41 protein-coding genes and 6 pseudogenes (1 of these 47 running past the window's edge) are annotated in these 57,671 nt (G+C 60.5%); 23 read left to right on the top strand and 24 right to left on the bottom strand.

Annotated features, from left to right (window positions below):
* The 3 genes and pseudogenes from KGB21_RS24330 to KGB21_RS29695 all read right to left on the bottom strand — a co-directional run.
* Positions 1-753: the start of an MFS transporter gene (locus tag KGB21_RS24330; RefSeq protein WP_034149310.1), read on the bottom strand. 924 nt of this gene lie to the left of the window's left edge; 753 of the gene's 1,677 nt are visible here — the first part of the coding sequence; the start codon lies at positions 751-753; its stop codon lies beyond the left edge, outside the window.
* A 281-nt stretch (positions 754-1,034) separates the two neighbouring features.
* Positions 1,035-1,601: pseudogene (locus tag KGB21_RS29700) on the bottom strand (methyl-accepting chemotaxis protein); the annotation flags it as partial.
* A gap of 291 nt (positions 1,602-1,892) precedes the next feature.
* Positions 1,893-2,963 (bottom strand): annotated as a pseudogene (locus KGB21_RS29695) (HAMP domain-containing protein); the annotation flags it as partial.
* Between the two features lie 532 nt (positions 2,964-3,495).
* On the opposite strand from KGB21_RS29695, the gene KGB21_RS24320 reads away from it, so the two are divergent.
* The 3 genes and pseudogenes from KGB21_RS24320 to KGB21_RS29685 all read left to right on the top strand — a co-directional run bounded on the left by KGB21_RS24320 (position 3,496) and on the right by KGB21_RS29685 (position 6,630).
* On the top strand, positions 3,496-4,812 hold the full coding sequence (locus KGB21_RS24320) for a Na+/H+ antiporter family protein (protein WP_034149312.1): 1,317 nt from the start codon (positions 3,496-3,498) through the stop codon (positions 4,810-4,812).
* Between the two features lie 135 nt (positions 4,813-4,947).
* Positions 4,948-5,772 (top strand): annotated as a pseudogene (locus KGB21_RS29690) (cache domain-containing protein); the annotation flags it as partial.
* 36 nt (positions 5,773-5,808) lie between these two features.
* A complete protein-coding gene (locus tag KGB21_RS29685; protein ID WP_411741410.1) occupies positions 5,809-6,630 on the top strand; it encodes a methyl-accepting chemotaxis protein in 822 nt (273 codons plus the stop codon).
* A 132-nt stretch (positions 6,631-6,762) separates the two neighbouring features.
* Here KGB21_RS29685 and KGB21_RS24310 read toward each other — a convergent pair whose 3' ends face one another.
* Positions 6,763-7,698 carry a LysR family transcriptional regulator gene (locus KGB21_RS24310; RefSeq protein WP_223506961.1) on the bottom strand — a complete coding sequence of 312 codons (936 nt, stop codon included), beginning with the start codon at positions 7,696-7,698 and terminating at the stop codon, positions 6,763-6,765.
* A 196-nt stretch (positions 7,699-7,894) separates the two neighbouring features.
* Between KGB21_RS24310 and KGB21_RS24305 the strand changes: the two genes are divergently transcribed.
* From KGB21_RS24305 to KGB21_RS24295, 3 genes are all read left to right on the top strand, one after another.
* A complete protein-coding gene (locus tag KGB21_RS24305; protein WP_034149910.1) occupies positions 7,895-8,389 on the top strand; it encodes a DMT family transporter in 495 nt (164 codons plus the stop codon).
* A gap of 2 nt (positions 8,390-8,391) precedes the next feature.
* Positions 8,392-8,844 carry a DMT family transporter gene (locus KGB21_RS24300; protein WP_223506960.1) on the top strand — a complete coding sequence of 151 codons (453 nt, stop codon included), beginning with the start codon at positions 8,392-8,394 and terminating at the stop codon, positions 8,842-8,844.
* Positions 8,845-9,001: 157 nt separating this feature from the next.
* Positions 9,002-9,169 carry a metallothionein gene (locus KGB21_RS24295; protein ID WP_034149911.1) on the top strand — a complete coding sequence of 56 codons (168 nt, stop codon included), beginning with the start codon at positions 9,002-9,004 and terminating at the stop codon, positions 9,167-9,169.
* Positions 9,170-9,191: 22 nt separating this feature from the next.
* Here the strand turns inward: KGB21_RS24295 and KGB21_RS24290 are convergent, their stop codons facing one another.
* Positions 9,192-9,470 (bottom strand): hypothetical protein, encoded by a 279-nt coding sequence (locus KGB21_RS24290; RefSeq protein WP_034149912.1) that lies wholly within the window; start codon positions 9,468-9,470, stop codon positions 9,192-9,194.
* 33 nt (positions 9,471-9,503) lie between these two features.
* Positions 9,504-9,731, bottom strand: coding sequence for a DUF6555 family protein (locus KGB21_RS24285; RefSeq protein ID WP_008152143.1), 228 nt, complete (start codon positions 9,729-9,731; stop codon positions 9,504-9,506).
* A gap of 386 nt (positions 9,732-10,117) precedes the next feature.
* Here KGB21_RS24285 and KGB21_RS24280 point away from each other — a divergent pair, with 386 nt between their 5' ends.
* From KGB21_RS24280 to mnmH, 3 genes are all read left to right on the top strand, one after another.
* Positions 10,118-20,641 carry an autotransporter-associated beta strand repeat-containing protein gene (locus KGB21_RS24280; protein ID WP_223506959.1) on the top strand — a complete coding sequence of 3,508 codons (10,524 nt, stop codon included), beginning with the start codon at positions 10,118-10,120 and terminating at the stop codon, positions 20,639-20,641.
* Between the two features lie 137 nt (positions 20,642-20,778).
* Positions 20,779-21,813 carry a selenide, water dikinase SelD gene (gene selD, locus KGB21_RS24275; RefSeq protein ID WP_034149914.1) on the top strand — a complete coding sequence of 345 codons (1,035 nt, stop codon included), beginning with the start codon at positions 20,779-20,781 and terminating at the stop codon, positions 21,811-21,813.
* Positions 21,813-22,910: a tRNA 2-selenouridine(34) synthase MnmH gene (gene mnmH, locus KGB21_RS24270; protein ID WP_223506958.1), complete on the top strand. Its 1,098-nt coding sequence runs from the start codon at positions 21,813-21,815 to the stop codon at positions 22,908-22,910. Before selD ends, mnmH begins: the two co-directional genes overlap by 1 nt.
* Before the next feature lie 115 nt (positions 22,911-23,025).
* On the opposite strand, the gene KGB21_RS24265 is transcribed toward mnmH, so the two are convergent.
* Entirely contained in the window at positions 23,026-23,700 is a 675-nt protein-coding gene (locus KGB21_RS24265) for a hypothetical protein (protein ID WP_034149916.1), read from the bottom strand.
* A 371-nt stretch (positions 23,701-24,071) separates the two neighbouring features.
* On the opposite strand from KGB21_RS24265, the gene KGB21_RS24260 reads away from it, so the two are divergent.
* Together KGB21_RS24260 and hemB are read left to right on the top strand one after the other, a co-directional pair.
* Positions 24,072-24,782 carry a glutathione binding-like protein gene (locus tag KGB21_RS24260; RefSeq protein ID WP_034149917.1) on the top strand — a complete coding sequence of 237 codons (711 nt, stop codon included), beginning with the start codon at positions 24,072-24,074 and terminating at the stop codon, positions 24,780-24,782.
* Between the two features lie 247 nt (positions 24,783-25,029).
* Positions 25,030-26,004, top strand: a complete 975-nt coding sequence (hemB, locus tag KGB21_RS24255; protein WP_034149918.1) for a porphobilinogen synthase — start codon at positions 25,030-25,032, stop codon at positions 26,002-26,004.
* Positions 26,005-26,135: 131 nt separating this feature from the next.
* On the opposite strand, the gene KGB21_RS24250 is transcribed toward hemB, so the two are convergent.
* Both KGB21_RS24250 and KGB21_RS24245 read right to left on the bottom strand, forming a co-directional pair.
* Complete coding sequence (locus KGB21_RS24250) at positions 26,136-27,665, bottom strand: FAD-dependent oxidoreductase (protein ID WP_034149919.1); 1,530 nt, start codon at positions 27,663-27,665, stop codon at positions 26,136-26,138.
* A gap of 142 nt (positions 27,666-27,807) precedes the next feature.
* Entirely contained in the window at positions 27,808-30,021 is a 2,214-nt protein-coding gene (locus KGB21_RS24245) for a TonB-dependent receptor (protein ID WP_223506957.1), read from the bottom strand.
* A 394-nt stretch (positions 30,022-30,415) separates the two neighbouring features.
* Between KGB21_RS24245 and KGB21_RS24240 the strand changes: the two genes are divergently transcribed.
* Entirely contained in the window at positions 30,416-31,507 is a 1,092-nt protein-coding gene (locus KGB21_RS24240) for a DUF1615 domain-containing protein (protein WP_034149921.1), read from the top strand.
* Positions 31,508-31,746: 239 nt separating this feature from the next.
* On the opposite strand, the gene KGB21_RS24235 is transcribed toward KGB21_RS24240, so the two are convergent.
* Entirely contained in the window at positions 31,747-32,226 is a 480-nt protein-coding gene (locus KGB21_RS24235; protein WP_223506956.1) for a hypothetical protein, read from the bottom strand.
* A 210-nt stretch (positions 32,227-32,436) separates the two neighbouring features.
* Between KGB21_RS24235 and KGB21_RS24230 the strand changes: the two genes are divergently transcribed.
* Positions 32,437-33,060: a glutathione S-transferase N-terminal domain-containing protein gene (locus tag KGB21_RS24230; RefSeq protein WP_223506955.1), complete on the top strand. Its 624-nt coding sequence runs from the start codon at positions 32,437-32,439 to the stop codon at positions 33,058-33,060.
* A 117-nt stretch (positions 33,061-33,177) separates the two neighbouring features.
* Here the strand turns inward: KGB21_RS24230 and KGB21_RS24225 are convergent, their stop codons facing one another.
* Complete coding sequence (locus tag KGB21_RS24225; protein ID WP_034149924.1) at positions 33,178-33,618, bottom strand: CBS domain-containing protein; 441 nt, start codon at positions 33,616-33,618, stop codon at positions 33,178-33,180.
* 254 nt (positions 33,619-33,872) lie between these two features.
* Between KGB21_RS24225 and KGB21_RS24220 the strand changes: the two genes are divergently transcribed.
* Positions 33,873-36,233 (top strand): DNA polymerase II, encoded by a 2,361-nt coding sequence (locus KGB21_RS24220; RefSeq protein WP_223506954.1) that lies wholly within the window; start codon positions 33,873-33,875, stop codon positions 36,231-36,233.
* Here the strand turns inward: KGB21_RS24220 and KGB21_RS24215 are convergent.
* Complete coding sequence (locus KGB21_RS24215) at positions 36,198-36,668, bottom strand: DUF1810 domain-containing protein (protein WP_223506953.1); 471 nt, start codon at positions 36,666-36,668, stop codon at positions 36,198-36,200. The genes KGB21_RS24220 and KGB21_RS24215 overlap by 36 nt on opposite strands.
* Positions 36,669-36,697: 29 nt before the next feature.
* A complete protein-coding gene (locus KGB21_RS24210; RefSeq protein WP_223506952.1) occupies positions 36,698-37,519 on the bottom strand; it encodes an aldo/keto reductase in 822 nt (273 codons plus the stop codon).
* Positions 37,520-37,783: 264 nt separating this feature from the next.
* On the opposite strand from KGB21_RS24210, the gene KGB21_RS24205 reads away from it, so the two are divergent.
* The 6 genes and pseudogenes from KGB21_RS24205 to KGB21_RS24185 all read left to right on the top strand — a co-directional run bounded on the left by KGB21_RS24205 (position 37,784) and on the right by KGB21_RS24185 (position 43,251).
* Complete coding sequence (locus KGB21_RS24205) at positions 37,784-38,533, top strand: hypothetical protein (RefSeq protein WP_034150124.1); 750 nt, start codon at positions 37,784-37,786, stop codon at positions 38,531-38,533.
* A gap of 210 nt (positions 38,534-38,743) precedes the next feature.
* Positions 38,744-39,529: a sulfite exporter TauE/SafE family protein gene (locus tag KGB21_RS24200; RefSeq protein WP_223506951.1), complete on the top strand. Its 786-nt coding sequence runs from the start codon at positions 38,744-38,746 to the stop codon at positions 39,527-39,529.
* Positions 39,530-39,710: 181 nt separating this feature from the next.
* A complete protein-coding gene (locus KGB21_RS24195; RefSeq protein WP_223506950.1) occupies positions 39,711-40,310 on the top strand; it encodes a biliverdin-producing heme oxygenase in 600 nt (199 codons plus the stop codon).
* A pseudogene (locus tag KGB21_RS29680) lies at positions 40,199-40,654 on the top strand (hypothetical protein); the annotation flags it as partial. The gene KGB21_RS24195 and the pseudogene KGB21_RS29680, both read left to right, overlap by 112 nt.
* A pseudogene (locus KGB21_RS24190) lies at positions 40,640-42,523 on the top strand (ATP-binding protein); the annotation flags it as partial. The pseudogenes KGB21_RS29680 and KGB21_RS24190, both read left to right, overlap by 15 nt.
* 176 nt (positions 42,524-42,699) lie before the next feature.
* Positions 42,700-43,251, top strand: a complete 552-nt coding sequence (locus KGB21_RS24185) for a DUF4174 domain-containing protein (protein WP_223506948.1) — start codon at positions 42,700-42,702, stop codon at positions 43,249-43,251.
* Positions 43,252-43,411: 160 nt separating this feature from the next.
* On the opposite strand, the gene ampC is transcribed toward KGB21_RS24185, so the two are convergent.
* From ampC to KGB21_RS24170, 3 genes are all read right to left on the bottom strand, one after another.
* Positions 43,412-44,569 (bottom strand): class C beta-lactamase, encoded by a 1,158-nt coding sequence (ampC, locus tag KGB21_RS24180; RefSeq protein ID WP_223506947.1) that lies wholly within the window; start codon positions 44,567-44,569, stop codon positions 43,412-43,414.
* Between the two features lie 192 nt (positions 44,570-44,761).
* Positions 44,762-46,108: a glucarate dehydratase gene (gene gudD / locus KGB21_RS24175; protein ID WP_223506946.1), complete on the bottom strand. Its 1,347-nt coding sequence runs from the start codon at positions 46,106-46,108 to the stop codon at positions 44,762-44,764.
* Between the two features lie 12 nt (positions 46,109-46,120).
* On the bottom strand, positions 46,121-47,446 hold the full coding sequence (locus KGB21_RS24170) for an MFS transporter (RefSeq protein ID WP_263386313.1): 1,326 nt from the start codon (positions 47,444-47,446) through the stop codon (positions 46,121-46,123).
* 300 nt (positions 47,447-47,746) lie between these two features.
* Here KGB21_RS24170 and KGB21_RS24165 point away from each other — a divergent pair, with 300 nt between their 5' ends.
* Positions 47,747-48,457, top strand: coding sequence for a FadR/GntR family transcriptional regulator (locus KGB21_RS24165; protein ID WP_034149932.1), 711 nt, complete (start codon positions 47,747-47,749; stop codon positions 48,455-48,457).
* 145 nt (positions 48,458-48,602) lie between these two features.
* On the opposite strand, the gene KGB21_RS24160 is transcribed toward KGB21_RS24165, so the two are convergent.
* Positions 48,603-49,511, bottom strand: coding sequence for a DMT family transporter (locus KGB21_RS24160; RefSeq protein ID WP_223506944.1), 909 nt, complete (start codon positions 49,509-49,511; stop codon positions 48,603-48,605).
* Between the two features lie 95 nt (positions 49,512-49,606).
* On the opposite strand from KGB21_RS24160, the gene KGB21_RS24155 reads away from it, so the two are divergent.
* Positions 49,607-50,470, top strand: a complete 864-nt coding sequence (locus tag KGB21_RS24155; protein WP_034149934.1) for a LysR family transcriptional regulator — start codon at positions 49,607-49,609, stop codon at positions 50,468-50,470.
* A 185-nt stretch (positions 50,471-50,655) separates the two neighbouring features.
* On the opposite strand, the gene yegQ is transcribed toward KGB21_RS24155, so the two are convergent.
* Positions 50,656-51,981, bottom strand: a complete 1,326-nt coding sequence (yegQ, locus tag KGB21_RS24150) for a tRNA 5-hydroxyuridine modification protein YegQ (protein WP_223506943.1) — start codon at positions 51,979-51,981, stop codon at positions 50,656-50,658.
* Between the two features lie 163 nt (positions 51,982-52,144).
* Between yegQ and KGB21_RS24145 the strand changes: the two genes are divergently transcribed.
* Complete coding sequence (locus KGB21_RS24145; protein WP_034149936.1) at positions 52,145-53,206, top strand: AI-2E family transporter; 1,062 nt, start codon at positions 52,145-52,147, stop codon at positions 53,204-53,206.
* Here the strand turns inward: KGB21_RS24145 and KGB21_RS24140 are convergent.
* The 6 genes and pseudogenes from KGB21_RS24140 to KGB21_RS24115 form a co-directional block, all read right to left on the bottom strand.
* Positions 53,203-53,394: a hypothetical protein gene (locus tag KGB21_RS24140; protein WP_223506969.1), complete on the bottom strand. Its 192-nt coding sequence runs from the start codon at positions 53,392-53,394 to the stop codon at positions 53,203-53,205. The two genes, KGB21_RS24145 and KGB21_RS24140, sit on opposite strands and share 4 nt — an antisense overlap.
* Before the next feature lie 115 nt (positions 53,395-53,509).
* On the bottom strand, positions 53,510-53,704 hold the full coding sequence (locus KGB21_RS24135) for a hypothetical protein (protein WP_223506942.1): 195 nt from the start codon (positions 53,702-53,704) through the stop codon (positions 53,510-53,512).
* A 223-nt stretch (positions 53,705-53,927) separates the two neighbouring features.
* Complete coding sequence (locus tag KGB21_RS24130) at positions 53,928-54,197, bottom strand: PAAR domain-containing protein (RefSeq protein ID WP_223506941.1); 270 nt, start codon at positions 54,195-54,197, stop codon at positions 53,928-53,930.
* Positions 54,194-55,631: pseudogene (locus tag KGB21_RS24125) on the bottom strand (DUF2875 family protein); the annotation flags it as partial. The gene KGB21_RS24130 and the pseudogene KGB21_RS24125, both read right to left, overlap by 4 nt.
* Before the next feature lie 49 nt (positions 55,632-55,680).
* The gene (locus KGB21_RS24120) at positions 55,681-57,366 is read right to left on the bottom strand and encodes a DUF2875 family protein (RefSeq protein ID WP_317846740.1); all 1,686 of its coding nucleotides are present in this window, start codon (positions 57,364-57,366) and stop codon (positions 55,681-55,683) included.
* Positions 57,363-57,671 (bottom strand): DUF3274 domain-containing protein (locus KGB21_RS24115; RefSeq protein ID WP_223506940.1); only part of this gene is annotated, 309 nt, incomplete at its 5' end. The genes KGB21_RS24120 and KGB21_RS24115, both read right to left, overlap by 4 nt.

The raw sequence follows: 57,671 nt of genomic DNA, 5'->3' as shown, positions 1-57,671 counted from the left end.
GATCTTGAGGTTGTCCCAGCGGGCGAAGGATTCTGTCAGCGGCGCTTTCGAGGCTTTGCCTTCGGCCTTCATTTTCAGGAACACCGGCGACTCGCTCAGTTGCAAGCGGATGTACACCGAGACGATCAGCAGCAGGATCGACAGCAGGAACGGAATCCGCCAGCCCCAGGCCTCAAAGGCCTCAGTGCCCAGCACGGTGCGGCAAGCGAGGATCACCAGCAGGGAAAGAAACAGGCCGAGGGTTGCGGTGGTCTGGATCCACGAGGTGAAGTAGCCGCGCTTGCCTTTCGGCGCATGCTCGGCCACGTAAGTCGCGGCGCCGCCGTATTCACCGCCCAGCGCCAGGCCTTGCAACAGGCGCAGGGTGATCAGGATGATCGGCGCCGCAACGCCGATGGTTGCGTAGCCGGGGAGGAAACCCACGATCGCCGTTGAAATACCCATGATCACAATGGTGATCAGGAAGGTGTGTTTGCGCCCGATCATGTCGCCCAGTCGCCCGAACACGATTGCCCCGAAAGGCCGAACGGCGAAGCCGGCGGCAAACGCGAGCAGGGCGAAGATGAAGGACGTGGTCTCGTTGACGCCGGCGAAGAAGTGCTTGGCGATGATCGCGGCGAGGGAGCCATAGAGGTAAAAGTCGTACCACTCGAACACGGTGCCGAGGGACGAGGCGAAGATGACTTTGCGCTCTTCCTTGGTTATGCCGTGGTGAGGCGCGCTGCCTGTGCTTGTGTTGTCGATTGCCGCCATGAGTTTTCTCCGTTGTTCTTGTTTTAGGCCGGAGCACCTCTCATTTGTTGCCGTACCCGGGCCATGGGACACAGACTGACGGCCTCGCATCGCTGCAAGGTTTCATGAAGCATAATCGCGTTTGCGTAGATATCCACTCGCCATCATACGAAGACGCAGGAACAGGGGATGGCGAACACAAAAACTGTAGGAGCGAGCCTGCTCGCGATAGCGGCGGCACATTCAACATCAATGTGTCTGACACACCGTCATCGCGAGCAGGCTCGCTCCTACAGGGAAACTTAAACGCGGAACTGATCCATCAGACTCTGCTGCTGATTCGCCAGACTGTTGAGCGACTGACTCACCCGCGCCGACTCATTGGCCTGTCCCGACAGCGACTCGGTGACGTCACGAATGGTCGCGACGTTGTTGTTGATCTCCTCGGCCACCGCGCTTTGCTCTTCGGCGGCACTGGCGATTTGCAGGTTCATGTCACTGATGACGGTCACCGCCTCGCCGATCTGCCGCAGCGCCGTCACGGCTTGTCCGACCTGCTCGACGCTGCCCTGGGCCTGACGATGACTGTTGCCCATCGACCCGACCACATCCTGCGTACCGCTTTGCAGTTGCTCGATGACCAGGCGGGTTTCTTCGACCGACTCCTGGGTGCGCCGCGCCAGATTGCGCACTTCATCGGCCACTACGGCAAAACCACGCCCGGCCTCACCGGCCCGGGCCGCTTCGATCGCGGCGTTGAGCGCCAGCAGATTGGTCTGCTCGGCGATGGCGCGGATCACTTCGAGTACAGAACCGATCTTCTCGCTGTTGGCCGCCAAACCTTCGACCTGCAGCATCGCCGCGCTCATGTCGGCAGCGAGGTTGTTGATGCTGGTGGTGGTGCGGTCGATCACGGTCAGGCCCTGACGGGTCGCTTGATCGGCATCGCGTGCGGCCTGCGCCGCTTGGGCGGCGCTGCGGGCGACGTCCTGGGCGGTGGCGCTCATTTCGTGGGACGCGGTCGCGACCTGATCCACCTGACGGTATTGCTGCTCCATGCCGGCGCTGGTCTGGGTGGCGATGGCAGACGATTGGTCGGCGGTGCTGCGGGCGTCCTGCACCGAGCGTTTCACCTCGGCGATGATCGGTTGCAGTTTGTCGAGGAAGCGGTTGAACCACCCGGCCAACTGGCCCAGTTCATCCTGCTTGTCGTAGGCCAGGCGTCGCGTCAGGTCACCTTCGCCGCTGGCGATGTCTTCGAGCATGTGCGCCACGCCGAGGATCGGCTTGGTCACGCTGCGCGCCATCAGCCACACCAGCAGCAGGCCGAGCAACGCGGCCAGTACGCCGAGGCCGAGTTCGGTCAGCGTGCCGGCGGTGTTGCTTTCATCCAGTTGCTTTTTCAACGCTTCGGCGGGGCCGACCAGGACTTTCTCCGGCACGTCGAGCAGCACGCCCCAGGATTTTCCACCGGGAATCGGCTGGAACGGCGACAGCACTTTCAATTGTTGGTGGCTGTGCAGGCTGCTGGTGTTGGTGCTGCCGGCGAGCATGCGCATCAGCTCGGCACCGGTGGTCGGGTCCACGGCTTCCAGGCGTTGACTGAGCTTGCTGGTGTCCGGGCTGTAACCGGCGAGCAGGCCGGCCGGGCTGATGATGCTGACGCTGGTCTGGCCGTCATAGAGCTTCTTGCTCGCAGCCTGGCTGACCGTTTGCAGGCTGTTGAGGTTGATGTCCACCGACAGCGAAGCGATGACTTTGCCGTTGACCATCAGCGGAAAAACGATGCTGGTCATCAGCACGTTCTGGCCGTCGATCATATAGAAGTAGGGTTCGATCACGCAGGGCTTGAGGCTGGTGCGCGGGCAGGTGAACCAGGCGTTGGCCGGTTCGCCGCTGGGGCCGGTGCTGGTGTCTGTCATGTCGCTTTCCGGCAGCGCCATGGACGTTAGCTTGCCCGGTGTCGATTGCGACCAGTAGAGGGCGAAACGGCCCTTGTCGTTGCTGCCCAATTCTGCCTGGTCGGCGAACAACTCATCCTTGCCATCCAGCCCGTTGGGTTCGAACACCAGGGACAGGCCGAGCAGGTCCGGGTTGGCTTGCAGGGCGGATTTGACCTGGCGGGTCAGGTCTTCACGCAGGTCGAACGCATCGAGAAAGCGCTTCTCGGCCTGATCGCGCAGGAACAACACTTGACGCGAAAAGCCGTGACCATATTGATAGGCGTCCATGAACTGCTGGCGAATGCCCAGCGCCTGGTTTTCCCCCTGGGATTCGATCCGGGCCTGGGCCGCTTCGGTCAGCATCTCCATGCTCGAGGCTTTCACCAGCGCGGAGCTGTGCTCCATGCGATACAGCGAAAGACCCACCAGCAGGGTCACGATGCCCGCCAGGCACAGCCCGGCCAGCAGGGTGATTTTCCATTGAATGGAAAGTTGTCTGAGCGACATGGAGACGTCCTTTATTCGATAAATATCTGAGACTTTGCACTGTAACGGCCGCCATCCTGCTTTCTTTATGCCACCCCAAAAATATCGAATTCCCTGTAGGAGCTGGCTTGCCAGCGATAGCGATCTCAAGATCACCGCCATGTTCCATGGCCTCATCGCCAGCAAGCCGGCTCCTACAAAGGACGCGTCCGGCTTTGACAAGGCGGCACGGGTCCGGCACAGTGCGCGCCCTCTAATAAAACCCATTCTTCAATCCGCTGGCGGCTCACGCAGACGCCGGCCGGACTCTTTCCGTTTGTCTCGAGGTAATGAAATGAATGCAGTCATCGCCGCGGTGGGCGTCATGCTGATTCTCAGCCTGTCCCGCGTGCATGTGGTCATCGCGCTCATCGTGGGTGCGCTGGTGGGTGGCTTGACCGGTGGCCTGGGCATCGACGCAACGCTCAAGGCCTTCAACAGCGGGCTCGGCGGCGGGGCGACGGTGGCGTTGTCTTACGCGTTGCTCGGCGCGTTCGCGGTGGCGATTGCCAAATCCGGCCTGGCCCATGCCCTGGCGGACAAGGCGCTGGCCATGGTCGATCGCCAACACGCCACGGGTGGCGGTCAGGTCAAGTGGCTGCTGATCGGCTTGTTGTGGGTGGTGGCCATCGCCTCGCAGAACATCCTGCCGATCCACATCGCGTTTATTCCGCTGCTGGTGCCGCCGCTTTTATATGTGCTGACCAAGCTGCAACTGGACCGGCGGCTGATCGCCTGTGTCATGACCTTCGGTTTGATCACGCCCTACATGTTCCTGCCCGTGGGTTTCGGCAACATCTTCCTCAATGAAATCCTGCTGGCCAACGTTGCTCGCAGCGGCGTGGACATCAGCGGTATCAACGTCACCCACGCCATGGGCATTCCGGCCTTGGGTATGCTGGTCGGGCTCGGGGTGGCGTTTATCAGCTACCGCAAGAAGCGCGTCTACGATCTGGCAAAGATCGAGCAAGTCGAGCAGGTTGCGGTGCAGTACAACCCGCTGAGCCTGATGGTGGCCGGTCTGGCGATTGCCGCGGCGTTCATCGTTCAGTTGCTGTTGGACTCGATGATTATCGGCGCCCTGGTGGGGTTCCTGATTTTTTCGGTGTCGGGCATCGTCAAATGGCGTGACACCGATGATCTGTTCACCGAAGGCATGAAGATGATGGCGATGATCGGCTTCATCATGATTGCCGCGTCCGGGTTTGCTGAAGTGATGAAGGCCACCGGTGAGGTGCAGACGCTGGTCGAGTCGTCGGCGTCGTACATCGATCACAGCAAGGGTATCGGCGCCTTGCTGATGTTGCTGGTGGGGTTGCTGGTGACCATGGGCATCGGCTCGTCGTTCTCTACCGTGCCGATTCTGGCGGCGATCTTCGTGCCGCTGTGCGTGCAGCTGGGCTTCAGCCCGTTGGCGATCGTGTGCATCGTCGGCACTGCCGGCGCGCTGGGCGACGCCGGTTCCCCAGCCTCGGACTCGACCCTCGGCCCGACCTCCGGCCTGAACATCGACGGCCAGCATCACCACATCTGGGACACCGTGGTCCCGACCTTCCTGCACTACAACCTGCCGTTGCTGGCGTTTGGCTGGATCGCCGCGATGGTGCTCTGATTTCACTGGTAGGAGCCGGCATGCTGGCGATGGCGATTCCAAGGGCGCCATCGCCAGCAAGCCGGCTCCTACAGTTTTGGTTTTTGTTGCCGTTAAAGCTTTAACCACGCCAACAAAACCAAAAGAGTGAACGTCATGCGCATGAGCCTTAAGGCCAAAGTCCTGTCCCTTGCCGTCCTCCCGGTGTTGCTCTTCGCGCTGGTCATCAGCCTGACCACGTTGTTCATCCTGCAGGAACAGGCGCGCAAGGAAGTCGAGGAGACTCGCCAGCGACTGCTCAGCGATGCCAAGGCCACCCTGCAAAGCTACGTCGCCGTGGCCATGACCACGATCAAACCGCTGTACGACGCTGCCGCTCAAGGCGATGACGCGGCGCGGGCCCAGGCGATCAAGTTACTGTCGAACATCACTTACGGCAAGGATGGCTACTTCTTCGGCTACGACTCCAACACCGTGCGCCTGTTCAAGGCCAAAGACCCGGAAGGCGTGGGCAAAAGCTTCAAGGACAACCGCGATCCGAACGGCGTCTACGTCAACCGCGACCTGGTGAAAGTCGCCCAGGACGGTACGCATTACCTGCAATACAGCTCGCCGTTGCCGGGCAACACACAGGTGCTGGTGCCCAAGCTCGGTTACACCGAATACCTGCCGAAGTGGGACATGGCGGTCGGTACCTCGGTCAACCTCGACGGCATCGAAGCGCAAGTTGCCGTGGTCGAAGCCAAGGTCGAGGAACGCATGCAAGGCGTGGTGCTGAGCATTGTCGGGGTGGCGCTGGTGGTGCTGCTGGTGATTGCCGCGGTCGGGATGTTGCTGGCCAACACCATTCTGCGTCCGCTGAACCTGATGAAAGCCAACCTCGACGACATCGCGGCGGGCGAGGGCGACCTGACCCGGCGCCTGACCATCACCAGCCAGGATGAACTCGGCGCACTGGCTGGCTCGTTCAACCGTTTCGTCGACAAGATCCACGGCCTGGTGCGCCAGATCACTGAAATGACCTCGCAACTGACCGGGCTGGTGAATCAGGTTTCCGAGCAGGCCAATCGCTCGGATCAGGCGATGGAGCGTCAGCGTCACGAGACGGATCAAGTCGCCACCGCAATCAATGAAATGTCGGCCGCCGCCCAGGAAGTGGCCAAGAGCGCGCAAAATGCTGCGGTTGCTGCCCAGCAGACCGACGAAGAAGGCCAGGCTGCCAAGCGTGTGGTGGCCGGCAGCATCGTGAAGATTCATGCGTTGGTGGACGACATTCGCAGCAGCGGTGTGTCCCTCGATAGCTTGCAAAAAGACGTGTCGTCGATTGTCAGCGTACTTGGGGTGATCCGCTCGATTGCCGAGCAAACCAACCTGCTGGCACTCAACGCCGCGATCGAAGCGGCTCGCGCCGGTGAGGCCGGACGTGGTTTTGCGGTGGTGGCCGATGAGGTGCGGGCGTTGGCCAGTCGCACGCAAATCAGCACTCAGGAAATCCAGGGCATGATCGACCGCTTGCAGGCTGGCACCCAGTCCGCCGTGGAAGCCATGCGCCGCTCCAGCGAAGCGGGCGACGGCACGTCGGCCCAGGCTAATGAAGCTGGAGCATCGCTGGATACCATGGCTCAGCTGATTGCCACCATTAACTCGATGAACGCGCAGATCGCCAGTGCCGCCGAAGAACAGACCGCCGTGGCCGAAGAGATCAACCGCAGCGTGCATCAGATTGCCGTGGCGGTGGACAGCGTTGCCGATGAAACCCAACTCGGTGCGCAAACCTCGCGCAGTCTGGCAGACCTTGGTCAGCGGTTGGGCAGTCTGGTCGGGCAATTCCGTATTTGATTGGTGGCGCTTTTGTGGCGAGCGAGCTTGCTCGCGCTTGAGTGCGCAGCGCTCACTGCTTTTTTGGGGCCGCTGCGCAGCCCAGCGGGAGCAAGCTCCCTCGCCACAGAAGAGCGGTGTCTGGTTTAGGGGTTACGGTCTATCCCAATACGGCACTTCACCAAAACACTCGACAAAGAAATCAATCACCGTCCTGACTTTCACCGACAGGCGTCGACTGCCCGGCCAGAGCACGGCGATCTGCTGCGGCTCCAGGCTGTTGGACACCTGATAGTCCCGCAGCACCGGCACCAGCGTGCCGTTGCGCACCGCTTCACCGATCAACCACGATGGAAACATCACCAGCCCCAGGCCCTGCTCGGCGGCTTGGGTCAGGGTGTCGGCGTGATTGCCGGTGATCGGCCCTCTCACCGAATAGGGCGTCCAGTCCTGCTGTCCGTTGCGGAAAAACCAGCGCTGCTGGCCGGTGGCACCTTTGTAGGCCAGGCATTGATGGGCCGCGAGATCGGCGGGATGTTGCGGTATGCCGTGGCGTTGCAGATACGCGGGGCTCGCCGCCACCTGAAAGCGATGGGGCGCCAGAATCCGCGCCTGCATGCTGGAGTCGTGCAGCGGGCCGATACGGAATAGCAAATCGGCGCCTTCCTGCAGCGGGTCGATGTAATGGTCGGTCTGCTGAATATCCAGTTGCAGCTTCGGGTAACGCTCGCACAACTGCCCCAGCCACGGCGTCAGGTGCCGTTGGCCAAACACCACCGGCGCGTTGATGCGCACCAGTCCGGTGGGCTCGCTTTGCTGTTCCTGCAAGGCTTGTTCGGCTTCTTCCAGCTGCACCAGCACCAGCCGCGCATGATGACCGAGCATGCGCCCGGCTTCGGTGGGCGTGACGGCGCGGGTGTGGCGGTACAGCAATTGCTGGCTCAGGGCCTGTTCCATCAACTGGATCTGTCGGGAGATCGAAGAGGGCGCCAGGCCTTCGCGGCGGGCTACTTCGGAAAAGCTGCCGTGGTCGAGCACCGCGACAAACAGCCGAAGCGCCTTGAATCCCAGTTCGTTGAAACCGTGCATTGTGAATCCTGCTGTGCGAGATGCGCAAAAGTGTTGTCGGCATAGTCCCATTTATCGCAAAGCAGCACCAATCGATAATGCCCGCCTGCAACCCTGTGGGAGCTGGCTTGCCAGCGATAGCGATCTCTCGGGCGCCATCGCTGGCAAGCCAGCTCCCACAGGGTCAGCGTTTAGATGGATTTCACAGGGGCTCTCTATGCAAACTTCTTCAATCAATCCCGCGGACGTTGCCGCAACGCCTGCAACCAGGTCGGTGCTGCGGCTGCTGTTGTTGCCGCTGGTGATTCTGGCCGGCATGGGCCTTTCCGTGGAGGCCGGGCTGCTCGGGCCGCTGGGCGTGCAGGTCGGGCACTTGTGGGCAACTTTGAGCATCTTCGGTGTCGGCTCGGCGATTCTGTTTTTGCTGCTGTTGTTCAGCGGCCCGCAACAGGGCCCGGCCCTGGGTGAATTGCCGCGCTGGCAGTTGATCGGCGGCTTCCTAGGGCCGATCTACGTGGTGGTGCTGACGCTGGCCACGCCGCACATCGGGATTGCCATGACCATGATCGCGATCCTGTCCGGGCAGGTTGGCAAAAGTGTGCTGATCGACCACTTCGGCTGGTTTGGCGCCACCCGCAAAAAGGTCAACGGTGAGCGTTGGCTGGCCCTGCTGCTGATCGTAGCGGCGCTTGTTCTGATTGCTCGGGGTTGATGATGAATCTGATTATTTTATTGGCGGTGGTCGTAGCAGCCGGTGCGGTGTTGAGTGTGCAAGCGGCGATCAATGGCCGACTCGGTGAAACCGTCGGAGTGTTGCGCAGCAGTTTGCTGACATTCGTGGTGGGTGCAGTGGTGACTGGGTTACTGATCGTTTTTTTCGAACCGGCTCATGCCATGAGTTTGTTGGACGTGCCGAAATGGCAACTCAGCGGCGCCTTGTTCGGCGTCGTCTACATGATGGTGATGGTGGGCGCGGTGCCGCGTGTGGGGACGGCGGTGGCGACGGTGGCGGTGATCGTCGGGCAGTTGGGCATGGGGATGCTGATCGATAATTTCGGCTGGCTGGGCAATCCGGCGATCGAATTGTCCGGCAACCGGATCGTGGCGATGGTGTGCCTGGCGTTGGCGCTGGTGTTCATGTACCGCAGCAGCACCCGCCAGGCATAACGCCGATCTCCTGTAGGAACTGCCGCAGGCTCGGGCCGCGTTCGGACGATCTTTTGATCTCGGTTTTAAGAAGCAAGATCAAAAGATCGCAGCCTGCGGCAGCTCCTACACTGGTATTACCGGTTGCCTTTGCGACCCTACCCATGGAGTCAGGCTCATGATCGACAGTGAAAGTATCTGCGACTGCCCCAAATGCTCATGCAAACTGGGCGAACATCCGATTGCACGCCACGGTAAGCACTATTGCTGTGAAGCCTGCGCCAAGCACCACGAGCATGGCGAAGAGTGTGTCCATAAAGGCTGCAAGTGCGCCCACGGCAAATAGTCGTTCACGATGAAAGTGGAGCCTAATCGGGCTCCACTTCCAGTTTCAGACTGTCATCGTCCAGCCGTTCAGAGTGACGAACGGTGCCCGCGAGTTTGCGTCCTTCGACTCGCAGAACCACCGTTTTCGCTTGCTCCAGGTCTTCCGGCAACGGCGCCGGAATGCGCAACGCAAAACGGTAGGGGTCGTTATCGACCTGTTCCAGGCCGACCCGGCATTCGGCGCTCTTGGTGATGCGGCCGAACAGCGTATCCAGTCCGTAGTCCAGATGCGCCGGGCTGCTGATGGGTGTCGATGTCATGCTGCTTCCCCCAATGCTGATCCTCAACAGAGGTTAGTTGGCTGGCCGCCATTTGACGTTCTCCACGCCGAATTTCTCTGCCATCGGCTTGCTGGTCTTCTGCACCTTTTCCCGGCCAAAGCGCGGAATCCGGCCCACCCCGGCGTCGCAGCTCGCCCAATGCCAGGCCTCTGCGTTGTCCATTTTATCCAGACGGATAATGAACGATTTGGGGGCGCCATGAAGGGTGTATTCAATGACGAAGAGTTTTGCATTGTTCATAAAGCCCGTAATCCTCCCTGTGGTACATAAACGGATCGCGGGCCACTCGGAAAATTCAGTCGGATTGTCAGACGGTTGCGGTCCCTGGCGGCGGGCACGTCAGATCATTGTCCTCCATGCTGCCCCAACCCTAATGATTGCTGCTCGTGGCGCAAGTTGCCGCACCTCGATACCCGCGCAAGCGTCGCTCTTTTTTGCCCGCTTCAGTGTCCCAGCTACACAAAAGTATTAACGCCATTTAATGCGTGCCCGATCCTGGACCTCTACTACCGTGTTTCAAGAATGAAACGGTTCATGGGGTTGTAGCAGTCCTCCAGGCATCAACGAATCACCGCCATTGCTACGGCCTTCACGGAAGAGTTGTCCGGCCACGAAAGGAGTTTCCCGTGGAAGCAAGGTTCGGTATCACCCTGGGTACATGTTTTTCCCCTCTTTCCCTCGTCGTGCGCTTGAGCGTCGCCGGACTGTTGTTTTGCGCGGTGAGCCCACAGGCGCAGGCCACCTGTTCCACCGTCGGGTCGACCGTCACGTGCACCGGCGTGCCGAGCTTGCCGCTGTTTCTCAACAACTTTTCCAGCGCTACCAGCGGCCTGACGGTCAACGTCAATTCCGGTGCGCAAATGAACGCCACACTCGGCGGCCATGTCATGGACCTGACCGGGGTCAACATCACACTGAACAACTCCGGCACTATTGATCCGGCGATTCTTGACCTGGTTTCGGTGTTGAGTGGCGGTGCATTCATCGGCACTGGCGCGACCAGCGTGGTCAACGTGCTCAATAACGCCAGCGGGATCATTCGCGGCACGGGCATGCTGCTTGGCCTTAACCTGACCAGCATCGACGGCCTGGCGATCGGGGTGAACAACGCAGCGGCCGGCACCACCAACATCACCAACAACGGCACCATCAGCTCGACCGGCCTGTCGGTGGGGGGGATTACCCTGGCCGATACGCCGGTGATTGGCATCTACGGCGGCTCGCAGGTCAGCATGACCAACAGCAGCACCGGCATCATCAACGGTCGGGTGGCGTTTGAGACCTCGGCTGGCGGCAACACCTTTACCAACGCCGGCGCCATCACCGGCGGCGTGTCGATGGGCGCCGGCAGCACCAACACCTTCACCGCGATAACCGGTTCTTCGGTTCAGGTCGGTGATGGCGTGCAGGTCAGCGTCGGTCTCGGCGGCCTGATCGGCATTAACCTGACCTTCGCCCCGACCGGTACGGTCGACGGCGGTGCGGGCGGCACCAACAACCTGATCCTGCAAAACCCGGTCGGCGTCGGCGGCGGCATCACAGGGGACGGCACGGCGTCGAGCGCCACCTACGTCAACTTCAACAACCTGACCCTCAACAGCGGCACCTGGCTATTGCAGGGGCCACTGATCAGCGGTGCGGCCACACTCAACGGCGGTATCGCCAAGTTCAATAACAATGCCACCTTCGGCAGCAGCGTAATCACTTCGAACGGCGGGACTCTGGAGGCGAGTAACGCCGGCTTGAACATCAGCAACCTGATTTCGCTCGGCGCTGGCGGTGTCACGGTGCAAGGCTCCAACGCCACCACACTGAGCGGGGTGATTTCCGGCAGCGGTGGCCTGACCAAGATCGGTTCCAGTCAGTTGAACCTCAGCGCAGCCAACACCTATCTGGGCAACACCACGCTCAATGGAGGCACGGTACAGGTCAGCAACAACCAGGCCTTCAGTACCGGCGCCCTCAATGTGACCGGCGCGACAACCCTGAGCGCACCCGGCACGATCAGCCTGAACAACGCCATCAGCCTTGGCGGCACATTGACGGCTGGCGGCACGGGAGCACTGACCCTCGGCGGCTTGATCAGCGGCAGCAGCGGTCTCACTAAAACCGGCAGCGGCAGCCTGACCCTCAGCGGCGCCAACTCCGGTTACACCGGAACCACCGCCCTCAGCGCTGGCAGCTTGCTGGTGACCAATGACAATTCGCTGGGCAGCGGGGCGCTAACCACCGCCACGGGCACCAGTCTCGACAGTACCGCCAACGTCAATCTGGCCAACAACATCGCGATGACCGGTTCGCTCAATGTGCTCGGCAGCAATGCCTTGACCCTGGGCGGCATTTTGTCCGGCACGGGTGCCATCACTAAAAGCGGCACCGCCAGCCTGACCCTGACCGGCAACAACACCAATGCTGGCAACACGGCGCTCAATGCCGGCAGCCTGTTCGTCGGCAGCAACACCGCGCTCGGCACAGGCGCGTTGAACGCGGCGGCCAACACCACGCTGGATGCGACCACGGCAGTGACCCTGGCCAACGCCGTCGCGCTGGCGGGAGGGGTGACCATTGGCGGCACGCAGGCGCTGGGGCTGAGCGGCGTCGTCAGTGGCGCCGGCAGTCTGATCAAGAATGGCACCGCGAACCTGACCCTCAGCGGCAACAACACCTTCGCCGGCGGCACCGCGCTCAATGCCGGCACACTGATCGTTGGCTCCAACACCGCGCTCGGCACGGGCGCATTGACCACTGCAGCGGGCGCTACTCTCGACGCCAGCACCGCGGTGGCGCTGACTAACGCGGTCTCCCTCGGCGGCAATCTGAACATCGGCGGCAGCGCCAACCTGACCCTGGGCGGCATTGTCAGCGGCAGTGGCGGGCTGACCAAGAACGGCGCTGCCAACCTGATTCTCAATGGCTCCAACACCTTCCTCGGCAGCATCGCCTTGAACGCCGGCACCATCACGGCGGGCGCCAATGCTGCACTCGGCAGCGGCAACATCACCGTTGGCGGCGTGGCGACGCTCGACAGCAATGCCGCGGTGACACTGAACAACAGCATCATTCTCAACAACAGCCTGGGGATCGGCGGCAGCAACGCACTGACCCTCGGCGGCGTGATCAGCGGTACCAGCCAACTGGTGAAAAACGGCGCGGCCAATCTCACGCTCAACGGGACCAATACCTACAGCGGCAGCACGACTCTGAACGCCGGCAGCCTGACCGTCGGCAACGGCGCGGCGCTGGGGACCGGCACCTTGTGGGTGGAAGGGGCGGGCACCCTCAACAGCAGTTCGGCCGTGACCCTGAACAATAACGTCAATCTCGGTGCCAACCTCACCGCCGGTGGCGCCAACGCACTGACCCTTGGCGGCGTGATCAGCGGCGGCAACGGCTTGATCAAGACCGGCGCGTCGAGCCTGACCCTCAACGGCAATAACACCTACACCGGCACCACCGCGCTGAACGCCGGCACACTGATCGTCGGTTCCAACACCGCGCTGGGTACGGGCAGCGTGAACGCGGCGAACGGCACCACACTGGATGCCAACACCGCGGCAACGTTGGCCAACAACGTCAACCTCGGCGGCACGCTGACCCTGGGTGGCACCAATGCACTGACCCTCGGCGGTGTGGTCGCCGGTATCGGTGGATTGGTCAAAAACGGCGCTGCCGATTTGACCCTTAACGGTGCCAACAGCTATCTGGGCAATACCACCCTCAACACCGGCAAACTGACCGTCGGCAGCAACACCGCGCTAGGCAGCGGTACGTTGAACGCGGCGGCAGGCACCTCGCTCGACGCCAACACCGCCGTCAGCCTGAACAATGCGGTGGCGCTGGCCGGTGCGTTGGGCGTCGGTGGTACGGCGAACCTGACCCTGACCGGTCTGGTCAGCGGCGCCGGCAGCCTGGTGAAAGACGGCGCGGCCAATCTGATTCTCAACGCCGCCAACAATTACCTCGGCGGTACCACGCTGAACGCCGGCACGTTGACCGTCGGCAACAGCTTGGCGCTGGGGTCCGGCGCACTGACTGTTGCGGGCGCCGCAACGCTGGACAGCAATTCACCGCTGGTCAGCCTCAACAACGCTGTCGCCCTCAATGCCGCGCTGACCGTTGGCGGCACGCAAAACCTGACCCTCGGCGGCGTTACCAGCGGCACCGGCCAGTTGACCAAGAACGGCGCGGCCAACCTGACCCTCAACGGCAATAACACCTTCAGCGGCGGCACCAACCTCAACGCCGGTACGCTGACCCTCGGCAACGCCAACGGCTTGGGCAGCGGCGCGTTGATTGTCGGTGGCGCGGCGACGCTGGATAACAGCGCCGCGTTCGGCATCGGTAACGCGCTGACCCTCAACGCTGGTTTGACCGTCGCCGGTAACAACGACCTGAGTCTCAACGGCATCATCGACGGTGCAGGCAGCCTGACCAAAAATGGTCTGTCGGACCTGACCCTGGCCGGCAACAACACCTTTACCGGCGCGCTGAACATCGTGTCCGGCAGCGTCACCACGTTGAACACCAATGCGCTGGGCAACACCTCCGGCGTGAATATCAGCGCCGGCGCCGGGCTCAACCTGGGCAGCGACGCCAGCCTCGGCGCGCTGACCGGCAGCGGCAGCGTGCAACTCACTGGCAGCAACACGCTGACCGTCGGCAGCGGCAACGTCACCAGCACGTTCGATGGCGACCTCAGCGGCAGCGGCGGCCTGGTCAAGGTCGGCACCGGGACCCTGAACCTCACCGGGATCAATGGCATTACCGGCAACACTGCGATCAACGGCGGCATCGTCGATCTCAGCGGTTCGCTGGCCAGCGCGCAGGTCAACGTCAATACCGGCGGCACCCTGACCGGTACCGGTTCGGCGATCGGTAGCGTCAACGTCAACAGCGGCGGCCATCTGGCGTTGTCGTCGGGCAATCAATTGTCCTCCAGTGCACTCACCCTCGCGGCGGGCAGCAACGTTGACGTGGCGTTGGGGACACCGTCGACCACGTCGCTGATGAACGTCGGCGGCAACCTCGCTCTCAACGGTAACCTCAACGTCAGCGATGCCGGCGGTTTCGGTGTCGGTGTGTACCGGTTGTTCAACTACACCGGCGCCCTGACCAACCTGGGTCTTGATGTCGCCAGCGTGCCGGTCGGCTATGGCCTCGGTGATTTGATCGTGCAGACTGGCGTCGCCAATCAGATCAACATCCAAGTGTCGGCACCGAACGTCAACATCCGTTACTGGGACGGCAGCCAGACCATTGCCAACGGCGTTGTCGATGGCGGCAGCGGGACCTGGAATGCGGTCGGCACCAACTGGACCGACGCCAACGGCCTGGTCAACCAGCCATGGGCCGGCGACTTCGCGGTATTCCAGGGGACGGCGGGTACGGTGACGGTCAACGGCACACAACTGGTCACCGGTATGCAGTTCCTCACCGACGGCTACAACGTAGTGAACGGCGCGGCCGGGCAACTGACCGCTGTCAACGGCACTGGCGGGACCACGGCGGTGCGGGTCGAACCGGGCGTGACCGGCACCATCGGCGTCAACATCGATGGCAGCGGCATTCTCAACAAACTCGACACCGGCACTCTGGTGCTCAACGGCGCCAACACTTACAGCGGCGGTACGCAGCTTGACGGCGGCAAGATTATCGTCGGCAGTAACACGGCGTTGGGTAGCGGTACGCTGACCGCCAACGCCGGTACGCAACTGGACAGCAACGCAGCGGTGACCCTCGGCAACGCCGCGACGCTCAACGGCAACCTCACCGTGATCGGCAGCAATGCACTGACCCTCAATGGCGTGATCGGCGGCACCGGTGGCCTGATCAAAAACGGCGCGGCCAACCTGACCCTCGGCGGCAACAACGCCTTCCTCGGGCCGGTCGCGCTGAACGCGGGCGGACTGGTTCTGGCGTCGAACTCGGCGCTGGGCTCCGGCACGCTGAACGCGGCGGGCGGCACTACGCTGGATGCTGCCACCGGGGTTTCGGTGAACAACGCGGTCAATCTGGCGGGCAACCTGGGCATTGGCGGCACGGCAGATCTGACGCTTGCCGGTACGATCAATGGCGCCGGAAGCCTTACCAAAAACGGCGCGTCGAACCTGACGCTGAGCGGTAATAACAACTTCCTCGGCGGCATCTCCCTGAGTGCCGGCACCCTGACCGCCGGCAGCAATTCGGCACTGGGTCTGGGCAACCTCACCGTGGCCGGTGCCTCGGCGCTGGACAGCAACAGTGCGCTTAACCTGGGCAACAACGTCGTGCTCAACGCCAACCTGAGCAACACCGGCAACAACAACCTGACCCTTGCCGGCGTCGTCAGCGGTGCGGGCGGGCTGATCAAGAACGGTGCGTCGAACCTGACCCTCAACGGCATCAACACTTACAGCGGCGGCAGCACACTGAACGCCGGCACGCTGACCCTTGGCACTGGCTCCTCGCTGGGTTCCGGCGCGCTGACCGTCGCGGGTGCTTCGACCCTCGACAACTCCTCGCCGCTGGTGCTCGCCAACAACGTCAACGTCAATGCCAACCTGAGCCTGGCCGGCAACAACAATCTGACCCTTGGCGGTGTGATTGCCGGGGCCGGTACGCTGACCAAAAATGGCCTGGCCGATGTAACGTTGAGCGGCAACAACACTTTCAGCGGCATGTTCGATGTGCTGTCCGGCAGTCTGACTACCCTGAGCGGCACGGCGCTGGGCAACAACGCCACGCTCAATCTCGGCGGCGGCGCGGCCCTGAATCTCGGCGCTTCGGGCAGTCTCGCCAGCCTCACCGGCAGCGGCACCGCGCTGATTGGTACTGGCAATACGCTGAGCCTGGGCGGCAACAATGTCAGCAGCACGTTCGCGGGCATCCTCAGCGGTGACGGCTTGCTGACCAAACTAGGCAGCGGCACCTTGACCCTCAGCGGGATAAGCGACCTGACCGGCGACACCAACGTCAACGCCGGCACCTTGCAGGTCAACGGTTCGCTGGCCAGCGCTAACGTGCTGGTCAACAGCGGCGGTACCCTCGGCGGCAGCGGCACCTTGACCGGCGCGGTGACGGTGGCCGATGGCGGTCATCTGGCGGGGGTGACTGGCAGCACCTTGTCGGTGGATTCGCTGGCGCTCAACGGCAATTCCAACTTCGATGTCGGCCTAGGCACACCGGTGTCCGGTGGCGGCAACGCACTGGTCAACGTCGGTGGCAACCTGACCCTCGACGGTAGCCTCAACGTCAGCGATATCGGCGGTTTCGGCAACGGTGTTTATCGCCTGATCAACTACACCGGCGGTCTGACCGACAATGGCCTGCTGATCGGCAGCGTACCGGGCAGCGTCTCTGCGGGCGATCTGCAACTGCAAACCGCGCTGGCCAACCAGATCAATCTGCTGGTCACTGCACCGGGTGCTACCGTGCAGTTCTGGGACGGCAATCAACTGGTCGCCAACGGTTCGGTGGACGGCGGCAGCGGCACCTGGGGCACCGGGACCAGCAACTGGACCGACGTCAACGGCACCACCAATCAAGCCTGGAGCAACAACTTCGCAGTGTTCCAGGGCACGGCGGGCACCGTCACCGTCAACGGCGCGCAAACCATCACCGGCATGCAATTCGTCACCGATGGCTACAGCCTGCAAACCGGCACCGCCGGCTCGCTGGTCCTGGTCAACGGTTCGCTGGGCAATGCTTCGGTGCGTGTCGATCCGAACGCGACGGCGACCATCGGCGTAGCGCTCAACGGCGCCGCCACCCTCGGCAAGTACGACACCGGCACTCTGGTGCTCAATGCGGCCAACGGCTACACCGGCGGCACCGCGCTCAACGGCGGCACACTGGTGCTGGGCAACGACGCGGCCCTGGGCAGCGGCGTACTGACCGTCTCCGATGGCACGGCGCTGGACAGCAACACCGGCGTCATTGTTGCCAACGACGTACTGCTCAACGGCGGGCTGAACGTCGCCGGCTCCAACACTCTGGGCCTGGATGGCGTGATCAGCGGTGCGGGTAGTCTGATCAAGAGTGGTCCGGCCAGCCTGACCCTCACCGGCAATAACAGCTACAGCGGTGGAACCCGGCTTCAGGGCGGTACGCTGATTCTGGGCAATAACAGTGCGATCAGCAGTGGTGCGCTTGATGTGCTGGGCAATGCGACCCTCGACAGCACCGCCGCCTTGCAACTGGCCAATGCCATTGACCTGGGCGCGCAACTGACCCTGGCCGGCAATCAAGACACCACCCTCATCGGCGCGATTACCGGCTCAGGCAGCCTGGTCAAAAATGGCAGCGCAGACCTGCTGCTCAGCGGGGCCAACAGCTATAGCGGCGGCACCACGCTCAACGGCGGCAGCACTCGCGGCGACACCAGCAGCCTGCAAGGGGCGATCGTCAATAATGCGGCACTGATCTTCGAGCAAAACAGCGACGGTACTTACACCGGCAACCTGACCGGCGCCGGGACCTTGAGCAAAACCGGCAGCGGCGATTTGTTGTTGACCGGCACCAGCGGCTTTACCGGCAACACCGATGTGCAGGCTGGCGTGCTGCGGGTCAACGGCAGCCTGAACAGCGCCAATGTCTCCATTGCCAGCGGTGCCAGCCTGGGCGGCAGCGGTCAGTTGGGCGGTGCGGTGCAATTGGCCGACGGCGCGACCCTGCTCGGTGGCGGTGGTGCATCGCCGCTAAAGGTTGGTTCGCTGGCCTTGTCCTCGGGCACGGCTCTGGATTTCAGCCTCGGCTCGGCCGCCAGTGCGACCACGGTAGTCGACGTCAGCGGCAACCTGATCCTCGACGGTACGCTTAACATCAGCAATGCCGGCGGCTTCGGCACCGGGGTCTATCAACTGTTCCGCTACGGCGGCAGCCTGACCGACAACGGCCTGGTCTATGGCAGCCTGCCAGTGTCGGCGGCGAATCTGACCCTGCAAACCGCGCTGGCCAATCAGATCAATCTGTTGGTTGAGGGCAGTGCGGGTGAAGTGCAGTTCTGGAACGGCGGCAAGACCAACCCAGACGGCACCATCGGCGGTGGCAGCGGTGTATGGGGGCCGGGTACCGTCTGGACTGACCCGACCGGCACTCAGGCGCTGGCGTCGAACGGCCAGTTCGCGGTGTTCGGCGGGCAGGGCGGCACCGTGACAGTGGTGGGTAACCAGGGCTTCACCGGCCTGCAATCTCTGGTCAATGGTTACACTCTGGTGCCTGGCGAGGGTGGCAGCCTGACGCCGGTCAACGGCACCGACGGCAGCCTGGCGGCGGTACGGGTCAACGCTGGTGTGAGCACAGAAATTGCCGTGCCGCTGGTGGGCAGCGGCGGCATCGAAAAACTCGACTCCGGCACTCTGATTCTCAGCGGCGCCAACACCTACACCGGTGGTACCACGGTCAGCGGCGGTACGCTCATCGGCAACACCACCAGCCTGCAAGGCGACATCCTCGACAACGCCTTGCTGGTGTTCCAGCAAAATACCGATGGCCAATTCAACGGTGTGCTCAGCGGCACCGGGACGCTGGCCAAACGCGGTGCCGGGACATTGTTGCTGACGGGCAACCAGCCGTTCAGCGGCGCAGTGTCGGTGGACCAAGGCTTGCTGCAGGTCGGTAATCGCGCGGCCCAGGCTTCCCTAGGCGGACAGGTGACCGTGGCCAATGGCGCCGGGCTCAGTGGTAACGGCAGCGTCGGTTCGCTGATCAACCACGGTGTGGTGATCTCCGGGGCCGAGGCGGGGAACTTGAGCGTGGCCGGTAACCTGACCAACGCCGCTGATGGCCTGCTGGTGCTGACTGTCAATTCGCCGGACGCCACGCCGCTGGTGGTGGGGGGCACCGCCAATCTGGGTGGCGGGCTGCAAGTGAATAGCCTGGCGCCGATTACCGGCAGCGCTGTTTATTCGCTGATCACGGCGGGCGGAGGCATCAGCGGCACATTCAGCACCACCAACCTGCCTGCGTATGCGTTCTACGATACCGCGCTGCTCTATGGAACCAATCAAGTGGCACTGGCGGTGAACCGCAACGGCACTTCATTCGTCGACGTCGCTGCCACCGGTAATCAGGCCGGCACCGCGTCGGCATTGACTAATAACGGTTCGGCCGGCTCGCCATTACGCCGTCAAATCCTCGGCCTGTCCGCGGCGGGGGCTCGCGCGGCCTTCGACAGCCTGTCCGGGGAAATCCATGCCAGCACCGCCAGTGCGATCCTGGAGGATTCCCGCTACATCCGCGACGCGGTCAACGACCGTATGCGCCAACCGTCGTGCAGCGGGCCGGATGATCCGCGCCGGGCCCTGGCGCCCAACGACAACCAACTGAGCAGCAGCGGTTGCCATGGCGAAATGGTCGGCTGGGCGCGTGCGCTCGGCGCCTGGGGTGAATCGGACGGCGACAGCAGCAGTGCCAGTCTCGATCGCAACCTCAGCGGCTTCATGCTCGGCACGGACAAGCAACTCGACGAGCAATGGCGCACAGGGATGGCCGCCGGTTACACCCGCAGCGACATCGATGCCCATGATCGCCGTTCGGATGCCACCGTCGAAAGCTATCACCTGGCGGCCTATTTGAATTCACAATTCGAGGCGGTCGCCGTGCGCCTCGGCGCGGCGTACAGCTGGCACGACATCGAGAGCAAACGCGACGTCAGTGTCGGTGCCTATAACGATCGTCTGGAGGCTCATTACGACGCCCGCAGCGCCCAGGTGTTCGGTGAAGTCGGCTACATTGTCGAAGCCGCCGGCATTGCCCTGGAACCGTTCGCCGGGCTGGCCTACGTCAACTACGACACTGACCAGGCCAAGGAAAAAGGCGGAGAGGGGCGCCTGGAGGCCGATGCCGATCAAGACATCACGTTCTCTACCCTCGGCGTACGCGCCGGCAAGCGCATCACCCTGGCCAACGGCGGACAATTCACCCCGCGTGCGGCCATCGGCTGGCGGCATGCCTTTGGTGATACCGAACCCGATGCCGACCTGACCTTCATCAATGGCGGTGCGTCGTTCAGCACTCAAGGCGTGCCGATTGCCGAGGACAGCGCGCTGTTGGAGGCCGGGGTGGACTTCCAGATCAGCCCGACCGGAAAACTGGGGATTGGGTACTCGGGGCAGGTTTCCAGCAATAACGAGGACCATGCGATGACCATCAGCTTCAGCCTCGGCTTCTGAATTACTCCGAAGGTCTTTAGCCGCCCGAAAGGGCGGTTTTTTTTCCTTGAAAAATGCGCCTTGTCCGGCGCTTGACGGGCACATTTCCCGAACCACGCTCTGCTAGAATCGGTCGCACGTTTCTACGAGGTGCCCCCATGAGCGAGCCGATCCGCCTGACCCAGTACAGCCACGGTGCTGGCTGCGGTTGCAAGATTTCCCCCCAGGTACTGGAAGTGATTCTGGCCGGCAGCGGTGCGCAGAACCTGGACCCGAAACTGTGGGTCGGTAATGCCTCGCGCGATGACGCGGCGGTGTATGCCATCGACGCAGAGCGCGGCGTCGTCTCGACCACCGACTTTTTCATGCCGATCGTCGACGATCCGTTCGATTTCGGCCGCATTGCCGCCACCAACGCCATCAGTGATATCTACGCCATGGGCGGTGATCCGTTGATGGCGATCGCGATACTCGGCTGGCCTGTAAATGTTCTGGCGCCGGAAGTTGCCCGGGAAGTGATTCGCGGCGGCCGTTCGGTGTGTGACGAGGCCGGCATTCCTCTGGCGGGCGGGCATTCCATCGATGCACCGGAGCCCATCTTCGGCCTCGCCGTCACCGGCCTGGTGGAAAAGCGCCACATGAAGCGCAACGACACCGCCACCGCTGGTTGCCTGCTGTACCTGACCAAGCCCTTGGGCATCGGCATCCTCACCACCGCCGAAAAGAAGGGCAAGTTGCGCAACGCCGATATCGGCCTGGCCCGCGACTGGATGTGCACCCTGAACAAACCCGGCAGCCGCTTCGGCAAACTCGACGGCGTGACGGCGATGACCGACGTTACCGGTTTCGGTTTGCTCGGGCATCTGGTGGAAATGGCCGATGGCAGCCATCTCACCGCACGAATTGAGTACGAGCGTGTACCGCGTCTGCCGGGTGTCGAGTATTACCTCGAACAGGGCTGCATTCCCGGCGGAACCTTGCGTAACTTCGACAGTTACGCCAGCAAGCTCGGGCGCTTGCAGGAGTTGCACAAGCGCGTGCTGTGCGATCCGCAGACCAGCGGCGGCCTGTTGATTGCCGTGACGCCCGAAGGCAATGACGCGTTTCTGACGGTGGCCGCCGAACTGGGGCTGAGTCTGGCGCCGATTGGTGAACTGGTCGAGCGACAGGGCAACGCGGTCGAGGTGTCTTGATGCCTGTCGACTGTTCCGATTACCGCGACATCTTCCTTAACGACCGGCCGATGATGGATGCCCGCGCGCCGATCGAGTTTTCCAAGGGCTCGTTCCCCGGTGTGATCAACCTGCCGCTGATGAACGATCAGGAGCGGCAGCGGGTCGGCACTTGCTACAAGCAGCTTGGTCAGCAAGCGGCCATCGAATTGGGCCATCAATTGGTCTCCGGCGAGATCAAGACCCAGCGCATCCAGGCCTGGGCGGATTTCGCCCGGGCGCACCCTGATGGGTTTCTCTATTGTTTTCGCGGTGGTTTGCGCTCGCAGATTGTCCAGCAATGGCTCAAGACGGAAGGGGGCATCGACTATCCGCGGGTCGCTGGCGGCTACAAGGCCATGCGTACCTTTCTACTGGAAACCGTCGATCAAGCCGTCGACCAATGTGATTTCGTCTTGCTGGGCGGCATGACCGGCACCGGTAAAACCGAAGTGCTCACGCAGTTGAGCAACGGGCTGGACCTGGAAGGTCACGCCAATCATCGCGGCTCCAGTTTCGGCAAACGCGCCACCGGCCAACCGTCCAATATCGACTTTGAAAACCGTCTGGCGGTGGACCTGCTGAAGAAGCGCGCTCGCGGTATCGAACAGTTCGTCCTGGAGGACGAGAGCCGCGCGATCGGCAGTTGCGCGCTGCCATTACCGCTGTATCAGGGCATGCAGCAATTTCCGATGGTCTGGCTCGAAGACAGTCTGCAAGGGCGCGTCGAACGGATCCTGCGCGATTACGTGGTGGACTTGTGCGCCGAGTTCATCGCGGTGCATGGCGATGAAGGTTTTGTGCTGTTTTCCGAGCGCTTGCTGGCGAGTCTGGACAATGTGCAGAAACGGCTGGGTGGCGAGCGTCATCGACGGATGCTGGTGTTGATGGAAGACGCCTTGGCGGAGCAGGGGCGTAGCGGCGCGGTGGATTTGCACCGGGGCTGGATCGAAGGGTTGCTGACGGAGTATTACGACCCGATGTATGTCTTTCAGCGGGAGAAAAAAGGGGCGCGGATTGAGTTTGCCGGGGAGCGCGGGGCGGTTATCGAGTATTTGCGCGATAGGGTGAATCAGTAGAGGTGAGGGTGTTTTCGCCGGCCCCATCGCGAGCAGGCTCACTCCCACAGTGGAATGCATTCCAAATGTGGGAGTGAGCCTGCTCGCGATGGGGCCAACACAGTCACCGCATCAATCAGGTCGGGCAAGTTTCCTGCCCGTTATCCAGCCCTTGTTTGTAGCTATGACTGACCAGGCTGGCCTTGCCGTTGTGCCAGGTCAGGGTCAGTACGAACAACGAGTCGTAATCGCTGGATTCCCAATCTTCGGTGATCTTCTGTTTCTTGCCGACCGCTTCTCCGGCGACTTTGTTGATCAGCTCCGGCAGGTAGCCGTGGGACCAGGCGGTATAGATGACCGAGTTGTGATACTTGTCGTGCAACAGTTCATCGGCCAGGTCGCTGGTGTCGTTGGCCGAGAAGTTGATGTTGACCGGCAAGCCGAGTTTGATCGCGCTCGGGCTGATGGTCATTAACGGGCGAATGTAACTGTAGGAGTTGTCCAGTTCGCCTTCCTCGACATTACGCGTCGGGTTGGCGGCAAACACATAGTTGGCGTTGCCGAATTTTTCCGGCAGCAGGGTAGCCAGGTCGATGGCGCGGTTCAGGCCCTGGCAATTGAGTTGACCGAGGCCGCCTTCAGGTTTTTCCGCGTGGCGCAGAAACACCAGCGTTTGAGTTCCGTCCACCGGTTGAGCGCGACTTTCGCGGGACTCCAGCATCAAAAACAATGCGCTGGCCGCCAGCACAGCGGGCAGGAATATATAAGCGCGATGTTTGAAGCGATTGGCTAGTGTCAGAAATTTCTTCATGGAATAAAAGGTTCTTAAGCGCATTTTGGTTAAGGCTGACAAACCTTTACACCGCGATTTTCCTGCGTCGGGTGTTTTCCATGTCGTTGAGCCGATCCGTTTTCAAAGGGGCAGTGCTCAGAGTCCTCTGTTGCCCATTTGGTTCGATACCGGCCGAGAGCGCAGCAATGTACCGGTAACCTTGCACGGCTTGGAGCAAAGGTTATCGACAACATGTTGCGGAATTGTGGACACCGTACACCTGTTGGCGCGCCCCCCCCCTGTGATCTCCTTTAATTCCGACCATCAGCCATATTGATGGGTCAAACGCTTCCAGCGCTGGCTATCTCGATTATGATCGTCGCTCTTTATTTTCCCGTGGATCCTTTCCCATGACCGATTTGTCCGCGTTCCCCATCACCGAAAAATGGCCGGCCCAGTATCCGGAGTGGATTCAGCTGTACTCCTTGCCGACGCCCAACGGCGTCAAGGTCTCGATCATGCTCGAAGAGATCGGCCTGCCGTACGAGCCTCATCGCGTCGGTTTCGAGAGCAACGATCAGATGTCCCCGGAGTTCCTGTCGTTGAACCCCAACAACAAGATCCCGGCCATCCTCGATCCCCACGGCCCTGATGGTCAGCCTTTGCCGCTGTTCGAGTCCGGGGCGATTCTGATCTACCTCGCCGACAAGACAGGGCAACTGTTGGCCCAGGAATCGGCGGCGCGTTATGAAACCATTCAGTGGCTGATGTTCCAGATGGGTGGCATTGGGCCGATGTTTGGCCAGCTCGGTTTCTTCAATATATTTGCCGGCAAGGATTACGAAGACAAGCGCCCCCGTGACCGCTATGTCGAAGAAAGCAAACGTCTGCTCGGTGTCCTCGACAAGCGCCTCGAAGGACGTGACTGGATCATGGGCGAGCGCTACACCATTGCCGACATCGCGACCTTTCCGTGGATTCGCAACCTGATCAGCCGCTATGAAGCGGGCGATCTGGTGGGCATCCAGAACTTCCCCAACGTCACGCGGGTGCTGGAGAAATTCCTCGCGCGCCCGGCGGTGAAACGCGGGCTGGAAATCCCGAAACCCGTCTCCAACTAATCCACCGCAATCCCTGTAGGAGCTGGCTTGCCAGCGATGAGGCCGGCACATCCAGCATTTGTGTTGAAGCAACCACCGCCATCGCTGGCAAGCCAGCTCCTACAAGGGATCTGTGTTGGCTCCGGTGATTGTTGCCGTTCCAGTAACGCTGTCTTGAGCGTTCGACGTTTGTGCCCTGCGCCTCGCAGGGCATAAGCTTCGCCCCCTCTACGACTTTCGTCTCGTCCCCCGATTTTCAGGAATTCCCATGTCCAGCCAGTTCCCCGAAGCACGTCCACGCCGTCTGCGCCGCAATGCGAGCCTGCGCAGTCTGTTCCAGGAAACCGAGTTCAGCTTGAACGACCTGGTGCTGCCGATTTTTGTCGAAGAAGAAATCGACGATTTCGTGCCGATCAAAAGCATGCCGGGCGTGATGCGTATACCGGAGTCGAAACTGGCCGGCGAGATCGAGCGCTATGCCCGGGCCGGAATCAAGTCGGTGATGACCTTCGGCGTGTCCCATCACCTGGACGGCAACGGCAGCGACACCTGGAACGACAATGGCCTGGTGTCGCGCATGTCGCGCATCGCCAAGGATGCCGTGCCGGAAATGATCGTCATGTCCGACACCTGCTTCTGCGAGTACACCGACCATGGCCATTGCGGCGTGCTGCATAACCACGAAGTCGACAACGACCAGACCCTGATCAACCTCGGCAAACAAGCGGTGGCGGCGGCCCGCGCCGGTGCCGATGTGATTGCCCCGTCCGCGGCCATGGACGGGCAGGTCCAGGCGATTCGCCGGGCACTGGATGAGGCCGGTTTCACCCAGACGGCAATCATGGCCTATTCGACCAAATTCGCCTCGGCGCTGTACGGGCCGTTCCGCGAAGCCGGTGGCAGCGCGCTCAAGGGCGACCGCAAAAGCTATCAGATGAACCCGATGAACCGCCGCGAAGCCGTGCGCGAATCGCTGCTGGACGAGCAGGAAGGCGCCGATGCGCTGATGGTCAAGCCTGCCGGCGCGTACCTGGACATCATCCGCGACATTCGCGAAGTTTCGCGTTTGCCGCTGTCGGCGTATCAGGTCAGCGGCGAGTACGCGATGATCAAGTTTGCCGCGCAGGCCGGGGCGATTGATGAAGATCGCGTGGTGCGCGAGAGCCTGGGGGCGATCAAGCGGGCGGGGGCGGATTTGATCTTCACGTATTTCGCGATGGACCTGGCCCTGGCCGGGATCTGATTCCACCCTGAACCCTGTGGGAGCGGGCTTGCCCGCGATGAGGCTGGTACATCCAACATCTATTTATGTTGGCTGGGCTGCCGTCATCGCTGGCAAGCCAGCTCCTACAGGGGGAAATGGTGCTTTTGGAATCAAGCAAAAAACGGCCGAATCCCGTGGGTGCGGAAATAACGCTCGATCACCTTCGGGTCCGAGCACGTCTCGGCAATCGCCACATAGGTATCCGGTCGCAACAAATAGAAGCCGTTACGCCCAAGTCCCGCCGCTTCAAACGCCGGTCGCCAATCGAACACATGCAACGGCAAATGATGCTCGATGCACCAGGCAATCATCTCGTCGCTGGTGTCGCCATACACATGCACCTGCCAGGTCAGGCATTTTAACGATTCAAAATTATCCCCTTCACCATCATGGGCCCAAGGCAGGCGATCGCCGCCGTGGACGTGCCCGGCCACGCCTGTGCTCAATGGCATGCCGCGATAGTTCAGGGTGATTTGCGACACCGTGCGGAACAGGAATTCGCGGGATGCCTCGAAGGAGGCCATTTTCGGAATCACGAAGGGCGCCAGACGCGTGCGCAACAGGTCGGCCATGCGGCCTTCAGCGGTGGCGAAACTGAACACCCGGTCGGTGGTGGCCACCAGTTTGCGGGCAAACGCGATGCGTTCGGTTTCATAGGTGTTGAGTAATTTAGCCTCGGCGGCGCCGCTCAAGACGGCCGCAAGTTTCCAGGCGAGGTTGATCGCATCGCCAATCCCGGTGTTCATGCCCTGGCCCCCGGCGGGGCTGTGGACATGGGCCGCGTCGCCCAATAGAAACGCGCGCCCGGTGCGAAAGTGGTCGGCCACCCGATGATGCACGCGATAGGTCGAGAACCAGTTCACCTGCTCGATCTGCACCTTCAGATTTTCAATTGCGCGGCTGCTGACGTCTGCAAATTGCAGGGTTTCGGCATGCTCGGCGCGTTCATCACGGACGGTGCCGATCAAGCGTGCGCGCCCCGTCGCGGCCAACGGGAATACGGCGAGGAAATCCGCTTCATCGAGATCCACGTGCAGTTCGCCATTGAACGTCGGACCGCTGGCCTGCACATCGGCGACATAGAAAATCTGTTGATAGGTGCCGCCGGGAAATCCGGTGTCCAGGGATTTACGCACGATTGACCGCGCACCGTCGCACCCGGCCAGATAACAGGCTTGGCAGATTTCATGCTGGCCGTCAGGCAGGCGCAACGTCGCGGTAATGCCGTCGCCGGTTTCTTCGAAGCCCAGCAACTCGGTGTTGCGTTCTACGGTGATGCCGAAGGTCTCGAGGCGTTCGATCAGCAGGCGTTCGTGTTCGTCCTGGGGAAACATTTCGAGGAAGGCGTAGGGCGTCAGTCCCTCGCCAACGCGGCTCAGGGGCAAGCGCGCCACAGGCTCACCCTTGACCCAGAAATTGGCGGCCGCCACGCGATGGCCCTTTTGCACGACCGCCTCACTGAGGCCGAGCTGGCGATACAACTCCAGCGTCCGCGCCTGCACGGCCAATGCCCGCGACGTGGTGCCGGGGGCTGAGGTCTTGTCGATAATCCGTACGCGGACTCCCAGTTTGCTCAGCCACAGTGCCAGGACCAGCCCGGTCGGGCCGGCGCCGACGATCAATACATCGCTGCGATGCATGTGCCGTTCCTCCTTGCGGTGTGGGTCAAGTATGGTCCACGCGCGCCGGGCGGCCAGGCTGACTGCTCAACGGAAGAAATGTAGGAGCTGCCGCAGGCTCGGGCCGCGTTCGGCAGCTCCTACAGGGAGAGGCGTTTTACGATTAGAAGTCGATGGTGCCTGACAGCTTCGCCACGCGAGGCTCGCCCTGGGTCAGGTAGCCGCCCTGGGCCGATTCCCAGTATTTCTTGTTGGCCACGTTTTCGACGCCGAAACGCAAGGTCACGTCCTTTTCCTGGACCTTGAAGGCGTAACGAGCGCCGGCGTCGAAGCGGTTCCAGGTCGGCAGGCTGAGGTTGTTCGCCGCGTCGGCGTACTGGCCGCCGGTGCGCAGCATCCGCCCGTTCAGTGCTACGCCTTGCAGGCCCGGCACGTCCCAATCCACGTTGGCGTTGAACTGGAAGGTCGGCACGCCGATGGCCTGATTACCGTCATTGAGGCCGCCCTGGGTTTTCTTCAGTTCGGTGTCCATGACCGTCACGCCGCTGAGCAGGCGCAGGCCATCGATCGGCTCGCCAAAGACGTTGAGCTCCACGCCTTTGTTGACCTGTTCACCATCGTTCACGAAAACCGCGGTGTTGGCATCAAGGACCTGGGTGTAGCCATCGGCCGGTTGCTCGATGCGATACACACCGAGCGTGGCGCCATAAGTGCCCATGTCGACCTTCACGCCGGCTTCGATCTGTTTGGAGCGGGCCGGGGCAAACACTTCGTTGCCGTTGACCACCACGCGGGAACCCGCCGTGCTCGGTGCCGTCGGGCCTTCAGCCAAGCCTTCGATGCGGTTGGCGTAGAACGACACGTGTTCCCACGGCTTGAACACGATGCCGTACACCGGCGTGGTGATCGACTCGTCGTAGTTGGACGTCCGGGTTCCGGTGCCGTAGGCATAGCCCTGGACTACCAGTTGCTGACGACGCGCCCCGACGGTCACCAACAGGCGATCATCGAAGAAGCCCAGGGTGTCGGACACCGCACCGCTGCGCACGAAGGTTTTGCCGGTGATGCCCGGATCGTGCAGGTCGCCGCCGGAGAAACCGCCCTGTGGCGCCGGAACCTCGACCGGGTGGTAGATGTTGTTCGGGTAGCGGGTCAGGTCGAAATCGAAGGCGTTGCGCTGTTGGGTCCAGATGCCGGCCAGGCCGAAGTTGAGCTGATGGCTGACCGGGCCGGTGACGAATTTGCCATTGAGGCCGGCCATGGCGCTGGAGTTGTCCTCGTCGTGGGGAATGAACGAGCCGGTGGTGGTGGAACTACCGTCGTTCCCCACCAGGGTAGTGCTGTTGTAATTACCGACTTCACGGGTGTGCTTGTGGCCCGCGGCGGCGTAGGCGGTCCAGCTTTCGTTCAGGTCGTACTCGGCGCGCAGCATGCCGAAGGTGTCTTCGATCTGGGTGAAGCCCCACTTCTGCGCGTAGTTGGTGTCGGCCGACGGCGCATCCGGGATGTGCGTGGTAGTGCCCAGGTTCACCGAGCTGCGGCCACCGTTGATGCGTTCTTTGGAATAGATGAAATCGCCGGAAATGCGCAGGGCGTCGCCCCGATAATCCAGGCCGATGGCGAACAGCTTGGAGCGCTGGTTTTCATCGTCGATGGCGGTGTCGCCCTCGCGCTGGGACAGGTTGACGCGTGCGCCGAAACGGTTGTCCTCGCCGAAACGCTGACCGACGTCGAGGTGTTCACCGATGCGCCCGTCATCGCTGATGTCGGTGCTGAAGCGGCGCAGCGGCTCGTCACCGGCGCGTTTGGGTTGCAGGTTGACGCCGCCGCCGATGCCGGAGCCGCTCGGGGTCACGCCGTTGATAAAGGCATTCGGACCCTTGAAGACTTCCACCCGCTCCAGTGCGTCGGTGGAAATGATCTGGCGCGGCAGGATGCCGTACAGACCATTGAAGGAAATATCGTCACCGTTGAGCGGCAGGCCACGGATCATGAAGGTCTGGGCCTGGTTGGAAAAACCGGAGGCTTGGCGCACCGACGAATCGTTGAGCAGCACGTCACCGACGGTTTCGGCTTGCTGGTCGCGGATCAACTCTTCGGTGTAGGCGGTCATGCTAAACGGCACGTCCATGATGTCCTGGTTGCCCAGCACGCCCAATTGCCCGCCACGCGCGACTTGGCCGCCGGCATATACCGGTGGCAGATCGGACTGGGAAGGGGCTTCGGCGTTGACGTTGACGTTGTCCAGCACCAGCGCTTTACCGTCGTTTTGTGCCGGTGTGGCGGGCGTTGCCGCGTGGGCGGTGACGGACAGCGAGCAAAGCAGGGCGATTAGCGTCGGGCGAAAAGGAACGCGGGGTCGGGCTGGAGTGGTCATGGTTCGTTCCGGGCGGCGCGCCGCCTCTGAGAAAAAGTTTTTTCGGCGCGGGAACTCCTTGCGCAAATACGACTCCAGGAGCGAATGATAGGAGTTCTCAATCATGTTGCGCAATCGGTTTGTCATTACGGTGTGTAGGTAAAGCCTGGATAGGAGGTGAAGTTGCCTTTGTGGCGAGGGAGCTTGCTCCCGCTGGGCTGCGAAGCGGCCCCTTATATCCCTGAAAAAAATGGGAGTGCTGCGCACTCCAGCGGGAGCAAGCTCCCTCGCCACAGGCAACTCCTATGCCTGGCGGAGTGCGATGGGAGGAACAGCAGCTCTACGCCGTAGTCATAGCCTGCACCATGCCATCGATCGTATGGTTAACCCGGCTCAACGGACTACCTGGAGCAACATGCAAGCCCATCGATTGATCATGAGCATCGCCGCGTTGCTGGTGCTGGCCGGTTGCGGCAGCCAACGGACCCAGGAACCGCCGGCGCGCAAGCCCGCCGAGGTCAAGGCGGAAATCGTGCGATTGCTCCCGGCGAAGACGGTCGACCGCCAGGGTTGGGCCACGGATATCTATGCTGCCTTTGCCGCGCAGAACATCACGCCGAGCACGCAAAATCTGTGCGCGGTGCTGGCCGTTACCGAGCAGGAATCGACGTTTCAGGTCGATCCGCCCGTACCGGGGCTGGGCAAGATCGCTCGCGAGGAAATCGATCGTCGCGCGTCCAAGGCGCACATTCCCGGCCTGTTGGTCAGTGGCGCGCTGCAAGTGCGTTCGCCCAATGGCAAAACCTACAGTGAGCGCCTGAACGCGGCGCGTAGCGAAAAAGAACTGAGCGCGATTTTTGATGACTTCATCGGCATGGTGCCGATGGGCAAGACCCTGTTTGCAGGCTTCAACCCGGTGCACACCGGCGGCCCGATGCAGGTCAGCATCGACTTTGCCGAGCAGCAAGCGAAGGGTTATCCGTATCCGGTGAACGGCTCTATCCGCCGTGAAGTGTTTACCCGGCGTGGCGGCATGTACTTTGGTATCGCGCATTTGCTCGGATACCCGGTGAGCTACGAGCAACCGCTGTACCGCTTCGCCGATTTCAACGCCGGTTGGTACGCCAGTCGCAATGCGGCGTTTCAAAATGCTGTGAGCCGGGCCTCGGGCATCCCGCTGGCGCTGGACGGCGACCTGGTCGACCATGGTTCGATCATGCCGGGCACCACGGAACGGGCGGTGCGTACCCTCGGCAAGCAACTGGACCTGCGCAATACGACGATCAGGAATCAACTGGAGGAGGGCAACAGCCTGGCCTTCGAGGATAGCGAGCTCTATCAGCGGGTTTTCGCCCTGGCCGAACAGGCCGAAGGCAGGGCATTGCCGCGTGCGGTATTGCCGGGGATCGTGCTGCAAAGCCCGAAAATCACCCGCAAGCTCACCACGGCGTGGTTTGCCAAACGGGTTGATGAGCGTTATCAGCGTTGTATGAAGCGGGCAGGTTGAGGATCAGAAGATCAGAAGATCAGAAGATCAGAAGATCAGAAGATCAGAAGATCAGAAGATCAAAAGATCGCAGCCTTCGGCAGCTCCTACAGGGTATGCGCATTCCAATGTAGGAGCTGCCGAAGGCTGCGATCCTGGCGTCCGATCAGGCACAACATGATGTGCGAGTTCACGCAGGCATAAAAAAACCCGGCTGATGAGGCCGGGTTTTCGTCGAGTACCGCGGTAAAACCATTCATTCAAGCGATACGGTTGCTGTTCAGGCGATCAGAGCCATCGGCGGCCACGGTGTTGCCATGCAGGCGGTCGGAACCATCGGCGGCCACGGTGTTGCCATGCAGGCGGTCGGAACCATCGGCGGCCACGGTGTTGCCGTGCAGACGGTCAGAACCATCGGCGGCCACGGTGTTGCCATGCAGGCGGTCGGAACCATCGGCGGCGACAGTGTTGCCATGCAGGCGGTTGGAACCATCGGCGGCCACGGTGTTGCCGTGCAGACGGTCGGAACCATCGGCGGCTACAGTGTTGCCATGCAGACGATCAGAACCATCGGCAGCAACACGATTTTCGATCAGGCGATCCGAGCCACCCTCAGCCACACGGCTTTCAATCAGACGATCCGAGCCACCTTCAGCAACAACTGGCTGAACCGAGGTAGCGGCAAAAGCGTTCACTGCAAAAACCGAGAAAGCGATGCTGAGAAGAGTTTGGCGTTTCATGATGGTGTGCTCCGGGGTGTTATTGGTTGGTATGGAGCAGATGTTACGCGGCGGATTTTTTAAGAGAACTTCATTGACGTGATGGTGAACATCGACAGTATTGATAGGGCGTGCGGCATACCTACTGTGGCCGTGATGATGCAGTCGTCGGATGGCTCAGGCGTGTGCGATGGCGGCTTCTACACTGGTTAACGTCGCAAGGAGGTGTGTATGTATCAGCTCTACGGTCATCAAAATTCAGGCGCGGCGGCGATCGAAGCTGCGCTGGAACTCTGTGAGATTCCCTATCGCTTCATCGATGTGGAGGCGTCCCCGGAGGCCGCGCAGGCGCTGGAGAAACTCAACCCGCTCAAGCAGATTCCGACGCTGCAATTGCCCGACGGCGGAATCCTCACCGAGAGTGCGGCGATCCTGATCCATCTCGGGATGTCGTTTCCGCGCTCGAAGCTGTTGCCTTATGAAGCCGCCGAACGCGATCAGGCCATTCGCGGATTGGTGTACATCGTCAGCAATTGCTACGCAGCCATCGGCATCATCGATTACCCCGAGCGCTGGCTGGCCGCGGCGGATCAGGCGTCGAGGCAAAACCTCATGGCCGGCGCCCGCCAGCGGCTGCATTGGAGTTGGGAGGTGTTCGCCGATCAATTCTCGGGCGAGTTGTACCTGGGAGACGAGACGCCAGGCGCGCTGGACGTGCTGGCGGCGGTGGTTACCCGATGGGCCGGCAGTCGCGAACATCTACGCAATGCCCGTCCGGGATTCTTCGCCTGGCTGGAGCGTATCGACCGTCATCCGACATTGGCGCCGGTGTTCGCGAGGCATTGGCCCAAATGAACACCAAACATCCCCTTGTAGGTGTGAGCCTGCTCGCGATGGCGGACTGACATTCAACAATTATGTCGACTGACACACCGCTATCGCGAGCAGGCTCGCTCCTACAGGAGGAGGGAATTACTCACCGCGAATGTACTGCTCCAACTGACGAATCAGCTCAGCCTGTTCGGCAATGGCTTCCTTGACCAGGTCACCAATCGACAGCAAACCGATCAACTTGCCGTTTTCCACCACCGGCAGGTGGCGTAGGCGCCGGTCGGACATGATGCCCAGGCAGGTATCGACAGTTTGATGGGTGTCCACCGTGATCACCGGCGACACCATGATGTCGCGCACCGGCGTGCCCACTGATGAACGCCCGTGCAGCACCAGTTTGCGCGCGTAATCGCGTTCACTGATGATGCCCAGCACTTCTTCATTCTCCACCACCAGCAGAGCGCCGACGTTCTTCTCGGCCATCTTCATCAGCGCTTCGAGCACCATGTGATCCGGCTTGATCTGATGCACTTCCTGATTCTTCTGATCTTTCAACTTGAGCAGTTGCGCGACGGTTTTCATGGCGGTTTCCCGGGTGTTGTCGTTGTTCTAGAAGAATCGTAGACGCAAGCGCGCAGGGCAAGAGCGAAAGCGGCAGATACCACTCAAAAAACGTCATTGGGCGGATTTTCTTTGGTAAATCTCAAAAGATCGCAGCCTTCGGCAGTTCCTACAGGGTGTGCGCGTTCCATTGCAGGAGCTGCCGAAGGCTGCGATCTTTTCAAGGCGATGACGCGTAGAATTGCCACCCTGAATCAATAGTGAGGTTGGCAGTGGTGGATTTACCGCAGGGCTTCGTCCTGACCCGGCATTGGCGCGATACTCCGGCCGGTACGGAAGTCGAGTTCTGGCTGGCGACCGATAGCGGTCCCCAGCGAATCCGCCTGCCTCATCAGCCTTCGGTGGCGTTCATCCCGGCAGATCAGCGCGAGCAGGCCGAGGCGCTGTTGCGCGATGAAAAGAACGTTGAGCTCAAACCTCTGGCCCTGATGGATTTCGAGCACCGACCGGTGCTCGGTCTGTACTGCCAGCAACACGGGCAATTGATGCGTCTGGAAACCACCCTGCGCCGGGCCGGTGTCGACGTGTTCGAAGCCGACGTACGCCCGCCCGAACGCTACATGATGGAGCGGTTCATCACCGCGCCCGTGCGTTTTGGTGGCACGCCGGGTGCCGAGGGTTTGCTGCGCGATGCGCAGATGAAGCCCGACCCGGATTACCGGCCGAACCTCAAACTGGCGTCCCTCGACATCGAAACCACCGCCCAGGGCGACTTGTATTCCATCGCCCTGGAAGGTTGCGGTCAGCGTCAGGTGTACATGCTCGGCCCGCCCAACGGCGACGACAGTCAGGTCGATTTCCAGCTCGAATACTGCGACTCGCGAACGATACTGCTGAAAAAGCTCAATGAATGGTTCGCCCGGCACGACCCCGACGCGATCATCGGCTGGAACGTCGTGCAGTTCGACCTGCGCGTGTTGCACGAACACGCCCGGCGCCTGGCCGTGCCGCTGAAACTGGGGCGCGGCGGCGAAGAAATGCAGTGGCGCGAGCACGGCAACGGAAATCACTACTTCGCTTCCGCTGCGGGCCGATTGATCATCGACGGCATTGAATCGCTGCGCTCGGCGACCTGGAGTTTCCCCTCGTTCAGTCTGGAAAACGTCGCGCAAACCCTGCTCGGCGAAGGCAAGTCGATCGACAATCCGTACCAGCGCATGGATGAAATCAACCGCATGTTCGCCGAGGACAAACCGGCGCTGGCCAAGTACAACCTCAAGGATTGCGAGCTCGTCACCAGGATTTTCGCCAAGACCGAATTGCTGAAATTTTTGCTGGAGCGGGCCAGTGTCACCGGTTTGCCGGTGGATCGCATGGGCGGTTCAGTAGCAGCGTTCACCCACCTCTACATGCCGTTGATGCATCGCCAGGGCTTCGTCGCGCCGAACCTCGGCGGGCGCCCGCCGCAAGCCAGCCCCGGTGGCTTTGTCATGGACTCGCAGCCAGGGCTGTACGAGTCGGTGCTGGTGTTCGACTACAAAAGCCTTTATCCGTCGATCATTCGCACCTTCCTCATCGACCCGGTGGGGTTGATCGAAGGGCTCAAGCATCCCGATGACGCGGACTCGGTGCCGGGCTTTCGCGGGGCGCGGTTTTCCCGTACCCGGCATTGCCTGCCGTCCATCGTTGCGCGGGTCGCCGAAGGTCGCGAAACCGCCAAGCGCGAACACAACGCGCCGTTGTCCCAGGCGTTGAAGATCATCATGAACGCGTTTTATGGCGTGCTCGGCTCAAGTGGTTGCCGCTTCTTCGATACCCGGCTGGCATCGTCCATCACACTGCGCGGACACGAAATCATGCTGCGCACCCGCCAGTTGATCGAAGCCCAGGGCCACACGGTGATTTACGGCGACACCGATTCGACCTTCGTCTGGCTGCGCCGCGCCCATGGTCAACAGGAAGCCGCGCAGATCGGCAAGGCGCTGGTGGATCACGTCAACCAGTGGTGGCGCGAGCATGTGCGGCAGGAATACGGGCTGGAGAGTGCGCTGGAGTTGCAGTTCGAAACCCATTACAAGCGCTTCCTGATGCCGACCATTCGCGGCGCAGAGGAGGGCAGCAAGAAACGATACGCGGGGTTGGTGACGCGCGCCGATGGCACTGAAGAGATGGTCTACAAAGGTCTGGAAACCGTGCGTACGGACTGGTCGCCGCTGGCCCGGCAATTTCAGCAGGAGCTGTACCTGCGCATCTTCCATCGCAAACCCTATCAGGATTATGTGCGCGACTATGTGCGCAAAACCCTGGCGGGCGAGTTCGATGAGCGCCTGATTTACCGCAAGCGCCTGCGCCGCACTCTCGATGATTATCAGCGTAACGTGCCGCCCCATGTCCGTGCAGCGCGCATTGCCGACGAGTACAACGACCAGCAGGGTCGACCGCGGCAATACCAGAATGGCGGCTGGATCAGTTATGTGATCACGGTCGCCGGCCCCGAACCGCTGGAGATCCGCAGCGCGCCGATCGATTACGACCATTACGTTACCCGGCAATTGCAACCGGTGGCGGACGCGATCCTGCCGTTTGTCGACGACGACTTTTCAACTTTGATTGGTGGGCAACTGGGCTTGTTTTGAGTCCATCAGCTGTAAGGTCCAGTTATCGGGAATGCCGTGGAAATACTTGTTCAAGGCTTGATGGAACACGCTGTGGTCGGGCGAGAGCTGGGCGAACAGCGTGATCGACGAGTGAAATTTCAGGTTGTCGGGGTGTCCGAAAATCGACTCCACCGAACCCTCTTGGATGTTCAGAACTTCTTGTGTGCAGATGCGTAAACGGGCGCCCAATAACGGATGATCGAGGTAGGCCTGTGCTTCTTCTCGGGAACTGATCGCGAAGCATTTGGACATATCGCTGCCGCCCAAACCGGCAAATTGAGGAAAGACAAACCACATCCAGTGGCTGCGTTTTTTACCTTCATTCAATTCTTTCTGGACTTTGTTGAACACCGGGTCTTGCGCCTGAACAAAGCGTTGCAGGTTAAAGGCGTCCAGCTGATCGGTGCTTCTCATGCAGAAGCCCTCTGACAAAACGCGATGGCTCAGACCATGGCCAACTGCTGTTTGCGTTGTGGCGCGTGAAACGCTTGGTCCAGCGCCTCCAGATCCCCTGCTTCAAGTTTCAGTCGCGCCGCTTGCGCATTAAGTTGCACATGCTCCTTTTTGACCGCTTTGGGGATGGCGATCACCCCGTTCTGCCGCAAAAGCCATGCCAGTGACACCTGTGCAGGCGTCGCGCCGTGACGGGCGGCTACCTGCTTGAGCGTGGAATTTGCGAGCATTTTCCCGCCCTGACCAATCGGACAGTAGGCCATAACCGGCATATTGTGCTGTTGGCACCACGGCAGCAAATCAAATTCGATGCCGCGCTCTTCCAGGTTGTAGAGCACCTGGTTGGTGGCGCAGGCCGGTGTGGCCAGTTCCTGCATGTCGTCGACGTCGAAATTGGACACGCCCCATCGGCCGATCTTGCCGGCTTCGCGCAGGCGTTCGAAGGCTTCGACGGTTTCTTCCAGCGGATACTGGCCGCGCCAATGCAGCAGATACAGATCGATGTAATCGGTGTTCAGCCGCCGCAGGCTGCGCTCGCAGGCCTGGGGAATGCCTTTGCGGCTGGCGTTGTGCGGGTAAACCTTGCTGACCAGGAAAACCTCGTCGCGTCGGCCGGCGATGGCTTCACCGACCACTTCTTCGGCGCCGCCTTCGGCATACATCTCGGCGGTGTCGATCAGTGTCATGCCCAGCTCGATGCCCAGGCGCAGTGCCGCGACTTCCTCGGCGCGCCGGGTGCGGTCCTCGCCCATCTGCCAGGTCCCTTGGCCGATGACCGGCACGTTGACGCCGGCCAACTCGACAGAACGCATGCAAACCTCCTTTCAAGATGCAATCAGTATCGTTTGGCATAAGCATAGCTTCCGGGTTCCGCTGCAAGATCAAAAGATCGCAGCCTTCGGCAGCTCTACGACGTAAATCCTGTAGGAGCTGCCGCAGGCTGCGATCTTTTGATCTTCAACTGCCGATGATCGATTGATCACCCGCAACACTGCACTTTTTCGCAATGAGCGGCTCTACCTTTGGCCAGCCTGCGGCGATCCCCACCGCCGGCCCATGCCCAAGTCCAAGATCCCATGGCTCGAGCGTTACCCTTCAGCATTACCTCAATCCGCCGCCGTTGCCTGCTGCTGGCCGGTCTGTCGATGTTCCTTGTCACCGGGTGCAGCCACCAGGAAGGCAACGACGTTTTCACTCAAATCCGTGAAGGCAAACCCCAGGAATTCCTGCAAACCAGCGTTGACCGCATGGCGACCCTGACCATGCGCGACAACCTCGACAGTCTCTATTTGCTGATGAGCAAACTGTACCTGCGCAACCCCGATGAGTTGAAAAAATCCGGTTTCCTCGACGCCCGCACCGCCGGCAAGCAAGTGCGCATGGCCATCGAACAGCAGCAGCCGTTGCCAACTCTGGGCGGCAAAAAAGACCTGGCGGCGCTGCGGTTCGCCATGAGTCCGGAATTCCTCGGCGACCGGGTCGGCGCGTTCATCTACGCCATCGGCAGCATGCTGGTGACCGCCCACGGCAATCGCCTTGAGTTCTACATGACGGACGCGATCAACCCGACGTTCGTCAGCAATGCCGCGCGCAACATAGAAATCGCTACCTGGATCTTGAGTCAGCGGCAGAACAAGGACGGCCAGCCGATGCTGTTTTCCAACGAAATCTCCGAGGAGGGCAGCAACCTGAGTTTTGCCGTGGAATTCGGCAAGATCGTCGCCCGTCTGGATTTGCTGACGCAGATGCTCGACGAGCGCTATCGGCGCATCGGCCTCAACTACGCCCAGAGTCTGTTATTCCTGAATTTCCTGCCCGTGCAGTGATCCTGTAATCCTCCATAAATCCCTGTAGGAGCTGCCGAAGGCTGCGATCTTTTGATCTTGGTAAATCAAAGTCAAAAGATCGCAGCCTTCGGCAGCTCCTACAGGGGATAGCTTTACGGCATAAATATAGATCGCATTGATATAAGTAGTTATAAGAAAAATCGCTATGCTGCGGGCCAGATTTTCCTTGCAGTCTTTGTGGACGTATCAATGGATTTGTTGAACATCGGGTTGGTCGTAGCCGGATTGGTGGTGGGTTTCATCGTTGGCATGACGGGCGTAGGCGGTGGGTCGTTGATGACGCCTATCCTGCTGTGGTTCGGCATCAACCCGGCAACGGCCGTCGGCACCGATCTGCTGTACGCGGCCATTACAAAATCCAGTGGCGTACTGGTCCACAAGAAGAACAACAACATCGATTGGGCAATTACCGGTTGGCTGACCCTCGGCAGCGTGCCGGCGGTGGTGCTGACGTTGTGGTTCCTCAGTAGCTTGCACAGCTCGCCCGATGCGATGAACGCGATTATCAAGCAAGCCCTGGGCTTCGTCCTGTTCGCCACCGCGCTGGCCATCCTGTTCAAGAAACGCCTGCTCGATTTCGCCCACAAACGTGCTGGCGGCCACTACAACCCGAGCGGCAAGCGCCTGAATGTAATGACGGTCATCACCGGCCTGGTCCTCGGCACCATGGTCGCGTTGACTTCTATTGGCGCTGGCGCGTTGGGCACCGTCGCGCTGTTTATCCTCTACCCGTTGTTGCCAACCCGCCGCCTGGTGGGCACGGAAATCGCTCACGCCGTGCCCCTGACCCTGGTCGCCGGCCTGGGCCATGCGAGCATGGGCAACATGGATTGGCATGTTTTGGGTTATCTGCTGGTCGGTTCGCTGCCGGGCATTTACCTGGGCAGCCACCTGACCGGGCGTATCTCTGACGAACTGCTGCGTCCTTGCCTGGCGACGATGCTGGTGCTGATCGGATACAAGCTGGCCTTTTAAGCCGGTAACGGTTGCAGAAACAAACCACCTCCTGCACCGGATAGGTGCTACGGTGGAAAGCCAGCCCTCATTCATCACTGAATGACCTCTCGGCATTCCCCGTGATCGACAAGAGGTGGCCCGTGTACACGCTCAGCACCGACTATCAAAACGAAGCCGAGTATTGTTTCGACACACTGTCGTGACTGCCCTGCCCAAAGACCTGCCGCTGATCCTCAGCGAGCTGCGCATCGCGACCACCCTGCAACATCAGGGGCTGGAAAAACGCATCCCGTTCCTCACCGCTGACCTGCTGCTCTACACCCGGCTGATCAAGGCCTATTACGGCTTCTATCGACCGTTGGAAAACCGGTTGTTCCAGGTGGCGATGAGCATTCCCGATCTGGACTGGCTGATTCGCAGCAAGACGCCGTCACTGGAGGCCGACCTGTACGCCCTGGGGCTGGACGCTGCCGCCATCGACGCCATTCCCCTGTGCCGGTTTTCCCTCCAGACCCGTTCCGTTGCCAGCGTGCTGGGCGTGTTGTACGTGCTGGAAGGCGCAACGCTGGGCGGTCAATCGGTGCGCAGCAAGCTGTACGTGCGCCTGGGCGTCGATGAACGCAACGGCGGGCGATTTCTGGCGGTGTACGGCACCGCAACCTTGTTGATGTGGCGTGGTTTTTTGGCGTGTCTGTATCAGGTGCGTCAGCCTGCTCAACGGGCGCAGTCGGTGGCAGCGGCTCAAGCCACCTTCAGGGCATTCGAAGGCTGGCTCGAGCATTGCGAGGTATTGCCTTGAACCGACTCAGCGAAGAACAACTTGAAGCCGCGCTCGCCGACTGTGCCAGTGAAGCAATCCGCATTCCGGGGTCAATCCAACCGCACGGTGTGCTATTGGCCATGAGTGAGCCGGGGCTGATCATCCGGCAGATCAGCCGCAATTGTGCGTCGTTGCTCGGTTGGACGGCGGGCGCTTTGTTGCAGCAACCTTTGCAGGTGCTGGCGGGAGCCACGACGACAGAGCTGATTCGCCGAGCGTTAGAAGCGGATGATCTGGAAGACGCCAACCCCTTGCTGCTGGAGATCAACGCACAGCGTTTCAACGGATCGCTCAGTCGTCATGACGGCATGCTGATGCTTGAACTGGAACCGGTGCAGGACGCGATTCAGGACAACAGCGCCATCCTGTTGCGGGCGCTGCGGCGGATGCAGGCAGCCACCACCCTCGACGCCTTGTACAGCGTCAGTGTCGATGAAATCCGCCGCCTCACCGGTTTTGACCGGGTGATGATTTATCGCTTTCAACCGGCAGGGCATGGGCAAGTCCTCAGCGAGTCGCTGGGCGGGAATCTGCCCGGTTACCTGGGCCAGTGTTTCCCGGCTTCGGACATTCCAGCGCAGGCTAGAGAACTGTATCGGCTGAACTGGATCCGGGTGATCCCGGATGCGCACTATGTGCCGGTGCCGATTGTTCCGCTGTTACGCCCCGATACTGGACAACCGCTGGACTTGGGGTTTTCGGTATTGCGCAGCGTGTCGCCGGTGCACTGCCAGTATCTGGAGAACATGGGGGTGCGGGCGGCAATGAGCCTATCGCTGTTGGAGGACGAACAGCTTTGGGGGCTGATCACCTGCGCCCACCCGGAACCGCTGCTGGTCAGTCATACGCTGCGTACGATGTGCGCCGCCATCGCGCAGCTGCTCAGCGTACAAATCTGCGCGTTGCAGACCCGCGACGAACAGCATCAACGAGCGCAGAAATTCCGCCTGATCGGAGAGCTGACCCACGCCATGCAGCAAGCCGAGCGCGATGTGCTGGACGGTCTGCTCGCTCACCCGCAGCAACTGCTGGAGCTGACTGCGGCAGGTGGTGTGGCGGTGCTGATTGAAGATCGCTTGCAGTTGTTCGGCGAGTGTCCGAGCGTCGAACAGGTGCGCGCTCTGCACCTGTGGGTTCGGGAGCAGTGCCTGGAAAAAGGCGAACCCTTGCTGACCAATCACCTGCAAAGTCTGCACGGCGTCAGTGCGCTCTACAGCGACGTAGCCAGTGGATTGCTGGCCTTCGTGCTGCCCAAGCCAGTGGACAACGCGGTCATGTGGTTTCGCCCGCAGTTACGTTCGAGCATGAAGTGGAGTGGCAACCCCGATGAACATTTCACTGTTGACGACAACGTCGGTAGCGCACTACGACCGCGCACGTCTTTTGCCCTTTGGGAACAACGGGTGGAGGGCAGGGCGCGGGAGTGGAGCGAGGCGGATGAGTATGCAGTCAAAGAGTTGCGCCGCCGTGCGATTGAAAACGATCTGGCCCGCCAGGTCCGTCGCGAACATGAAGCCGTCCGCGTGCGCGATGAACTGGTGGCGGTGGTTTCCCATGATCTGCGCAACCCGATGTCGATCATCATCATGCAGTGCGGAATGATGCAGCGCCTGGTCGCCAGGGATGAGGGCAAGAATACCGTGCGACTGAGCGCGGCGTTGGGCACCGTAGAAGACGCGACGGGGCGAATGAACGCGCTGATCGCCGATCTGCTGGACAAGTCGAAACTCGATGCCGGCCAGTACCCGCTCGAATGCAAACCGCTGGATGTCGTCGATTTGCTGCAAAAGGCCTGCGCATTGTTGGTGACCCTCACGTCCGACAAAAACATCCAACTCAATTGCACCAGCTCCGCTGGGTTGAGCATCGAAGCCGATCCCCTGCGAATGTTCCAGGTGCTGTCGAACCTGTTGGGCAACGCCATCAAATTCACCCCGTCCGGCGGACGAATCGATCTTGACGCCTGGGAGGTGGACGGCAAGGTACTGGTTTCGGTACGTGACAACGGCGGCGGGATTCAGGCCAGGCATATGCCACATATTTTCGAGCGTTACTGGACGATTCGCGAAGGCAACCCGAATGGCAGCGGCCTGGGTTTGTATATCTGTCGCAGCATCGTGCAGGCCCACGGTGGTGAGCTTTGGGCGCAAAGCGAACCCGGAGAGGGAAGCGTGTTTACCTTTTCCATCCCCGCATTGGCAGCGCCGCTCCGGTAGTTCTTTGTAATGCTTTGAGATGAGCTCAGCCTGTTGCGCAATGACCGCCCTGACCTAAGCTTGGGGCAAGGCGAACACATTTGCGGAGCGTCACCCGGAACAATCGCCGCGATGCGCAATCATTAGAGCGTGGATATCAAAAGGAGATGCGCATGCTCATCAGGTCACTGACCCTGGCTACCTTGCTGGCTGTCGTTAGCCCCCTGTTCGCCGCCGATGGCGATTCACCGCTGGACATGGACAAGGGCAGGGCGCGGCCACTGATCGTCATCGCTCCCAGCACGGTCGACCCGACGTGGGTCAGCCTCAAAAAATCGCTGGAAGAGCCGGACAACAAGAAAGCGTTCACCGACAGAAACATGGTGCTGTACACCGTGCTCAACCTGATGGGCCAGCGTGAGGGCAAAGACCTGGGGCCGCAGGACACGGCGGCATTGATCCGCTCGCTGAAGTTGGGTGCGGGGTCGAAGAGCAAAGTGATTCTGGTGGGCAAGGACGGCGAAAAGAAACTTGAGCAGTCAGGGCCCGTCGAGCTGAAAGAAGTGTTCGCCGCTGTCGATCAACTGCCGGCAGCCGAGAAGGACGCACCGCCGCCAACGGTCGTACCCGCCGCGACAGCCGAGCCGGCCGCCAAGGGCGCCAAAAGTACGAAACCTGCAAAGCCGGGCAAACCCGTCAAACCGCCGGAAATGCCGGATGATTGATTGAACACGGAATCTCTCTAGTGAGTTCCTTTGTGGCGAGGGAGCTTGCTCCCGCTCGGCTGCGCAGCAGTCGCCAGCTGATAGCGACATCTTCACCGGATCGGGGCTGCTTCGCAGCCCAACGGGAGCAAGCTCCCTCGCCACAAGTCACGGGTGAGTTTTATTGGGGCAGGGCGCTCAATATTGTGTGAGCGATTTTGACCCGCTCCGCAATCGGGTAGTTTTTGTTGGCCAGGATCACGATACCGATGTCTCGCGATGGCACGTACGCCACATAGGCACCGAAACCACCCGTAGAGCCGGTTTTATTGACCAGCACGTTTTCCGTTTGAGGTCTTGGCGGGCTCAGCCACTTTACTTTATGAGCCTCCATGACCATCTGCGATGAGTTGCCGGCGAGCAATTGATCGAGGGTGACCGGATAGTGGTAGAACTCCCAACCCAGGCCCTGGGTCATGTTGCCCACGGTGTAATAACCCGTGTGTGTGATGGCGATGGCTTGCTGCAACGGTTTTTCCAGTGGCGCCGGTTTCATGTTCGCCTCGACGTAGCGAATCATATCCGCGGCGCTGGTTTTCACTCCGTACGCCTCTGAGTCCAGCGCTCCCGGCCCGACTCGCACCGGTTTGTCATCCTTGTTATAGCCCTGGGCATACAGCGCCATTTGATCCTGCGGCACTTTCAGGAACGTGTGTTTCAGCCCGAGTTTTGGCAGCAGGGTCTTTTCCATCACCTCATCAAACGGCGCGCCCATGCTCTTGGCGGCCAGATAGCCGAACAATCCCAGGCTGGGGTTCGAATATTGCCGATGGGTCCCGGCGGCATAGACCGGTTTCCACTGTTGGAAATAACCGAGCATCTTGTCCGGAGCATCGGCACTTTCAGGGAATTGCAGCGGCAGGCCACCGGCGCTGTACGTGCCCAGTTGCAATACGTTGATGCTGTCGAATGCGCTGCCACGCAGTTCCGGCAGGACTTGGCTGGCCGTGTCCGACAGGGACAGTTTGCCGCTGGCCACGGCGTAGCCGGCGAGGGTGGCGGTAAAGGTTTTGCTCAGTGAACCGATTTCGAACAGGGTGTTTTGCGTGACGGGTTGTCGGGTTTCTTTCGATGTCACCCCGTAGTTGAAGTAGTACTGCTTGCCATTGATGGTCACGGCCACCGCCAGGCCGGGGATGCCTTGTGCTTGCATGACTGGTCGCACGGCGTCGTTCACAAGCGTCTCAATCGGCTCCTGCGCAGCACTTTGGCCTGTGGCGAATATCGCTACGCACACCGCAAGGCGCTTGAGGCGGGTGAGTGTGATGTTGTCGGTCATTGGCAGTGTCCCAGCATTTTTAAAGGTGCCAAATGTAGACAATCCGACGGTGATCGACAAATAACGAGGGCAGAAACCTCTGTGGGAGCGAGCCTGCTCGTGATGCGGTTTATCAGCCACCCTTTTTGCCGGATGTGCTGCCGTCATCGCGAGCAGGCTCGCTCCCACAGGGGGATTGCGTTGTCTTCCGGATTATTCGCGCACCAGGCACGGACACTTGTTATCGAACTTCCATCCCGGGATCAAAAACTGCATCGCCACGCTGTCATCCCGCGCGCCCAGTCCCATGCCTTTGTACAGTTCATGGGCCTTGGCCACTTGATCCATGTCCAGTTCGATACCCAGCCCCGCTTTCTGCGGCACTTGCACACAGCCGTCGACGATTTGCAGCGGTGCCTTGGTCAGGCGCTGGCCGTCCTGCCAGATCCAGTGGGTGTCGATGGCGGTGATTTCACCCGGTGCGGCCGCCGCGACGTGGGTGAACATCGCCAGGGAGATATCGAAGTGGTTGTTGGAGTGCGAGCCCCAGGTCAGGCCCCATTCGTGGCACATCTGCGCCACGCGCACCGAGCCTTGCATCGTCCAGAAGTGCGGGTCGGCCAAGGGAATGTCTACCGATTGCAACTGGATCGCGTGGCCCATCTCGCGCCAGTCGGTGGCGATCATGTTGGTCGCGGTTTTCAGGCCCGTAGCACGGCGAAATTCAGCCATGACTTCGCGGCCCGAGTAACCGTTTTCCGCACCGCACGGGTCTTCGGCGTAGGCCAATACATTGTGCTGATCGCGGCACAAGCGGATGGCTTCCTTGAGTGACCAGGCCCCATTCGGATCGAGGGTAATGCGCGCGTCTGGGAAACGTTCGGCCAGGGCGGTGACCGCTTCGATCTCCGCATCGCCGCTGAGCACGCCGCCCTTGAGTTTGAAGTCCTTGAAACCGTACTTCGAATGCGCCGCTTCGGCCAGGCGCACTACAGCCTCGGTGGTCATGGCTTTTTCGTGACGCACGCGGAACCAGTCGTTGTCGGCGTCCGGCTCGCTGCGGTAGCCGAGGTCGGTCTGGTTACGGTCACCGACATAGAACAGATAACCGAGCATCTTCACTTCATCACGCTGCTGGCCCTCGCCGAGCAGGGCGGCAACGGGCACGTCCAGATGCTGGCCGAGCAGGTCGAGCAACGCCGCTTCCAGTCCAGTGACGGCATGGATGGTGATGCGCAGGTCGAAGGTTTGCAGGCCGCGGCCGCCGGCATCGCGGTCGGCGAAGGTCTGCCGTACCTGGTTGAGGATCTTCTGAAAAGAGCCGATCGGGCTTCCAACCACCAGGCTGCGCGCGTCTTCGAGGGTCTGGCGAATACGCTCGCCACCCGGCACTTCGCCGACGCCGGTGTGGCCGGCGTTGTCCTGGAGGATCACGATGTTGCGGGTGAAAAACGGGCCGTGGGCGCCGCTGAGGTTCAGCAGCATGCCATCGTGGCCGGCCACCGGAACAACTTGCATGCTGGTGATGATCGGGGCTTTGGCGGTGTCTTGTGCGCTCATTTTTTTATCCTTTCAGGCGTGTCGAGGGGCAGTTTCAGCCGATTCGACGGCAGGTGCGGTTTTAGGCTTGTTGCGCGCGGCGAAGACAATGATCGCGGCGATGATCGAAGTGGCGGCCAGGCCATACAGCCCGCCCTGAATCGAACCGGTGCGTTCTTCCAGCAGGCCGAACGTGGTCGGTGCGACGAAACCGCCGAGGTTGCCCACCGAGTTGATCAGCGCGATGACGCCTGCGGCGATGCGCGCATCCAGATACGCTTGGGGAATCGGCCAGAACAGCGACGACGCCGATTTGAAACCCAGCGCAGCAAAGCAGATCGCAACGAAAGCGAAGATCGGCCCGCCGGTAGTGGACATGAACATGCCCGCAGCGGCGATCAAGAGCGCGGCGGCGACCCAGGCTTGCTGGTGTTTCCACTTGGCCGACAGCGAAGCGAAGGCGTACATGCCGACGATCGACAGCAGCCATGGAATCGAGTTGAACATCCCCACCTGGAAGTCGCTCAGATCACCCATTTTCTTGATGATGCTCGGTAACCAGAACGTCGCGGCATAGATGGTCAGCTGGATGAAGAAATAGATCACGCAGAACAAAATGATCTGCCGGTCCTTGAGCAGTTTGCCCAGCGACGGTTTGATCGGCGTAGCAGCTTCGCGGGCCAGTTGTTCATCGTCGATGGCCTTGACCAGTGCGTCCTGCTCATCGCGGGTCAGCCATTTGGCGTCGTGTGGTTTGGAGTCCAGCCAGAACCAGACAAAGGCGCACAAACCCACCGAGAACATACCCTCGATGAAGTACATCCATTGCCAACCGTGCATACCAAAACCGCTGATTTGCAGGAGCAAGCCAGACAGCGGGCCGGAGATCAGCGAAGCAATCGCCGAACCGCTGAGGAAAATCGCAATGGCCTTGCCACGCTCTACGCCGGGCAACCAGCGGGTGAAGTAGTAGATCACACCGGGGAAGAACCCGGCCTCCGCTACGCCGAGCAGAAAACGCAAGATATAGAAGTGGGTTTCGTTCTGGATGAACGCCATGCCCGCCGCGACGAGACCCCAGGTCAGCATGATGCGGGTCAGCCAGATACGTGCGCCGACTTTTTGCAGAAGGATGTTGGAAGGCACTTCGAACAGTGCGTAGCCGATGAAGAACAGACCGGCACCGAGGCCGTAGGCGGCGGCGCCAATGCCCAGGTCGTGCTCCATGTGGGCGCGGACGAAACCGATGTTCACGCGGTCAATGTAATTGACGATGAACATGATGACGAATAGCGGCAGGACGTGACGTTTGACTTTCGAGATCGCGGATTTCAGGACCGAATCGGCACCATTGTCCATCCCGTTGACGGATGTATTCACTGCATTTTCTCCCACTCGTTGTTTTTATGCGGGGTGTAACGATGCTGCGTTGTTGATAGACATCATACAACTTGATTTTTTTATCCTGCAACCCTGTTTGTTCAACGGCGTCGGGATTTTTCGACGTTATTTATTGTTTTTTTATAGTCAGCGGTTGCGTTTTTTGTGCTGAAAACCTCTATTTGTTGAGTGTTGTCATACAAGTTGTGCGATTTCTTATGACGATTCCCGCGGAGCGCAGTGCTAGGATTCGATAGCCAAGTTTTTCGGACTCCCTTCATGCAAGAAGATCTCGACGCACCTGCGCGCAAGCGCAGCCACAATCTGGCCCATGACTTGGTGACCAAGCTGACCCAAAGCATCCTGCTCGGTCAGATGTTGCCCGGCGACAAGTTGCCGTCGGAAAACACGATTGTTCAGGAGCACGGGGTCAGTCGCACGGTGGTCCGTGAGGCCATCTCGAAGTTGCAGGCATCCGGTTTGGTGGAAACCCGTCACGGCATCGGCACGTTTGTCATTGAGCGTGCGCCGGAGCAGGGCTTGCGACTGAACGTCGATACCGCGCTGGGGGTGCGCAGCATCCTGGAGTTGCGCATGGGCCTGGAAACCCAGGCCGCGGCGCTGGCTGCCGTGCGCCGTAGTGATCAACAGTTGGCGCAGATGCGCCAGGCGCTCGACGACTATCAAGACCTGCTGGCCAACAATGACAGTTGCGTCGAGGCCGACCGGCGCTTTCATCTACTGATTGCCGAAGCCACCGGCAATGTGTGCTTCAGCGAAATCATGCAGCACCTGGGCAGCGCCATGATTCCACGAACCCGGGTCAACGCCACCGAGCGTGGGGCGGTGGATTTGAGCAAGCTCGGGCAGTTGGCCAACCTCGAACACGAGGCGATTCTCAACGCCATCAAGCGCCAGGACCCGGACGCGGCGCGGGCGGCGATGTGGTTGCACCTGACTAACAGCCGGGACAGGTTTTCGCCCGGTTGAGAGGCAGATACCGAGTCATCGTTCATCGCGGGCAAGCCCGCTCCCACAAGGATTGAGGTTGTTCACATATTCTGTGTACATCCTCGGACCCTGTGGGAGCGGGCAAGCCCGCGATGTCGTCAGATGCCTAAACTCAAACTGCTGATCAAGCCCGCGCTACCCGAACCACCGCTCTGCGCTCCAGATTCAACGCCAGCACACTGATCAATACGATCACCGCACCCACGCCCACCATCAACGTCGGCCTTTCGCCGAGGGCAAAGGACGCGATGACCATCGCCGTCGGCGGCACCAGATACAACGTCATCGTCGCCCGGCTCAGGTCAACATGCGCCAGTACATAGGCCCACGCCAGATACGCCAGCGCACTCGGAAAAATCCCCAAGGCAAACACCGCGAGCTGCACCCGCAGCGGCGCATTCATCGCCTGATCCACCAACCCCGGCAGGAACACCAACAACAGCAACGTCCCGGACCAGACCGTGTAGCACACCAGCGTCAGCCCGTCGTAACGTCCGGTGTGATGCTTTTGCAGCGCAAAGTAGAGACTCCAGGACAGCGCCGCCAGCAGGATCAGCAAGCCGTGGGCATCGATACTGCCGAGGCCGTGATCGCCCGCCACGACAATCACCACGCCGATCAGCCCCAGTAGCACGCAACCCCAGCGCCAAACGCTGACTCGATCCTTGAACACGAAACGCGCCAGCAACGTGCTGAACAGAGGCGTCGTCTGCGCCAACACGCTGGACGCTCCGGCGCTGACGCCTTGTTGACCGAAGTTGATTGCCACGTGATGCAGGCTCACCGCAAAGAAACCCAGCCCGAACAGCAATGGCAAGTCGCAAAGTTTTGGCAGGCGAATGCCTTTGAGAAGTGCGACCACCGCCATGAACGCCGACGCCAGCAAGAAGCGCAGCAATGCCAGGTGTACCGGGTCGTAAGCCTGCAAACCGATGTGAATCCCGCTCGGTGAGTAAGCCCAGCAGGCCACGACAAAAGCCATGGCGAGGATAATTTTCAGCGGGGAACCGGGGGAGGGCGTGAGCGAATTCATGGTGTGCACCGATAGGCATTTGCATGAATTATCAGAACTCGGATCGTTCGCTACAACTGACTTATACTGCGCTAACTGTTCACTTTGGGTGATGTATGGAGTTGGCACAAATTCGTATGTTCAAGACCGTCGCCGAGGTCGGCAGCATCGCCCGCGCGGCCGAAATGCTGCATTGCGTGCCGTCGAACATCACGGCGCGGATCAAGTCATTGGAGGCGGAGTTGGGCGTCGCGCTGTTTCTGCGCGAGGGTCGTGGGTTGCGCATCAGTCCGTCGGGGCAGACCTTCCTGGCCTACGCGTCGAAAATCCTCTCCCTGACCGCCGAGGCCAAACGCGCGGTTGACCCGGCAGCCGAGCCGTCCGGGCCTTTGCGCATTGGCGCCATCGAATCTTCGGCCACCGGTCGTTTGCCGCGTTTGCTGGCCAAGTTCCACAAGCGATTCCCGGCCGTGGCGCTTGAGCTGACCACGGGCACTTGGGGCCAGTTGCTTGATGACACGCTCAATCACCGACTCGACGGCGCGATCGTCGCGGTGGATGTCGAGCGCTCGCACCTCAAGCGCACGCCGATGTACCGCGAAGACCTGCTGCTGATTGCCTCGACGTCGTTGGGGCCGGTGCGTGACATGGCGGACTTGCACGACAAGACCGTGTTCATGTGGCCCCAGGGTTGCCCGTACCGTGCGGCGCTGGAGCATTGGTTGTTGCGCCAGGGGCAGGCGTTGCCGATTGTCAGCCTGGCCAGTTACGGCGCGATTGTCGGCTGCGTCAGCGCCGGGGCGGGCGTGGCGTTGGTGCCCAAAGGCGTGTTCGATCAATACGCCAAGGGCGCCGGTTGCGTGGGTTATGAGTTTCCCGAACTGACGGCCATCGAAAACTTGTTCTACTGGCACGAAAACGCCGGGGTGCACCCGGCGCGAGAGGCGTTTGTGGAAATGTTGCGCGAAGAGTTTGCGTAATCAACTGGAGAACGCTTGTCTTTGTGGCGAGGGAGCTTGCACCCGCTCGGCCGCGAAGCACCCGCAAAATCTGTGATACGAAGCGTGATTTTGGGGCCGCTTCGCAGCCCAGCGGGAGCGAGCTCCCTCGCCACGGGAATCAAGTGTTGGCAAAATTTTGCGTTTCAGCCGTGAAAGCGGATTGATCAGGTCACACCGACATCCCGCATCAGCAGGCCAAACTCAAGGTCCACCGCATCCGGAATCGGCAGATACACCGTATGCCCATCCCCCGGCGCGACTTCGATCGATTCGCCGCGGATGTTTTGCAACTGGTGCAGATCGAAGTGGAAGTTGCCCTTGGGGGTCATCAGTTCCAGGTGATCGCCCAGTTCAAAGCGGTTTATCACCTTCACTTGCGCCAACCGGTCACGCCGCTCCCCCGTCAATTCACCGACAAACTGCTGCCGCTCCGAGACCGAGCTGCCGTTCTGGTAATTCTGGTATTCGTCATGCACATGCCGGCGCAAAAAACCTTCGGTGTAGCCGCGCTGAGCGAGGGATTCCAGATCGGTCATCAGGCTGCGGTCGAACTCGCGACCAGCCACCGCATCGTCGATGGCCCGACGGTAAACCTGGGTGGTCCGCGCGCAATAAAAATGCGATTTGGTCCGGCCTTCGATCTTCAAGGAATGCACGCCCATCTGCGTCAGGCGCTCGACATGCTGCACGGCGCGCAGGTCCTTGGCGTTCATGATGTAAGTGCCGTGCTCGTCTTCGAAGGCTGGCATCAGTTCATCGGGGCGATTGGCTTCCTGCAACAGAAACACTTGCTCGGTGGGTGCACCGATGCCCAGGGTCGGTTCTGGCTGAAACTGTTGGACGATCTCGCCCAGCTGATTTTCCGTGGCGGGTTGCGCTGAATACTTCCAGCGGCAGGCGTTGGTGCAACTGCCTTGATTGGCGTCGCGTTTGTTCATGTAGCCCGAGAGCAGGCAGCGGCCGGAGTAGGCCATGCACAACGCGCCGTGGACGAACACCTCCAGCTCCATCGCCGGAACCTGTTGGCGGATCTCGGCGATTTCTTCCAGCGACAGTTCCCGCGACAGGATGATCCGGCTCAAGCCCTGTTGCTGCCAGAACTCGACGCTCGCCCAGTTCACCGTGTTGGCCTGCACCGAAAGATGAATCGGCATCTGCGGGAAGTGCCGGCACACCAGCATGATCAGGCCGGGGTCGGACATAATCAGCGCATCCGGCGCCATGGCGATGACGGGCGCGAGATCCTTGAGGAAGGTCTTGAGCTTGGCGTTGTGCGGGGCGATGTTGACCACGACATAAAAGCGCTTGCCCTGGGCCTGAGCCTCGCGAATGCCGAGGGCCAGGTTGGCGTGATCGAATTCGTTATTGCGCACTCGCAGGCTGTAGCGCGGCTGGCCGGCGTATACGGCATCGGCGCCATAGGCGAAGGCATAACGCATGTTTTTCAGGGTGCCCGCGGGGGCGAGCAGTTCCGGAGCAATGAGGTTCATGGTGGCGTCGTTCGCAAAAGCTGCGGAGGGTAAACGCCTTGTCCCGAAGGTTTATTGATCTGGATCTATGCTTGATGAACAAACGGATGGCACTCGCGCGAGCCGTAGCGGCCTAAGCATCAGGACGCAACATTGCGTTCCGACGGACTGACACGGATCGGACATGAACGAAGAGACACTACAAGACAAATCGTTGGCGGTTTTACTGGGGCTGGTGAGCATCGCTTTCATCTGGATTCTGCTGCCATTTTACGGCGCGGTGTTCTGGGCGGTGATCCTCGGCATTCTCTTCGCGCCGTTGCAGCGCCGGATGCAATTGAAGTTCGGCTGGCAGCGCAATGTCACCTCGTTACTGACCCTGGCTATCTGCCTGGTGATCGCGATCCTGCCGGTGATCATCCTCAGTTTTTTGCTGGTTCAGGAAGGGGCGACACTATACAAAAGCATCGAAAGCGGCGAACTGGACATCGCCGGGTATGTGACGCACTTCAAACACAGCTTGCCGACCTACTTTCAGCATTTGCTGGATCGGTTCGGGGTGGGGGAGCTGGACGGGCTGCGGGAGAAAATCATCAAGAGTGCGGTGACGGGCAATGAGTTTGTCGCCACCCAGGTCTTCAGTGTCGGCCAGGGTACGTTCGATTTTGTGGTGAGCTTTTTCATCATGCTTTACCTGCTGTTCTTTTTTCTGCGGGATGGCGCCGAACTGGCCCGTAAAGTTCGCTCCGCCGTACCGCTTCAGGAACATCAGAAACGCCGCTTGCAGCTCAAATTCAATCGCGTAGTGCGGGCGACGGTGAAAGGCAACCTGCTGGTGGCTATCACACAAGGCGCGCTGGGTGGTTTGATGTTCTGGTTTCTGGATATCCCGAGCGCATTGCTCTGGGCGGTGCTGATGGCGTTTCTATCGCTGCTGCCAGCGGTGGGGGCGGGGATTGTCTGGGCGCCGGTGGCGGCGTTTTTCCTGTTCACCGGGGCGATCTGGCAAGGTGTGGTGCTGGGGCTTTTCGGGGTTTTCGTGATCGGCCTGGTGGACAACGTGTTGCGACCGATCCTGGTGGGCAAGGACACGAAGATGCCGGACTATCTGATCCTGATCTCGACCCTTGGTGGCCTGGCGGTTTTCGGCCTCAATGGCTTTGTGATCGGGCCGCTGATTGCCGCGTTGTTCATGTCGAGCTGGGCGATTTTCATCGAAACCAAACCGCGGGTTCAGCTGCCTTAGGCGCTGAGCTTGGCTGTCTGGGCTGTGCTGACACGCTGTGACATTTCCCGGGCGGCTGGCAACGAGGTGAGCGGACCGCTGATGGGTTCGCCGTCCAGTACCAGGTACCAACAGGCAAGCAATCCCGACTCTCTGAGCGCAGCGGGAACGGCGCTGCCGATAACGGACATGATCTGAACTTGAGACATCATAAGGACCTCCATCGATCTATGGAGCTACCTTACGGGGCGAGCGATTTTTCGGACAATCAACCTTTTCGATAGTGGTCATTGACGCCGTTGAGGCCAGATGACCGCTCGTCGCTCAGTCAACCACCTGATCAAGCATCTGAACCACTTCCTGCTCATTGAGCAGGCCTTTGCGCACCAGGTTCTGAGTCAGCAACGAAAGAAACTTGGCGCTGCGATGACCTTCCAGGTGCTTGAGTTCGGTCAGGGCGTTGTACACCTTGCTCGACGTGCACAGGCCGACTATGCGGTGCGGGTTTTGTGTGGGCATGAGGTCGTCCTTGTTGTTATCAACCTGTTGTTTGCGGACAGGCCCAAGCTTGCGGACCTGACATGACATAAATATGACCGTTGGCTGCCGCAAGGCAGAAACAGTGTCGGGACAATCTTGCCCATTTATGCATTGCCTGCTGTCCCCAGAGCGACCTCGGCGAAATGTATTCAGACCAGGACTCCCAAATGCCCGTACAGAGCGAGCCGATAATCGACATGACTCAAGTGACCCGTACATTCTCGGCATGGCTGGCCATGCCATGACAACCGCACGCCAGTCGATGGCCCTGCAGTACGACAGGAATACCGTTCAGTCGCCGATGCGGATGTCCCTCGACAAAAGCAAATTCGCCCAGATGAAGCGGGCACTTGGCCTTGTCGCCCAACACCGCCGGTGTTCTCCCATTGAGGGTGTGCGTGCCTTCAAGCTGGCAGGAAACCACGGTGCCGTTGCTGCTGGTGGCATCCCCTAAGCAGACAGGATGACTCATGGTCTGGCTACTCCTCCGTTAGGGGAACCGAACTTGAACGGGTCGGCACCACGGTTCTCGCGGTTCTTCTCTTTGCGCGCCGCGTCCGGTGGGCGGATCATTTGTACCGTGGCTGCCGTCTGCACCGGCGTAAACCACCGCACTGGTTCCACCGTCGAGGTAGCTGGCGATGGTGGCCAGGTTGATTTCCACCAGTGCGCTGCTGACCCCGGTATTGCCCAGGCGTCGTCCGATGTTGTAACCCTCGTCGACATTGCCCGGGTCGATACCATGGCCGTCGGTATTCAGGCTGTGCAAGGCGTTGGTCAGGGCGAACTCTGCTTCCTGGTTGTCAGTGGTGTCATAGAATACCCGCACCGGTTTCTGCCCTTCGGGCAAGGTACCCAGAGCCTGTAACCAGCCTGCCTGCAGCGCCCTGGCCTGCAACGCCGGTTTTAGCCGTTTGCCGTTTTCATCCTGCATCGAGACCTTGATCGGGCGGTGCAAGTAACCCAGCACCGGCGCGGCGTCGAACTCTTTGACCTGGTGCTGGGCCCAGCGGATGGGCAGCCAGGGCGAGGGTTGGAATTCTCCTGGTCCGCGGTTGCTGATGGTTTTCCAGAGGGCGGGGAGTTGGGATTGCCAGTAGGCGGTGGACATGGTGCCGGGGCCATAGGGATGCTTAATACCCTCGGCGCGCTTGCCTTCTTCATATACTTTTCTGAACTTAGGCGAGTGTTCCCAATAAAACGCCCATAGCTTGCCCAAATCAGTACTTTTGTTCTGATTGTCCTCACGCTCGTGGGTGGCATAGCGGCGAATATACCGATCCACCCGATCCGATCGGGTGACCAGCAACCCGGTCATGCTTTCGTATATCGTCGGGACGACTTGGTTGTTCTGTAACCCGGGAGTGCCTGCGACCCGCAAACCGTCTCGCGTGACGTCGCCATCCTCGCTCACAATCAAGGCCTGGGGCACTTCGGGGTTGTCATCAAAGAACTGGAACAATCGCTCGATCATGCCCTGAGCATGGGTTGTGTTTTCGGCGTCCTGCCACAAAAACAGCGTGACCCCGAGTGTGGCGGCATTGCGACCGTTAAGAATGTTACTCGCAGCCCCTGTATCTGACGGTTGCTTGGGCGGCGCGATGGAAAACACAGGGATTGGCCAATACGCTACTGATTCGCCTGCCGAATGTTTGAAGGCAACGCGGATTTTGATATCCCTACTGATCATTCTGAAGTCCAGCGAGTCCGTGTAATCCTTGGGATCTCTTGAGTAAATCGAAGCAAAGTTATTGTTTTTATTCTTGATGGACTGCCAGATTTGGGATTGGTGATCCTGGTAAATCCCAAGCCCCACGCCCCGGATTTCCAACGCATAAGTCCGCGCTTGCGTGGCCTGCTGCTCGGCGATTTGCGCCATGACGTTGGCTTTGTAAGCGGCAGTATCGGGTTCATGTCACGCAGTACCATGTTAAGTTCCTGTGCGTTGGGGCGATTCATGTTCTAGGTGCGCCACCGCTAGGGGAGCCGAACTTGAACGGGTCGGCGCCACGGTTCTCGCTGTTCTTCTCTTTGCGCGCCGCGTCCGGTGGGCGGATCATTTGTACCGTCAGGCTGCCGTCTGCACCGGCGTAAACCACCGCACTGGTTCCACCGTCGAGGTAGCTGGCGATGGTGGCCAGGTTGATTTCCACCAGCGCGCTGCTGACCCCGGTATTGCCCAAGCGTCGTCCGATGTTGTAACCCTCGTCGACATTTCCCAACTCGATGCCATGGCCGTCTTTATTCAGGCTGTGCAAGGCAAGGGTCAGGGCGATTTCAGCCTCTTGATTATCGGTGGTGTCGTAAAACACGCGCACGGGCTTATCCCCTTCGGGCAAGGTATCCAGCGCCTGCAACCACCCGGCTTGCAGCGCCTTGGCCTGCAATGCCGGTTTGAGCCGTTTGCCGTTTTCATCCTGCATCGAGACCTTGATCGGGCGGTGCAGGTAACCCAGCACCGGTGCGGCGTCGAACTCTTTGACTTGGTGCTGGGCCCAACGGATGGGTAGCCATGGGGAAGGTTCGAACTCTCCGGGGCCGCGGTTGCTGATGGTTTGCCAGAGAGTGGGGAGTTGGGATTGCCAGTAGGCGGTGGATATGGTGGTAGGCGCATAGGGTGCCTCCGCTGCATTGGCACGTGCTGCGGTCTCGTACCAATCAGTAAATGCTCGATCACGGTCCCAATAGAAAGCCCAGAGTTTGCCCAAATCTGTGTTTTTGTTCTGATTGTCCTCAGCCTCATGGGTGGCATAGCGACGAATATACCGATCCACGCGATCCGAACGGGTGACCAGCAACCCGGCCATGCTCTCGTAGACCGTAGGGACGACATGGCCGTTCTGCAATCCCGGGGTTCCTATAACCCGCAATCCGTCTCGCGTGACGTCGCCATCCTCGCTCACAATCAAGGCTTGGGGCACTTCGGGGTTTTCATCAAAGAATTGGAACAATCGCTCGATCATCCCCTGGGCATGGGTTGTGTTTTCTGCGTCTTGCCACAAAAACAGCGTGACTCCGAGCGTGGCGGCGTTGCGCCCGTTGAGAATATTATCCGCAGCTCCTGTATCTGACGGTTGCTTGGGCGGCGCGATGGAAAACACCGGGTTTGGCCAGTACGCTACTGACCCGCTTGCTGAATGCTTGAACGTAACTCGTATATTAATATCCCTCGTGATTTTCCGAGAACTCAAAGAAGAATCGTAATCCTTAGGGTCTCGTGGATAGATTGAAGTGAAGTTGTTGTTCGTTTTTTTTGTTTCTCTCCATATCGATGATTGATGCCAATCATCAACAGCCAGCCCCACCCCCCGAATTTCCAAGGCATAAGTCCGCATTTGGGTGGCCTGCCGCTCGGCGATTTTCGTCTTGACGTCGGCTTTGTAAGCGGCAAGCCCCGCCTTTTCACTGGCCACGGCTTTGCCCCACCAGTGAACGCTGAAGATCAGCAACATCGGGCTCACGATAGCGGCGATCCCCCAGCGCATTACCGGGTTCATGTCACGCAGTTCCATATTGAGTTCCTGTGCCTTGATTTGGACAAGCCAGACGAAGCCGAGCCAAAGGATCAGCAGAACACCGACGATCCAGAGGTAGGGTTTGAGTTTCGGTAAAGTCCGGGTTCGGTGTTGAGGATTGCTCACAAGGCCCCTCCTTTTTTTGAGGCGCCAGCAAGCAGAGAGGGCGGTGTTAGAGAGACCAGGTCGGATGGTGGAAAAGTGCCTTTGTCGTAATACAAATGACTGGCCCTTACTAACAACTGGGCCTCAGCACTAAGTCGTGACCATCCTGGTAATCGTCCGACTTGATCGAATAGTGTTTTGTCCATCTTCCAATCCGCAATCGCCACCAACACCTCACGCATGAACGGATTATCGAGGCAGTGCGCCTGGCCAATGGCAATGTCCATCGCCGTCACCCAACGCTGGTTTTCCGGGCTGCGCAGAAT

Source organism: Pseudomonas sp. GL-RE-29 (genome assembly GCF_019947275.1).
GTDB classification, from domain to species: Bacteria; Pseudomonadota; Gammaproteobacteria; order Pseudomonadales; family Pseudomonadaceae; genus Aquipseudomonas; species Aquipseudomonas fluorescens_A.
This window is presented reverse-complemented; position numbering and strand designations above follow the sequence as displayed.

What these genes read in the sequence shown, in the direction of transcription:
- KGB21_RS24265 (WP_034149916.1), bottom strand. Translation starts at nt 23,700, where the DNA reads ATGAAGAAATTTCTGACACTAGCCAATCGCTTCAAACATCGCGCTTAT.
- KGB21_RS24250 (WP_034149919.1), bottom strand. Translation starts at nt 27,665, where the DNA reads ATGCATCGCAGCGATGTATTGATCGTCGGCGCCGGCCCGACCGGGCTG.
- KGB21_RS24290 (WP_034149912.1), bottom strand. Translation starts at nt 9,470, where the DNA reads ATGACATCGACACCCATCAGCAGCCCGGCGCATCTGGACTACGGACTG.
- KGB21_RS24165 (WP_034149932.1), top strand. Translation starts at nt 47,747, where the DNA reads ATGCAAGAAGATCTCGACGCACCTGCGCGCAAGCGCAGCCACAATCTG.
- KGB21_RS24245 (WP_223506957.1), bottom strand. Translation starts at nt 30,021, where the DNA reads ATGACCACTCCAGCCCGACCCCGCGTTCCTTTTCGCCCGACGCTAATC.
- KGB21_RS24215 (WP_223506953.1), bottom strand. Translation starts at nt 36,668, where the DNA reads ATGAGAAGCACCGATCAGCTGGACGCCTTTAACCTGCAACGCTTTGTT.
- hemB (WP_034149918.1), top strand. Translation starts at nt 25,030, where the DNA reads ATGTCCAGCCAGTTCCCCGAAGCACGTCCACGCCGTCTGCGCCGCAAT.
- KGB21_RS24200 (WP_223506951.1), top strand. Translation starts at nt 38,744, where the DNA reads ATGGATTTGTTGAACATCGGGTTGGTCGTAGCCGGATTGGTGGTGGGT.
- KGB21_RS29685 (WP_411741410.1), top strand. Translation starts at nt 5,809, where the DNA reads ATGACCTCGCAACTGACCGGGCTGGTGAATCAGGTTTCCGAGCAGGCC.
- mnmH (WP_223506958.1), top strand. Translation starts at nt 21,813, where the DNA reads ATGCCTGTCGACTGTTCCGATTACCGCGACATCTTCCTTAACGACCGG.
- KGB21_RS24145 (WP_034149936.1), top strand. Translation starts at nt 52,145, where the DNA reads ATGAACGAAGAGACACTACAAGACAAATCGTTGGCGGTTTTACTGGGG.
- KGB21_RS24135 (WP_223506942.1), bottom strand. Translation starts at nt 53,704, where the DNA reads ATGCCCACACAAAACCCGCACCGCATAGTCGGCCTGTGCACGTCGAGC.
- KGB21_RS24140 (WP_223506969.1), bottom strand. Translation starts at nt 53,394, where the DNA reads ATGTCTCAAGTTCAGATCATGTCCGTTATCGGCAGCGCCGTTCCCGCT.
- KGB21_RS24240 (WP_034149921.1), top strand. Translation starts at nt 30,416, where the DNA reads ATGCAAGCCCATCGATTGATCATGAGCATCGCCGCGTTGCTGGTGCTG.
- yegQ (WP_223506943.1), bottom strand. Translation starts at nt 51,981, where the DNA reads ATGAACCTCATTGCTCCGGAACTGCTCGCCCCCGCGGGCACCCTGAAA.
- KGB21_RS24285 (WP_008152143.1), bottom strand. Translation starts at nt 9,731, where the DNA reads ATGAACAATGCAAAACTCTTCGTCATTGAATACACCCTTCATGGCGCC.
- KGB21_RS24170 (WP_263386313.1), bottom strand. Translation starts at nt 47,446, where the DNA reads ATGGACAATGGTGCCGATTCGGTCCTGAAATCCGCGATCTCGAAAGTC.
- KGB21_RS24295 (WP_034149911.1), top strand. Translation starts at nt 9,002, where the DNA reads ATGATCGACAGTGAAAGTATCTGCGACTGCCCCAAATGCTCATGCAAA.
- ampC (WP_223506947.1), bottom strand. Translation starts at nt 44,569, where the DNA reads ATGACCGACAACATCACACTCACCCGCCTCAAGCGCCTTGCGGTGTGC.
- KGB21_RS24305 (WP_034149910.1), top strand. Translation starts at nt 7,895, where the DNA reads ATGCAAACTTCTTCAATCAATCCCGCGGACGTTGCCGCAACGCCTGCA.
- KGB21_RS24130 (WP_223506941.1), bottom strand. Translation starts at nt 54,197, where the DNA reads ATGAGTCATCCTGTCTGCTTAGGGGATGCCACCAGCAGCAACGGCACC.
- KGB21_RS24210 (WP_223506952.1), bottom strand. Translation starts at nt 37,519, where the DNA reads ATGCGTTCTGTCGAGTTGGCCGGCGTCAACGTGCCGGTCATCGGCCAA.
- KGB21_RS24235 (WP_223506956.1), bottom strand. Translation starts at nt 32,226, where the DNA reads ATGAAACGCCAAACTCTTCTCAGCATCGCTTTCTCGGTTTTTGCAGTG.
- selD (WP_034149914.1), top strand. Translation starts at nt 20,779, where the DNA reads ATGAGCGAGCCGATCCGCCTGACCCAGTACAGCCACGGTGCTGGCTGC.
- KGB21_RS24160 (WP_223506944.1), bottom strand. Translation starts at nt 49,511, where the DNA reads ATGAATTCGCTCACGCCCTCCCCCGGTTCCCCGCTGAAAATTATCCTC.
- KGB21_RS24205 (WP_034150124.1), top strand. Translation starts at nt 37,784, where the DNA reads ATGGCTCGAGCGTTACCCTTCAGCATTACCTCAATCCGCCGCCGTTGC.
- KGB21_RS24310 (WP_223506961.1), bottom strand. Translation starts at nt 7,698, where the DNA reads ATGCACGGTTTCAACGAACTGGGATTCAAGGCGCTTCGGCTGTTTGTC.
- KGB21_RS24185 (WP_223506948.1), top strand. Translation starts at nt 42,700, where the DNA reads ATGCTCATCAGGTCACTGACCCTGGCTACCTTGCTGGCTGTCGTTAGC.
- KGB21_RS24155 (WP_034149934.1), top strand. Translation starts at nt 49,607, where the DNA reads ATGGAGTTGGCACAAATTCGTATGTTCAAGACCGTCGCCGAGGTCGGC.
- KGB21_RS24320 (WP_034149312.1), top strand. Translation starts at nt 3,496, where the DNA reads ATGAATGCAGTCATCGCCGCGGTGGGCGTCATGCTGATTCTCAGCCTG.
- gudD (WP_223506946.1), bottom strand. Translation starts at nt 46,108, where the DNA reads ATGAGCGCACAAGACACCGCCAAAGCCCCGATCATCACCAGCATGCAA.
- KGB21_RS24260 (WP_034149917.1), top strand. Translation starts at nt 24,072, where the DNA reads ATGACCGATTTGTCCGCGTTCCCCATCACCGAAAAATGGCCGGCCCAG.
- KGB21_RS24300 (WP_223506960.1), top strand. Translation starts at nt 8,392, where the DNA reads ATGAATCTGATTATTTTATTGGCGGTGGTCGTAGCAGCCGGTGCGGTG.
- KGB21_RS24230 (WP_223506955.1), top strand. Translation starts at nt 32,437, where the DNA reads ATGTATCAGCTCTACGGTCATCAAAATTCAGGCGCGGCGGCGATCGAA.
- KGB21_RS24225 (WP_034149924.1), bottom strand. Translation starts at nt 33,618, where the DNA reads ATGAAAACCGTCGCGCAACTGCTCAAGTTGAAAGATCAGAAGAATCAG.